This is a genomic window from Pseudotenacibaculum sp. MALMAid0570 (genome assembly GCF_040151415.1).
Taxonomy (GTDB): Bacteria; Bacteroidota; Bacteroidia; order Flavobacteriales; family Flavobacteriaceae; genus Polaribacter.
The window spans coordinates 1-57,671 of record NZ_JBDKWF010000042.1 but is presented as its reverse complement, the minus strand read 5'-3'; the positions used below and the strand labels follow the sequence as shown (position 1 = coordinate 57,671).

At 31.7% G+C, this 57,671-nt stretch carries 57 protein-coding genes (1 of these 57 running past the window's edge); 27 read left to right on the top strand and 30 right to left on the bottom strand.

What is annotated here, in order from left to right; genetic code table 11:
* Positions 1-703: the 5' portion of a MerR family transcriptional regulator gene (locus AAON49_RS01070; RefSeq protein ID WP_349551998.1), read on the bottom strand. 191 nt of this gene lie to the left of the window's left edge; 703 of the gene's 894 nt are visible here — the first part of the coding sequence; the start codon lies at positions 701-703; its stop codon lies off the left edge, out of view.
* A 118-nt stretch (positions 704-821) separates the two neighbouring features.
* On the opposite strand from AAON49_RS01070, the gene AAON49_RS01065 reads away from it, so the two are divergent.
* Positions 822-1,316 (top strand): RNA polymerase sigma factor, encoded by a 495-nt coding sequence (locus AAON49_RS01065; RefSeq protein ID WP_349551996.1) that lies wholly within the window; start codon positions 822-824, stop codon positions 1,314-1,316.
* A 12-nt stretch (positions 1,317-1,328) separates the two neighbouring features.
* Positions 1,329-1,973: a DUF8845 family protein gene (locus tag AAON49_RS01060; protein ID WP_349551995.1), complete on the top strand. Its 645-nt coding sequence runs from the start codon at positions 1,329-1,331 to the stop codon at positions 1,971-1,973.
* Positions 1,974-2,007: 34 nt separating this feature from the next.
* Here AAON49_RS01060 and AAON49_RS01055 read toward each other — a convergent pair whose 3' ends face one another.
* Entirely contained in the window at positions 2,008-3,027 is a 1,020-nt protein-coding gene (locus tag AAON49_RS01055) for a threonine aldolase family protein (protein WP_349551993.1), read from the bottom strand.
* Positions 3,028-3,070: 43 nt separating this feature from the next.
* Positions 3,071-5,464: a zinc-dependent metalloprotease gene (locus AAON49_RS01050; protein ID WP_349551992.1), complete on the bottom strand. Its 2,394-nt coding sequence runs from the start codon at positions 5,462-5,464 to the stop codon at positions 3,071-3,073.
* Between the two features lie 181 nt (positions 5,465-5,645).
* Here AAON49_RS01050 and prfB point away from each other — a divergent pair, with 181 nt between their 5' ends.
* From prfB to AAON49_RS01030, 4 genes are all read left to right on the top strand, one after another.
* Positions 5,646-6,740 carry a peptide chain release factor 2 gene (gene prfB / locus AAON49_RS01045; protein ID WP_349551991.1) on the top strand — a complete coding sequence of 365 codons (1,095 nt, stop codon included), beginning with the start codon at positions 5,646-5,648 and terminating at the stop codon, positions 6,738-6,740.
* Complete coding sequence (gene arsC, locus AAON49_RS01040) at positions 6,737-7,078, top strand: arsenate reductase (glutaredoxin) (RefSeq protein WP_349551990.1); 342 nt, start codon at positions 6,737-6,739, stop codon at positions 7,076-7,078. Before prfB ends, arsC begins: the two co-directional genes overlap by 4 nt.
* Before the next feature lie 105 nt (positions 7,079-7,183).
* The gene (locus AAON49_RS01035; RefSeq protein WP_349551989.1) at positions 7,184-9,661 is read left to right on the top strand and encodes a TonB-dependent receptor; all 2,478 of its coding nucleotides are present in this window, start codon (positions 7,184-7,186) and stop codon (positions 9,659-9,661) included.
* A gap of 130 nt (positions 9,662-9,791) precedes the next feature.
* Positions 9,792-10,553 (top strand): DUF481 domain-containing protein, encoded by a 762-nt coding sequence (locus AAON49_RS01030; protein ID WP_349551987.1) that lies wholly within the window; start codon positions 9,792-9,794, stop codon positions 10,551-10,553.
* A 71-nt stretch (positions 10,554-10,624) separates the two neighbouring features.
* Here AAON49_RS01030 and AAON49_RS01025 read toward each other — a convergent pair whose 3' ends face one another.
* Positions 10,625-10,795: a hypothetical protein gene (locus AAON49_RS01025; protein ID WP_349551985.1), complete on the bottom strand. Its 171-nt coding sequence runs from the start codon at positions 10,793-10,795 to the stop codon at positions 10,625-10,627.
* A gap of 157 nt (positions 10,796-10,952) precedes the next feature.
* Between AAON49_RS01025 and fumC the strand changes: the two genes are divergently transcribed.
* Complete coding sequence (gene fumC, locus AAON49_RS01020) at positions 10,953-12,350, top strand: class II fumarate hydratase (protein WP_349551984.1); 1,398 nt, start codon at positions 10,953-10,955, stop codon at positions 12,348-12,350.
* 65 nt (positions 12,351-12,415) lie between these two features.
* On the opposite strand, the gene AAON49_RS01015 is transcribed toward fumC, so the two are convergent.
* Positions 12,416-13,546 (bottom strand): hypothetical protein, encoded by a 1,131-nt coding sequence (locus tag AAON49_RS01015; protein WP_349551983.1) that lies wholly within the window; start codon positions 13,544-13,546, stop codon positions 12,416-12,418.
* Positions 13,547-13,819: 273 nt separating this feature from the next.
* Between AAON49_RS01015 and hutI the strand changes: the two genes are divergently transcribed.
* Positions 13,820-15,055, top strand: a complete 1,236-nt coding sequence (gene hutI / locus AAON49_RS01010) for an imidazolonepropionase (protein WP_349551982.1) — start codon at positions 13,820-13,822, stop codon at positions 15,053-15,055.
* Positions 15,056-15,064: 9 nt separating this feature from the next.
* Here hutI and AAON49_RS01005 read toward each other — a convergent pair whose 3' ends face one another.
* Both AAON49_RS01005 and AAON49_RS01000 read right to left on the bottom strand, forming a co-directional pair.
* Positions 15,065-17,563 (bottom strand): polysaccharide biosynthesis tyrosine autokinase, encoded by a 2,499-nt coding sequence (locus AAON49_RS01005; protein WP_349551981.1) that lies wholly within the window; start codon positions 17,561-17,563, stop codon positions 15,065-15,067.
* A gap of 4 nt (positions 17,564-17,567) precedes the next feature.
* The gene (locus AAON49_RS01000; RefSeq protein ID WP_349551979.1) at positions 17,568-18,365 is read right to left on the bottom strand and encodes a polysaccharide biosynthesis/export family protein; all 798 of its coding nucleotides are present in this window, start codon (positions 18,363-18,365) and stop codon (positions 17,568-17,570) included.
* A 92-nt stretch (positions 18,366-18,457) separates the two neighbouring features.
* On the opposite strand from AAON49_RS01000, the gene AAON49_RS00995 reads away from it, so the two are divergent.
* The 4 genes from AAON49_RS00995 (at position 18,458) to secA (ending at position 23,584) form a co-directional block, all read left to right on the top strand.
* Positions 18,458-19,234, top strand: a complete 777-nt coding sequence (locus AAON49_RS00995; RefSeq protein WP_349551977.1) for an O-methyltransferase — start codon at positions 18,458-18,460, stop codon at positions 19,232-19,234.
* Positions 19,235-19,252: 18 nt separating this feature from the next.
* On the top strand, positions 19,253-19,825 hold the full coding sequence (locus AAON49_RS00990; protein WP_349551975.1) for a cob(I)yrinic acid a,c-diamide adenosyltransferase: 573 nt from the start codon (positions 19,253-19,255) through the stop codon (positions 19,823-19,825).
* 89 nt (positions 19,826-19,914) lie between these two features.
* Positions 19,915-20,136 (top strand): DUF2795 domain-containing protein, encoded by a 222-nt coding sequence (locus AAON49_RS00985; RefSeq protein WP_347174497.1) that lies wholly within the window; start codon positions 19,915-19,917, stop codon positions 20,134-20,136.
* A gap of 106 nt (positions 20,137-20,242) precedes the next feature.
* Positions 20,243-23,584 (top strand): preprotein translocase subunit SecA, encoded by a 3,342-nt coding sequence (gene secA / locus AAON49_RS00980; RefSeq protein WP_349551973.1) that lies wholly within the window; start codon positions 20,243-20,245, stop codon positions 23,582-23,584.
* A gap of 51 nt (positions 23,585-23,635) precedes the next feature.
* Here the strand turns inward: secA and AAON49_RS00975 are convergent, their stop codons facing one another.
* From AAON49_RS00975 to AAON49_RS00965, 3 genes are read right to left on the bottom strand one after another with little or no spacing between them, the layout of a single operon-like run.
* On the bottom strand, positions 23,636-24,592 hold the full coding sequence (locus tag AAON49_RS00975) for a DUF4097 family beta strand repeat-containing protein (RefSeq protein ID WP_349551971.1): 957 nt from the start codon (positions 24,590-24,592) through the stop codon (positions 23,636-23,638).
* A 3-nt stretch (positions 24,593-24,595) separates the two neighbouring features.
* On the bottom strand, positions 24,596-25,207 hold the full coding sequence (locus AAON49_RS00970) for a HEAT repeat domain-containing protein (RefSeq protein ID WP_349551970.1): 612 nt from the start codon (positions 25,205-25,207) through the stop codon (positions 24,596-24,598).
* Positions 25,176-25,739 carry an RNA polymerase sigma factor gene (locus AAON49_RS00965; protein ID WP_349551968.1) on the bottom strand — a complete coding sequence of 188 codons (564 nt, stop codon included), beginning with the start codon at positions 25,737-25,739 and terminating at the stop codon, positions 25,176-25,178. The genes AAON49_RS00970 and AAON49_RS00965 overlap by 32 nt, the downstream gene beginning before the upstream one ends.
* A 106-nt stretch (positions 25,740-25,845) precedes the next feature.
* Between AAON49_RS00965 and AAON49_RS00960 the strand changes: the two genes are divergently transcribed.
* On the top strand, positions 25,846-26,259 hold the full coding sequence (locus AAON49_RS00960; RefSeq protein WP_349551966.1) for a hypothetical protein: 414 nt from the start codon (positions 25,846-25,848) through the stop codon (positions 26,257-26,259).
* Positions 26,260-26,307: 48 nt separating this feature from the next.
* On the opposite strand, the gene folE is transcribed toward AAON49_RS00960, so the two are convergent.
* From folE to nadC, 4 genes are all read right to left on the bottom strand, one after another.
* A complete protein-coding gene (gene folE, locus AAON49_RS00955) occupies positions 26,308-26,988 on the bottom strand; it encodes a GTP cyclohydrolase I FolE (RefSeq protein ID WP_349551965.1) in 681 nt (226 codons plus the stop codon).
* Between the two features lie 58 nt (positions 26,989-27,046).
* Positions 27,047-28,411 carry a histidine--tRNA ligase gene (gene hisS / locus AAON49_RS00950; RefSeq protein WP_349551964.1) on the bottom strand — a complete coding sequence of 455 codons (1,365 nt, stop codon included), beginning with the start codon at positions 28,409-28,411 and terminating at the stop codon, positions 27,047-27,049.
* Positions 28,412-28,476: 65 nt separating this feature from the next.
* Entirely contained in the window at positions 28,477-29,412 is a 936-nt protein-coding gene (locus AAON49_RS00945; protein ID WP_349551962.1) for a YihY/virulence factor BrkB family protein, read from the bottom strand.
* Positions 29,409-30,266 carry a carboxylating nicotinate-nucleotide diphosphorylase gene (gene nadC / locus AAON49_RS00940; protein ID WP_349551960.1) on the bottom strand — a complete coding sequence of 286 codons (858 nt, stop codon included), beginning with the start codon at positions 30,264-30,266 and terminating at the stop codon, positions 29,409-29,411. Before nadC ends, AAON49_RS00945 begins: the two co-directional genes overlap by 4 nt.
* A gap of 80 nt (positions 30,267-30,346) precedes the next feature.
* Here nadC and rlmH point away from each other — a divergent pair, with 80 nt between their 5' ends.
* Entirely contained in the window at positions 30,347-30,820 is a 474-nt protein-coding gene (gene rlmH, locus AAON49_RS00935; protein WP_349551959.1) for a 23S rRNA (pseudouridine(1915)-N(3))-methyltransferase RlmH, read from the top strand.
* A gap of 3 nt (positions 30,821-30,823) precedes the next feature.
* Here the strand turns inward: rlmH and AAON49_RS00930 are convergent, their stop codons facing one another.
* Entirely contained in the window at positions 30,824-31,981 is a 1,158-nt protein-coding gene (locus AAON49_RS00930; protein ID WP_349551957.1) for a hypothetical protein, read from the bottom strand.
* A 119-nt stretch (positions 31,982-32,100) separates the two neighbouring features.
* Positions 32,101-32,898 carry a helix-turn-helix domain-containing protein gene (locus AAON49_RS00925; protein WP_349551956.1) on the bottom strand — a complete coding sequence of 266 codons (798 nt, stop codon included), beginning with the start codon at positions 32,896-32,898 and terminating at the stop codon, positions 32,101-32,103.
* Between the two features lie 202 nt (positions 32,899-33,100).
* Here AAON49_RS00925 and AAON49_RS00920 point away from each other — a divergent pair, with 202 nt between their 5' ends.
* From AAON49_RS00920 to AAON49_RS00905, 4 genes are all read left to right on the top strand, one after another.
* Positions 33,101-33,679 carry a non-canonical purine NTP diphosphatase gene (locus AAON49_RS00920; RefSeq protein WP_349551955.1) on the top strand — a complete coding sequence of 193 codons (579 nt, stop codon included), beginning with the start codon at positions 33,101-33,103 and terminating at the stop codon, positions 33,677-33,679.
* Positions 33,679-34,707: a FecCD family ABC transporter permease gene (locus tag AAON49_RS00915; RefSeq protein WP_349552127.1), complete on the top strand. Its 1,029-nt coding sequence runs from the start codon at positions 33,679-33,681 to the stop codon at positions 34,705-34,707. The genes AAON49_RS00920 and AAON49_RS00915 overlap by 1 nt, the downstream gene beginning before the upstream one ends.
* A complete protein-coding gene (locus AAON49_RS00910; protein ID WP_349551954.1) occupies positions 34,704-35,504 on the top strand; it encodes an ABC transporter ATP-binding protein in 801 nt (266 codons plus the stop codon). The genes AAON49_RS00915 and AAON49_RS00910 overlap by 4 nt, the downstream gene beginning before the upstream one ends.
* Before the next feature lie 78 nt (positions 35,505-35,582).
* Complete coding sequence (locus tag AAON49_RS00905; RefSeq protein ID WP_349551952.1) at positions 35,583-36,644, top strand: M28 family metallopeptidase; 1,062 nt, start codon at positions 35,583-35,585, stop codon at positions 36,642-36,644.
* A gap of 53 nt (positions 36,645-36,697) precedes the next feature.
* Here the strand turns inward: AAON49_RS00905 and AAON49_RS00900 are convergent, their stop codons facing one another.
* The gene (locus AAON49_RS00900) at positions 36,698-37,618 is read right to left on the bottom strand and encodes a hypothetical protein (RefSeq protein ID WP_349551950.1); all 921 of its coding nucleotides are present in this window, start codon (positions 37,616-37,618) and stop codon (positions 36,698-36,700) included.
* 114 nt (positions 37,619-37,732) lie between these two features.
* Here AAON49_RS00900 and AAON49_RS00895 point away from each other — a divergent pair, with 114 nt between their 5' ends.
* Complete coding sequence (locus AAON49_RS00895; protein ID WP_349551948.1) at positions 37,733-38,029, top strand: hypothetical protein; 297 nt, start codon at positions 37,733-37,735, stop codon at positions 38,027-38,029.
* On the opposite strand, the gene holA is transcribed toward AAON49_RS00895, so the two are convergent.
* Entirely contained in the window at positions 38,030-39,034 is a 1,005-nt protein-coding gene (gene holA, locus AAON49_RS00890; RefSeq protein ID WP_349551947.1) for a DNA polymerase III subunit delta, read from the bottom strand. It lies immediately after the preceding gene.
* Between the two features lie 40 nt (positions 39,035-39,074).
* Here holA and AAON49_RS00885 point away from each other — a divergent pair, with 40 nt between their 5' ends.
* Positions 39,075-39,521, top strand: a complete 447-nt coding sequence (locus AAON49_RS00885; RefSeq protein WP_349551946.1) for a type I restriction enzyme HsdR N-terminal domain-containing protein — start codon at positions 39,075-39,077, stop codon at positions 39,519-39,521.
* Positions 39,522-39,568: 47 nt separating this feature from the next.
* Positions 39,569-40,567, top strand: coding sequence for a glycosyltransferase family 2 protein (locus AAON49_RS00880; RefSeq protein WP_349551944.1), 999 nt, complete (start codon positions 39,569-39,571; stop codon positions 40,565-40,567).
* 4 nt (positions 40,568-40,571) lie between these two features.
* Here the strand turns inward: AAON49_RS00880 and AAON49_RS00875 are convergent, their stop codons facing one another.
* The 9 genes from AAON49_RS00875 to AAON49_RS00835 all read right to left on the bottom strand — a co-directional run bounded on the left by AAON49_RS00875 (position 40,572) and on the right by AAON49_RS00835 (position 48,248).
* Positions 40,572-41,192, bottom strand: a complete 621-nt coding sequence (locus AAON49_RS00875) for an L-threonylcarbamoyladenylate synthase (RefSeq protein WP_349551942.1) — start codon at positions 41,190-41,192, stop codon at positions 40,572-40,574.
* Between the two features lie 69 nt (positions 41,193-41,261).
* On the bottom strand, positions 41,262-41,960 hold the full coding sequence (locus tag AAON49_RS00870) for a response regulator transcription factor (protein ID WP_349551941.1): 699 nt from the start codon (positions 41,958-41,960) through the stop codon (positions 41,262-41,264).
* Positions 41,961-41,971: 11 nt separating this feature from the next.
* Entirely contained in the window at positions 41,972-43,555 is a 1,584-nt protein-coding gene (locus AAON49_RS00865) for a sensor histidine kinase (RefSeq protein ID WP_349551939.1), read from the bottom strand.
* Positions 43,556-43,657: 102 nt separating this feature from the next.
* Entirely contained in the window at positions 43,658-44,254 is a 597-nt protein-coding gene (coaE, locus tag AAON49_RS00860; protein ID WP_349551938.1) for a dephospho-CoA kinase, read from the bottom strand.
* 1 nt (position 44,255) lies between these two features.
* On the bottom strand, positions 44,256-45,197 hold the full coding sequence (locus AAON49_RS00855) for a CdaR family protein (RefSeq protein WP_349551936.1): 942 nt from the start codon (positions 45,195-45,197) through the stop codon (positions 44,256-44,258).
* Between the two features lie 110 nt (positions 45,198-45,307).
* Positions 45,308-45,631 carry a preprotein translocase subunit YajC gene (yajC, locus tag AAON49_RS00850; RefSeq protein WP_349551935.1) on the bottom strand — a complete coding sequence of 108 codons (324 nt, stop codon included), beginning with the start codon at positions 45,629-45,631 and terminating at the stop codon, positions 45,308-45,310.
* Positions 45,631-46,095: a DUF1573 domain-containing protein gene (locus AAON49_RS00845; protein ID WP_349551933.1), complete on the bottom strand. Its 465-nt coding sequence runs from the start codon at positions 46,093-46,095 to the stop codon at positions 45,631-45,633. Before AAON49_RS00845 ends, yajC begins: the two co-directional genes overlap by 1 nt.
* Positions 46,096-46,125: 30 nt before the next feature.
* Positions 46,126-47,064 (bottom strand): transcription antitermination factor NusB, encoded by a 939-nt coding sequence (gene nusB, locus AAON49_RS00840; RefSeq protein ID WP_349551931.1) that lies wholly within the window; start codon positions 47,062-47,064, stop codon positions 46,126-46,128.
* An 83-nt stretch (positions 47,065-47,147) separates the two neighbouring features.
* Complete coding sequence (locus AAON49_RS00835) at positions 47,148-48,248, bottom strand: Glu/Leu/Phe/Val family dehydrogenase (protein ID WP_349551930.1); 1,101 nt, start codon at positions 48,246-48,248, stop codon at positions 47,148-47,150.
* 137 nt (positions 48,249-48,385) lie between these two features.
* Between AAON49_RS00835 and AAON49_RS00830 the strand changes: the two genes are divergently transcribed.
* The gene (locus tag AAON49_RS00830; RefSeq protein ID WP_349551929.1) at positions 48,386-50,152 is read left to right on the top strand and encodes an ABC transporter ATP-binding protein; all 1,767 of its coding nucleotides are present in this window, start codon (positions 48,386-48,388) and stop codon (positions 50,150-50,152) included.
* Between the two features lie 79 nt (positions 50,153-50,231).
* A complete protein-coding gene (locus AAON49_RS00825) occupies positions 50,232-50,588 on the top strand; it encodes a PUR family DNA/RNA-binding protein (RefSeq protein WP_349551927.1) in 357 nt (118 codons plus the stop codon).
* A gap of 59 nt (positions 50,589-50,647) precedes the next feature.
* Here AAON49_RS00825 and AAON49_RS00820 read toward each other — a convergent pair whose 3' ends face one another.
* Genes AAON49_RS00820 through AAON49_RS00810 form a run of 3 tightly spaced genes read right to left on the bottom strand, consistent with a single transcriptional unit; the run spans position 50,648 to position 52,975 of the window.
* A complete protein-coding gene (locus AAON49_RS00820; RefSeq protein WP_349551926.1) occupies positions 50,648-51,706 on the bottom strand; it encodes a chorismate-binding protein in 1,059 nt (352 codons plus the stop codon).
* Entirely contained in the window at positions 51,703-52,554 is an 852-nt protein-coding gene (locus AAON49_RS00815) for an alpha/beta hydrolase family protein (RefSeq protein ID WP_349551925.1), read from the bottom strand. Before AAON49_RS00815 ends, AAON49_RS00820 begins: the two co-directional genes overlap by 4 nt.
* A gap of 1 nt (position 52,555) precedes the next feature.
* Positions 52,556-52,975, bottom strand: coding sequence for a PaaI family thioesterase (locus AAON49_RS00810; protein ID WP_349551924.1), 420 nt, complete (start codon positions 52,973-52,975; stop codon positions 52,556-52,558).
* Positions 52,976-53,046: 71 nt separating this feature from the next.
* Between AAON49_RS00810 and AAON49_RS00805 the strand changes: the two genes are divergently transcribed.
* The 4 genes from AAON49_RS00805 to AAON49_RS00790 all read left to right on the top strand — a co-directional run.
* Positions 53,047-53,541, top strand: coding sequence for an IS1096 element passenger TnpR family protein (locus AAON49_RS00805; RefSeq protein WP_349551922.1), 495 nt, complete (start codon positions 53,047-53,049; stop codon positions 53,539-53,541).
* A gap of 66 nt (positions 53,542-53,607) precedes the next feature.
* A complete protein-coding gene (locus AAON49_RS00800) occupies positions 53,608-54,507 on the top strand; it encodes an ABC transporter ATP-binding protein (protein ID WP_349551920.1) in 900 nt (299 codons plus the stop codon).
* A gap of 17 nt (positions 54,508-54,524) precedes the next feature.
* Positions 54,525-55,370 (top strand): ABC transporter permease, encoded by an 846-nt coding sequence (locus AAON49_RS00795; RefSeq protein ID WP_349551919.1) that lies wholly within the window; start codon positions 54,525-54,527, stop codon positions 55,368-55,370.
* Between the two features lie 46 nt (positions 55,371-55,416).
* The coding region (locus tag AAON49_RS00790) for an FIDD domain-containing protein (protein ID WP_502942877.1) at positions 55,417-57,671 on the top strand (2,255 nt) is incomplete at its 3' end.

The following is a 57,671-nucleotide window of genomic DNA, read 5'->3' as shown; positions in this document are numbered from 1 at the left end:
TAAAACATACTTCTTGATTTCCTTCAAAGAAATAGTTCAAGTTATTTAAAGGCAGGCTTTGCCCTAAATAAATTGTTTGATTTCCTCTTAGCACCAGTTCATAATTCAAATACAGCAAACCAAGTTCATGTACTTCATTTTCTGGTAAAAAAAGCACATATATTTTGTTTGTATTAGAAATACTGTACTCTAACTTTTCTGTATTAATTTGAATTTTTTGTGCTATTAAATTAGAAATAAAGTGTTCATGTGCAGGCAACAAAGTCTCTGTTTGCCATAACAAACCGATGTGTTCTAAAAATGGCATGAACACATCCTTGAAAATTTCTCTAAATGTTTTTTTGTGCAGTAATTTATTGTAAGTATTATTAAACAGTACTTTATCAAACTGAAACATTGAAAGTTTAAAAGAATTGATAGCTTCATCATTAACTGCAACTTTAAAAGCTAATTCTCTTGCGTTAAGAACAATGTCTTCTTCAGACATTTGAGCTATTTTTGATATCTTAATATTGCTTCTATTTAACAAAACAATATTTAATAACTTTTGAAGATTTTCATTAGAGTAATAACGGATGTTGGTATCAGTTCTTCTAGGCTGAAGAAGGTTGTAACGTTTTTCCCAAATACGTATCGTATGAGCCTTAACTCCTGAAATATTTTCAAGGTCTTTAATCGTAAAATCTTTCTTAATACTGTTCAATCTTCATTCTGTTATCTTAAACAAAGATAAGTCTTTTATTTAAAATAGAAGTTTTCAGATAATTATTGTAACATTTTTATCAAATTGCATACTTATTATCAAATTAATTAACTCAAGAGTGCAAACCAAACTAGAACATAATTTCTTAACAGATTTTGAAGCAAATCAAAATATTGTTCATAAGGTTTGTAGAATCTATACGACAAATCAGGATGCTCATAACGATTTGTTTCAGGAAATAGCCATACAATTATGGAAGAACTATTCGAAATTTAGAGGTGATGCTAAGTTTAGCACTTGGATGTATAGAGTAGCTCTTAATACTGCTATTTCACTGTATCGAAAATCAACTAGAAAGATAAAAACTCAAGACATAAGTGAGTTAGCTTTTAAAATTAAATCTAGTGAATATGATGATACTGAAGAGTTACAGTTAAAAGCATTATATGGTGCAATAAGAACATTAAACGATATTGACAAAGCTCTTATTTTCTTGTATTTAGAAGATAAACCTTATAGAGAAATTGCAGAAACATTAGGTATTACTGAAGTGAATGCGAGAGTGAAAATGAATAGAGCAAAAGACAAATTGAAAAAAATATTAAACCCATAAAAGAATAATTATATGGATTTAGCAAAATATAAGAAGGCTTGGGAAAATCAACCTGAAGATCAACATAAAATCTCAGCTATTGAGATTTATAAGATGACGCAAACCAAATCTACTTCGATAGCCAAATGGATATTTATCATAGGGCTTCTTGAATTTACTTTGTGGATTATTTTAAGTAGTATTTTCTCTCACCTCGATGCTGTAGAAGTTTATGAAAAGTTAGGGCTGATGAAATACATCAATTTTGCATACTATTTTAATTATGTTGTTGTTGTATTGTTTCTTATCATCTTTTATAGAAACTATTCCTCTGTCTCTACTATTGAAGACACTAAAACCTTAATGCGTAGAATTATAAAAGTTAGGAAAACCGTTAAATTTTATGTGTATTATAATATTATAGTAACTACACTTATGATGATTATTGTAAATATCATTATTATCAATACACCTGGAGCAATTGAAGAAATATTCTCTAGTGAAAACATAAGTATGGAACCTGATAAACTTTTATCAGTATATATATTATCACAAACTATTGCTTTTGTAGTTGTAATTCTATTTTTACTATTATTTTACTACTTACTTTACGGAATTCTTCTAAAAAAATTGAAGAGAAACTACAAAGAACTTACTAAACTTGAAGAAGTAAATTAAAATAAAAAGCCTCCATTTTTGGAGGCTTTTTATTTTAAAATGATTTCAATTCATTAATCAGTTTATCTAGCATTTGGTCGGTAAAATCTAAATGAGTGACAATTCTAATCTTTCCATCACCCATAGGGGTTAATAAAATTTCTTTATCAGCCATTTTAGCAATAAACTTATCTGCATCCATATCATCCTGTACATAAAAAATTAAAATATTAGTTTCTACAGGTTCAACTCTCTTTACATAGGAAAGAGAATGTAAAACACTTTCTATCTGTTTTGCTTTTTTATGATCTTCAGCCAATCTTTCTACATTGTGTTCTAGGGCATATAACCCAGCTGCAGCTAAAAAACCAACTTGACGCATTGCTCCTCCAAACAACTTACGAATACGCAATGCTTTAGCAATATGTTCTTGACTTCCTAACAAAACTGATCCGATTGGAGCTCCTAATCCTTTAGAAAGACAAATAGAAATAGTATCAAATAAATTTCCATATTGCTTAGGAGTTTCGTTTTTGGCAACTAAAGCATTAAAGAGTCTCGCTCCATCTAAATGATAGCTTAAATTATTAGTTTCACAAACTTGCTTAATTTTTTCAAGCTCATTGAAGTCCCAACAAGCACCTCCTCCTTTGTTTGTTGTATTCTCTATACAAACTAATCTAGAAAAAGGAACATGAATATCTGCTCTTCCGGCAGCAGCTACTTCTAACTGTTCAGCAGTAAACATTCCACGATTACCATCAATTAGTTTACAAGTCACACCTGAGTTAAATGCAGCTCCTCCTCCTTCATATTGATAAACATGTGCCCATTTGTCGCAAAAAATTTTATCTCCAGGTTGCGTATGTAATTTGATAGCTGTTTGATTTGCCATTGTTCCAGAGGGGAAAAACAACGCATCTTCCATTCCAAATAGTTTTGCTACTTCTTTTTGCAAGAGATCAACTGTAGGATCATTTTTAAAAACATCATCTCCAACTTTAGCCTTCATCATACTATCTAACATTCCAGCTGTTGGTCTAGTTACTGTATCGCTTATTAAATCTACAATCATATATATCTTAAAAATTTTATTTCAGCTTTAATTTTTTCAATTATCAATCCATACCAATAGGAGATCCATCTGGGATCTTAGGAGAACTTAATTTTTTATATTTCTCAGGATAATTGATAAAATTATGTATCAACGATAGTATTTCCTGTTGATACATTTTCTGAACACCTTTCTCTTTCGAATTTCTATAATATTCTTGTATTTCTCTTATTTTGGCATTAGCAATTGCATTAACTTGTTTATAAGTTGAATTACTTGTTGCTAAAGCAAATAAATGATTTACAACTTGAGTACTGATTACATTCTGTAACTCCTGATTATAAGAATCTTTATGTTTTCTTTTGATTGTTGATTTAATTAGTTCATCTATCAATTCGTTGAGACCTAATTGACTTTTATCTAAACTTTGATGTTGAACTAACCTAGTTGCTCTTTCAGGATGTAATAAAAATTTCATGGTCATATTCGAGGCGGTTTCCACAGCTCCAAAAGGGTCAAAAGCTACACCTGCTTTACTTTTAAACGACTCTCTTGTTCTGCCATATCCCATAGTTCTTGGAGGAAATAACGATAATAATCTTTTAGGAATAGCAATTTCATTAACATCTAACGTTTTTAAAATAGTAGACAATACTTTTCTTTCTGTTTTTCCATCTACTCTTTTTACGATTGTACTCCCATCGCCTTTTATAGCATATGTATAATCCAAACCTCCAATCACTTTTGCAGCTGCTTCAGTTTGATAGCGATGAAAGAAATATAATGGCACAAAAACATCTTCTAAAACAGAATAAGGTTGATTTGTTTTGATATTATCTTTAGAAAAATTCTTGATGGCAAGCTTCCTTATGGCTAAAACATTCTCTAATTCTGTACTTGCATCTGCTCCATTATCCCAAAGATGTGCATAAGCATGAGCACTACCAGCAGGTCTAGCATCTTGATCAGAAATAAATCGAGCTCCATTTTTAAAAGCATCATCTAACAACTCTCTCAATTTATTTTCTTCATTTTGAGGGAATTCTGAATAAGAATATGCAACAGCTACCTTATCCCAATCTCCTATTTTAGTATCATATGCATTCGAGAAATCTATTTTCCCATTTTTAATCGTTAGTGTAGGATGCGGATAATCCATTACAGAAGCTCTTCCTTTAGAACTGGCTGCAAAATTGTGAGCTAAACCAATTGTATGGCCTACTTCATGAGCAGATAATTGACGAATTCTAGCCAAAGCCATTTGCAGTGCAAAATCATCATCCTTATCATTATTTTTATAAGGCGCTTGTAGAGCTTGCGCAATTAAAAAATCTTGTCGTATTCTCAACGAGCCTAAGCTTACATGACCTTTGATAATCTCCCCTGTTCTAGGATCAGAAACTGAACCTCCGTAGCTCCAACCTCTAGTAGATCTATGTACCCATTGAATTACATTATATCTCACATCCAAAGGATCTGCTCCTTCAGGTAACATTTTAACTTGAAAAGCATTTTTGTATCCCGCAGCTTCAAAAGCTTGATTCCACCATCTAGCACCATCTAACAAAGCAGAACGAACTGGCTCTGGTGTTCCTCTATCTAAATAGTAAACAATTGGCTCCTTAGCTTCACTAACAGCTGCATTAGGATTCTTTTTTTCTAACCTATGACGGTAGATATACCTTTTTCTGATGGATTCATTAACAGGTGTAGCGTAATCTAGGTAGGACATAGAAAATGATCCTGATCGAGGGTCAAAAATTCTTGGTTTGTAGTTATCATCCGGTAATTCAACAAAAGAATGATGCTGGTGAACAGTTACTAATGATGAAGTTGGCGTAACACTTCTTATGTTGTATCCTTTAGGAGTTCCTTTAAAAGTTAACATTACATCAAACTCTACATTCTTAGGAAAAGCTTTTGTTCTTTTTAGGTGAAAAGCGCTTTTACTTATATCTAAACTGTAGCTACCTTGACCAGAACCAGATAATCTAGCTTTCACACCGTGAGCATCTCTCATAAAAAATGACGTCGCATCAACTAAATATTTTTTCCCTTCTGTTTTCTCTATTTTGAATCCATGTAAGACTGACTTTGCAAAAGCTTCTTTAACAGATTGTCTTTCTTCTACATTATCGGTAATTGCCCTATAATCTAAGTTAGGTTGTATTAGCAATAATTTGTTTCCTGCTTTTTGAAACTTAACAACTCTCTCTCCTCCTAACTGACCTCTATCTAGACCAATATCATTAGACCCTACTCCTTCCGAAAGTGAGTTTACATATAAAAATTCTTGCTCTAGTTTTTCAATTTCTAAGAATATTTTATCCTTACTTTCATCGTAATAGAAAGTAAAATACCCTTCGAATTTTTGAATATTTTTATTGTCTTTGAAAAATTGCGCATATCCTTGTGTGAAAAAGCATGCAAAGAGAATTACTGTAAATATTTTTTTCATTTTAGTTTGTTTGAAGAAAGGTAAATTTAAAGATATTTAGCGAAACTAATTTTCTTTCTTCTTTTTCTTGTAAAAAATTCACAAATACTACTCTCCTGTTTAAAACAATAATTCAGAATATTTGAAAGTCAGATTAGATCATAAAGACTTTCTCATTTTTTCGATTATTTTTGCTGAACTTATGGTTACACAAGAACAGCTTAAAGATATTTCAACAAGAGTATCTAAACTCAAAGACTATTTAGAGATTGAAAAAAAATTGATTGAGATTTCTAATGAAGAAGAAAAAACTGCTGATCCTACTTTTTGGAATAATCCTAAAGAAGCTGAAGTTTTGATGAAATCGCTTCGTTTCAAAAAAAAGTGGGTTCAAGACTATAACAAAGCTGTTACTTTAGACGAAGACCTTCAAGTTTTATATGATTTTTATAAAGAAGGAGAAGTTGAAGAATCAGAAATAACAAATCAATACGAAAAAACACAATCTTTTATTGAAGATATCGAATTTAAGAACATGCTCTCTGATGAAGGAGATAGCTTAAGTGCCGTTATTCAAATTACTGCTGGTGCTGGCGGAACAGAAAGTTGTGATTGGGCAGAGATGCTAACACGTATGTATACAATGTGGGCTGAAAAACAAGGTTTTAAAATAACTACACTAAATTATCAAGAAGGTGATGTTGCAGGAATAAAAACAGTAACTCTAGAATTTGATGGCGACTATGCTTTTGGTTGGTTAAAAGGTGAAAATGGAGTTCATAGACTGGTTCGTATTTCTCCTTTTGACAGCAATGCAAAAAGACATACTTCTTTTGCTTCAGTATATGTATATCCAGTTGCAGATGATTCAATAGAAATAGAAATCAACCCAGCCGATATTGAAATTACTACAGCTCGTTCAAGTGGTGCTGGAGGTCAGAATGTAAATAAAGTAGAAACGAAAGTACAACTAACGCACAAACCAACGGGGATACAAATTTCGTGCTCTAATTCAAGATCACAACATGATAATAGAGCTACAGCTATGCAGATGTTGAAATCTCAATTATACGAGATAGAATTACAAAAGCAACAAGCTGCTAGGGATGATATTGAAGCCGGAAAACTAAAAAATGAATGGGGCAGTCAGATTAGAAACTATGTTATGCATCCTTATAAATTGGTAAAAGATGTACGAACTGCTCATGAAACAGGGAATGTTGATGCTGTTATGGACGGAAATATCAACCCTTTTTTAAAGGCTTATTTAATGTTAAACGGACAAAAAGAATTATGATAAAAATATACCACAATCCTCGTTGTAGAAAGTCTAGAGAAGGATTACAAATCCTTCAAGAATCTGGAAAAGAGTTTGAAATAAGGGAATATCTTAAAGAAACTCCTTCAAAAGAAGAATTAAAATCAGTTATTAATTTGTTGGGAATTTCTCCGTTAGAGTTAGTTCGTAAAAATGAAGCTATTTGGAAAGAAAGCTATAAAGGCAAAGATTTATCAGAGGCAGATATTATCAATGCTATGATAGAAAATCCGAAGTTAATTGAAAGACCAATTGTAATTAATAATGAAAAGGCTGTTGTAGGTAGGCCTCCTGAAAAAATTCAACAAATACTGTAATTCTGTTTTCATTAAACTATCCTTTTTTGTTTAACATAACATTAACAATCGAACATTAAACTTCATCAGACATTTGCAGTCGAAATGAAAACTATCAATTCGAACATGAATAAAATTACGTTATTACTAGTGGTTTTTACGTTGAGTATTACGAATGCATTTGCGCAAAAACCTTCTTCCCCACAAGTAACAATTACAGGTAAAATTGTTGATGCTAAAACCAATGAACCTTTAGAATATGCAACCGTTGTTCTAAAAGATTTAAAAACCAACAAAATTGGTGGTGGAATTACAGATGAAAAAGGAAATTTCAATATAAAAACAGCTTCTGGAACTTATGAAGTGAAGTTTGAATATCTCTCTTTCAAAACGCTAACCATGTCTCAAAAACTCATCGACAAATCGATGAATTTTGGTGTTATTAAGCTACAAGAAGATGCCAACACACTTGATGAAGTGGTTATTATTGCCGAAAAAACAACAGTAGATATTCGTTTGGATAAAAAAATATATAATATTGGTAAAGACTTATCTGTAAGAGGAGGTAGTGCCAGTGATGTGTTAGGAAACGTACCTTCAGTACAAGTTGATGTTGAAGGAAATGTGAGTCTACGAGGAAATGAAAACGTTACGATACTAATTGATGGACGCCCAAGTGCCTTAGTAGGAATTAATGGTGCTGATGCGTTGAGGCAAATTCCGGCAGAAGCAATTGAAAAAGTCGAGGTTATTACTTCCCCTTCTGCAAGATATGATGCAGAAGGAACAGCAGGTATATTAAATATCATTTTACGTAAGAACAAACTAAAAGGATTCAACGGGTCCCTTCAATTTAATGTTGGAAGCCCTGAGCGTTATAGAACAGCATTCAATGGAAATTGGAGAAATAAAAAATGGAATTTTTTCACCAATACAGGATGGAGATATGGTGCCGCACCAGGAAATTCTTTTAGCGATTCCAGATTCTTTTCAGCAAGTGCTCAAAATGCTCGTGTCATAGAGGAAAGAAAATTCGGAAGGTTAGGAAGAAGTTTGTTTACAAGTTTCGGAACCGAATATTATATCAATGATAAATCTAGTATCATCGCAAATATTATAGTAAATGATGGTAATGATGACGACTTGAACACCAACGTTATCGACCGTTTTGATGGTTTAGGTAATATAAATGAATCTACTCTAAGGACAGAAGATGAAAGTGAAGATGAACAACGTATTCAGTACACTCTAGATTATGTGAATCGTTTTGATGGTAAAGGGAAGAAACTAACAATAAATGCTCAATATTCATCTGAATTAGAAGATATTAATAATAGTATTACTGAAGTAAACACCATTCTAAATGAGTTGAATGATTTAGAGCAAGTCCTTGAAAATCAAGATGAAAAAAGAGGTTTACTGCAAGTTGATTACGTACATCCTGTAGGGGGAAAAATTCAGTATGAAGGAGGTTATCGAGGTAATTATCGTGACATTTTTAACAGCTTCTTTTTAGCTGAAAGACAAGATTTTGTAAATAATGGACCACTAATTCCAGATACCGGACTTAACAACTCTTTCAATTATAAAGAATTTATTAATGCTACATACTTTCAATATGGCCAAGAATTTGGAAAAGTATCATTATTAACAGGATTACGCTACGAGCACACCTCTATTGAAATTGAACAAGAAACATCTACAACAGTTGACAAGAAATCATATGGCAAATTATTTCCAACTGTCAATTTAGGTTTTGAATTAAAAGAAGGAGAAAGTGTTACTTTAGGATATAACAGAAGAATTAGAAGGCCTAGAGGGCGTTTCTTAAATCCCTTCCCTAGCCGATCTAGTGAGAGTAATATCTTTAGTGGGAATGTAGACTTAAACCCTGTTATTTCAGATGCTTTAGATTTAGGATATCTTAAAAGGTGGAAAAAAGTAACATTAAGCACTTCTATCTATTATAACAGAAGCAACGATAATTGGGAATTTATCCAACAAGATACAGGCGATATTACTGATAATGGAGACCCAATTATCAGAAGATTCCCTATCAATCTTTCAACTCAAGAGAGAGTTGGTTATGAATTTACACTGAATTATAGACCTTTCAAATTCTGGAACATTAATAGTGATTTCAACTTATTTAGAGTAACAACTGATGGAGACTATTTAGACCCTAATACGATGGTTTCTCAAAATTTCGATTTCAAGAATACGGCTTTTAGCTTACGATTAAATCAGAAATTGTCTTTACCTGGTAAAACAGATGTACAGATAAATATGAATTACCGTGGACCTAACAGAAATGCTCAATCACGAAGAGAAGGTATTTTTAGTATGAACATTGCTGCTAGTAAAGATTTATTTAAAGAAAAAGCTTCTCTAAACCTTAATGTTAGTGATGTCTTTAACAGTCGTAAAAGAATACAAAATACATTTGTTGATGGTGTTTTTGAGCAGTATGGAGAATTTCAATGGAGACAAAGACAGGTTTCTTTAAATTTCACCTATAGATTCAATCAGAAAAAGAACCAACGTAATAGACAAAGAGGCGGAGACGACTTCGATGGCGGAGGTGAATTTGAAGGAAAACCTTAATAAATATTAAAAAAAGACTCACTAGTAAGTGAGTCTTTTTTTTGTTTATTCTACGAAAAGGTATTCGCAATTTTTTCTAAAGTAAAACACCCAAATAAGTATTTTTGACGTGTTTTAAAAGAATGATTTTATGATGAAAAAGATTGCATTAGTTTTCTTTATTCTACCACTAGTTCTAACGGCTCAAATCAATGAAAGGGATACATTACGATTAAAAGCTGATCTTTCTTTAACTGGTTTTTGGCAAGGAGGAAATGTAGAAACTTTAATTTTTAGAGCTAAATCCGGTTTGAGTTTTCAACCATGGAAAAAATGGGTCTTCAAAACACAAAATTCTTATGTCTTTCAAGAATTTGGAAAAGAGAAAGCAGATGAAGATTTCTTGAGTCTCAATTTTCTATACATCAACCCTGAACGAAAGTTTTATCCACTAATATTAGGTTTTGCTAGCACAAATTTTAGAAGAGAAATTGATATTCGTTATTTATTTGGAGGAGGTTTTAGCTATCAAATTTTTACTAAAAATAAAGATTGGTTGAAAATGTCTTTAACTGGAGAATATGAGCAAACCAACTTCAAGCGTGCTAATTTTAATTTAGTTGAATACAACACTAGTAAATCTATCAATACATTTAGAAGTACGTTATGGATGAATGGCAGATATTATATCTTCAAAAATAAAATGATTCTTACTCATGAAATGTTTTTTCAACCTTCATTAGAAGACAGCGACAATTTTCGTTGGCGTGCTGATGTAGCTTTAGAATTGCCAGTTTGGAAATTCTTAAATTTTAAAATCAACTATTTACGCACTTATGAAAGCATTGTCATTACTGGACAGAAACAAGAAGATGAGTTTTTAACTTTTGGTTTAACATTAAAAAACTATTAGAAAGAATATGTGTAATCATAAAAAAAGGCTCGCAAAATTGCGAGCCTTTTTTTATGATATATTCTATTTAACTACTTACTAGCAGCTTTTTTTGCTTCTTTCTTTAATTTGATGTTCTCCCAAATAGTACCTCCAATCCAGTAAGGAACTACAAATGCTAGTAAAAATATCAACAACCAGAAACCAGCTGTAAAGATAAACATGAATAATACTAAACCTGAAAATTGAGAAAAATCTAACATCTTTATGTTGTTTAAAATAATCTCTGCAAAAATAATAGTTATTTTCAATAAGAACTAGAAATTTAGAAAATATTTCAACAGGAAAATACTGGTAATTGTTGATAACTGATTGTGGAGGATTTCGTAATTTTGCAACATCAAATTTTAAGTACAAATCATGAAGTATCGTATAGAAAAAGACACGATGGGCGAAGTGCAAGTTCCAGCAGATAAATACTGGGGAGCACAAACTGAAAGATCTAGAAACAATTTCAAAATCGGGCCAGCGGCTTCTATGCCTTTGGAAGTAGTTTACGGTTTTGCTTATTTAAAAAAAGCTGCTGCTTATACAAATGAAGAATTAGGTGTTTTAGCTACCGAGAAACGTGATTTAATTGCTCAAGTTTGTGATGAAATTTTAGAAGGAAAGCACGATGATCAATTTCCATTAGTGATCTGGCAAACAGGTTCAGGAACGCAGTCTAACATGAATGTAAATGAGGTAATTGCTAATAGAGCTCACGAAATAGCTGGAAAAGTAATTGGTGAAGGAGAGAAGACTATTCAACCAAATGACGATGTAAACAAATCTCAATCTTCAAACGACACTTTCCCTACTGGAATGCATATCGCTGCTTATAAAAAAGTAGTAGAAATAACTATTCCAGGTGTAGAACAATTACGAAATACATTAGATGAAAAAGCAAAAGCTTTTAGTGATGTTGTAAAAATTGGACGTACGCACCTAATGGATGCAACTCCTTTAACATTAGGACAAGAATTTTCTGGTTATGTAGCTCAATTGGATTTTGGCTTGAAAGCGCTGAAGAATTCTTTGTCACATTTAAGTCAATTGGCTTTAGGCGGAACAGCTGTAGGTACAGGATTAAATACTCCTAAAGGATATGATGTTTTAGTTGCTAAATATATTGCTGAGTTTACAGAGTTGCCATTTGTAACTGCAGAAAACAAGTTTGAAGCTTTGGCTGCTCACGATGCCATGGTAGAAACACATGGCGCTTTAAAGCAATTAGCTGTATCATTAAATAAGATTGCTAACGATATTCGTTTGATGGCGTCTGGACCGCGTTCAGGAATTGGAGAAATCATTATTCCTGCTAACGAACCTGGGAGTTCTATCATGCCTGGAAAAGTAAATCCAACACAAGCAGAAGCTATTACAATGGTTTGCGCCCAAGTAATGGGTAATGATGTAGCAGTAACTGTAGGAGGAACTCAAGGACATTATGAATTAAATGTCTTCAAGCCTATGATGGCGGCTAACGTTTTACAATCAGCTCAGCTAATTGGTGATGCCTGTGTATCATTTGATGTGAACTGTGCTTCAGGAATTGAACCTAACCAAAAAAGAATTGATGAGTTAGTGCAAAACTCTTTAATGCTTGTTACTGCTCTAAACACTAAAATTGGATATTACAAAGCAGCAGAAATTGCCAATACAGCCCATGCTAACGGAACGACATTGAAAGAAGAAGCTGTTCGTTTAGGGTATGTAACCTCTGAACAGTATGACGAATGGGTAAAGCCAGAGGATATGACTGGAAGTTTAAAATAGACAACATAAACTCTAAAAAATAAAAAAGCTGTAAGTACTCCTTACAGCTTTTTGTTTTCATAAACTTACTCAATAAAACGGGTAGCTATTTCCCACTCTTTTATTTCTTTAGCTGTCATCCAATGCATTCCGTCTAAAGGAGCCGATTCTAAGGTATGAAAATAGAACTTAGGTCCTTTTTCTTTCCCTAAACACATTGTAAAATATTCCAATTGATATTGATGCGCTGGGTGATCTTTTGGCAACTTGTCTGCAGTAATTCCATCTCCTCCACCCCAAGAGTGAATACCTAATTGCGCTCCTTTGATGATAATTCGCTTCTTTCCCGCACAGAAAATATCTACACCTCCAGAAGAAATCTTACTGCTTGACACTACTTTGGTAGTTAGCCCTGCTTCTCTTATGATTCTTCCTGTATGCATATTTACCGCATCATTAATAGAGCCAGGAACATTTTCTAGTATCACTGTTTTTACTTCTGGATGATTTGCTATCATTTCTTTGAATTGTTTATACGATTTTGTTCCTAAGGTTCCATTCAGAAATGCTTCGCTTCCTTTTATTTCTAATGTAGTATTTCCCATTCCAATTAAAGAACCTCCGGCTTTCAAATCAAAAGTTACTTTTTTATTCTTAGAATCATTTGTCCATGAACCTTTGATGATAAACTCTTCTTTTTCTTCATTAAATTTTCCTTGCGAAGAACCATTTCCGACTATCATAGACATAATTTTCGATTCGTCTTCTGCTACATCCATCAAGTTTCCATTAAAAAGCATCACTTGAAATTGCAAGGATTTGTCATTATTCCCATCCCATTGTCCAATTTGCAATAACGTTTTTACCTTTTCTCCTTCAGTAAATAATGTAACAACTGTTATTTCTTTGGAATCTTCGTCTACTTCTGGAAAAAACAAATCAATTTCAAGTTTTTTATCATCGATTTTCATTCCGTAATTCTTAGATTCTTTAATTTGCTTATCTACTTCAGTATCTATATTTTCCTTGCTAATTCCGTCATCAAACTCTAAAAAATTGGCCCAACACTTATTTTTATACCAGTAACCCCCCTTTTTCTGACATTTTTTCTCGCTTGTTACTTTATAGATTTTTGATAGTTTTTTTATGCTTGATTGTCCAAAACAAGCCGACATTGTTGCAAGGATAAAAAAACTGATGACAATACTTTTTTTCATTTTTAATTATGGTTTTTATTAATTTTTATTTTTTTGCCTAATCCAAAATGAAAAGCGCATACCCATTCACTTCGGAATGAGGTATGCGCTTTTAGCAATATATATCTATCACCTATTTCTCCAATTTCTTCCTCATTGATGAGAAATAAGTTATTTGATAAGTTAGACTATTAAGTATGAGTTTTGTTACAACCTCTTAAAAATATTTTTCGTGAATTACTTTCAAATGATGCTTTTGATGTAAGTTTGTTAAACCAATAATATTTAATTCTAATGACAACGTTATTCATTAATATTAAGGAGCTTATTCAAGTTAGAGATTCTTCTATTCTTAAGGTTTCTGGGCAAGAAATGAAAGAATTGCCAACAATTAAAAATGCTTTTCTTTTGATTGAAGGTGAAAGAATAAAAGATTATGGCTCTATGGATAGTCTTCCAAAGATAAACGCTGATAAGACTATTGATCTTACTGGAAGAATTATGTTACCAACTTGGTGCGATAGTCATACACATTTGGTTTTTGCTGCAACAAGAGAAGGTGAGTTTGTTGACAGAATTAACGGGTTAACCTATGAAGAGATTGCTGAAAAGGGAGGCGGTATATTGAACTCTGCAAAAAAGTTGCAAGAAAAAACCGAAGAAGAACTTTATTCTGAAGCTGAACAGAGATTGCAAGATGTTTTGAAGATGGGAACAGGAGCTATTGAAATTAAATCTGGTTACGGCTTAAGCTTAGAAGGTGAAATAAAAATGTTACGTGTAATTAAAAAACTAAAAGAGAATTACACTATTCCTATTAAATCAACTTTTTTGGGAGCTCATGCTATTCCGACAGAATATAAAAACAACAGAGAAGCCTATATTGATTTAATTATCAATGAGATGATGCCTATAATTCACAAAGAAGGATTGGCAGATTATATAGATGTATTTTGCGAAAAAGGATACTATACTCCTGAAGAAACAAATCAAATTTTAAAAGCAGGGAAAAGTATAGGGCTAATTCCAAAAGTACATGTAAATCAATTTAATTCTATTGGAGGAATTTCTGTAAGTGTTAAAAATGATGCTTTATCTGTTGATCATTTGGAAGTCATGACAGAGGAAGACTTAGAAATCTTAAGCAATTCTGACACTATGCCAGTAGCTCTTCCCTCCTGTTCGTTCTTCTTAGGTATTCCTTACACGAATGGTAGGGAAATTATTAATTCAGATCTTCCTTTGGCTTTAGCAACAGATTACAATCCTGGTTCTACTCCATCAGGGAATATGAATTTTGTAGTTTCTTTAGCCTGTATTCGGATGAAATTAACCCCAGAAGAAGCTATTAATGCAGCTACAATCAATGGAGCATATGCTCTTAACTTATCTAATGATATAGGAAGCATTACAAAAGGGAAATTAGCAAATATTATGATAACTAAACCTATAACTTCCTATAGTTTTATTCCGTATAACTTTGGCAACCACTGTATTGATAGTGTTTATATAAAAGGTCAAACTATATAAAAATGAATCTTATCTTCTAGGTTTGATGAAGTTGATTATTTTAGCTAACAAGCTTTGTGGTTCATCATTTTCATGGTATCCATTTCCATATTTACCATAACCATACCCGTAACCATATCCGTAGCCATATCCGTAACCATACCCATATCCATATTTAGCTCTGACAGTAAAGTCATTAAATACATAACTTATATTGGTTACCTCTTTGTTGATATACTTATCATCAATCATTTTCATCATTCCTTTTTCAGAATAATTTTGACGAATCACATAACAAATTGCATCTGAGTATTTAAACAATTCTAATGCATCAGAAACCAATCCTACAGGTGGTGTATCGATAACTATATAATCGTAATCTTTTTCTAATTGTTGAATAAGCTTATCACATCTATCACTTAACAGTAATTCAGATGGATTAGGAGGAATAGGTCCAGAAAGTATAATATCTAAATTAGGAATTTTAGATTTAGTTATAATTTCATCTACAGTTTTTTGATTAATTAAATAGTTAACAACTCCTACATCATTCTTTAATTCAAAATCTGTATATATCTTTGGTTTTCTTAGGTCTAATCCCAATAGAATTGTCTTTTTACCACTAAGAGCAAAAACAGTAGCCATATTAATAGATATCATTGTTTTTCCTTCTCCACTAACAGAGGAAGTTAATATCAATGTTTTCGCTTTTTTATCTGTATCACTTTTAAATAAAAACTGAATATTAGATCTTAAAGCTCTAAAGGACTCTGCAACTGAAGATTTAGGTCTCTCAAAAACTGCCAGATTGTTAATTCCTGTATTTCTTCCAATGACTCCTAAAATTGGAATTCTATACCTCTTCTCAATCTCATCAAGTGTATGAACTTTGTTATCTAAAAGCTCTTTAATAATGATATAAAACAATGGGAAAATAACTCCCAACATTAAAGCAACTAAGTAGTTGAATGTTGGTTTAGGATATATAGGTCCCTGCCCAAGATCTAAAGCACTATCAATAACTTTCACATCATTAACAGTTGCTTCAATAGCTGTTCCAGCCTCGTAACTTTTTTGTTTCAAATAGGTGTAAATGAATTCAGAAAAGCTTAAATTTCTTTGATAATTGATTAACTGTTGCTCTTTTTTTGGAAGCTTTCTCAACCTTGCATCGTAAGCAGCTAATTCTTTGGTTAAATCTAGTTTGGTTTTATTAAGTGCAACTTTATTATTATCAATATTTTCATATAGATTCTCACGGATCTGATTAATCGTACTTGAAATCTTTTTATACTCAGGGTGTGCAGTTGTAACTTTTGATCCTAAAAGTTCTCTTTTGGTTGACTCTAAAATCAATTCTTGCACCAATGTAGCAACCTTAGAGTCAGGCACATCAATATATGCAGGAACTGGTACGTTAGAATTATACACCGTATTAGAACGAACATATTGTTCCAATGAATTTAAATCATCAATCGTTCTATTAATCTTGCGTATATTGTTATTAATATCTTTTGTTTGCGATAATATCTCTGCTCCTTCAGCAGATAAGTCATAGATATTATTGCTCTTTTTAAACTCACCTATTGTATTCTCTATTTTACTTAAACTGTCGGATTCTAGTTCAAATAATTTATCAATGTAGTCTTTTGTTTTTTTAGCGTAAAGTGTTTTCTGTTGTTGTTTATCTCTGGCAAGAACAGCAACAGAAGCATTCAGATAGTCAACAATTCTATTCTTGTTTGCTCCCTCCATTTGCAGTCGCAATAATGACGCTCCTTGAGTAACATTGGTTACTCTTACCCCTCTATATCTTCCAACTGCACCATTAAAATTGATGAAATTAATATAGTAAGTTTCTCCAGGAGTTAAAGGTTTTTGACTGGATATTGAAAATTTAAAGTAAGGTTCATTGACATTAGCATTGTAATATCCTTTTGCATTTGGAGCTAAGAAAAACGTTTTTGAATATTGTTTTTCTTGTACCTCAGATGTAATGAGATCTTTATCTGAATACCTCATTTGCCAAATCTTAGTTCCTTCTCCAGTATCAAAAGAAAGGTTTACTTCATTATTTTCTAATGTAGTTATTGTAATAAGGTTATTCTGTAACTGGTAGGCAGATGTATCTATTTCTACATCAAAAGGAGTTTTTCCATAAACATCTTCTAAGCGATATCTACCATCTTTAAAATAACCAACATAAAATTGTAATGAATCTACAACCTTTTCATTGTGAGTTCTAGAAGTAAGAATAATCTGAACTGTTTGTAAAAGGTCACTAGCTCCACCCCAATTAAATGTTAAGTTTGTTCCTGTAGAAAAAAGAGGGTTATTTTCTTCTTTTACAGAAATCATAGTATCTAAACTAAATCTTTCCTGTCTATAACCATTTAAAAACCTAGCAACAATAAGAGCTATAACAATAGTTACTAAAAAAAGTTGCCAATAACCTAAAACCTTGAAGATGTAAAACTTTACATCAAAAGAATTTTGTTGTTCTGTATTATTCTGCTGATTCTTATTCATAAAATTATAAACCTCTTACAATTAAAATTGTGGATGTTACCAATGTAAATATAGAAACAATAGTTGTTAATGTTTGCAATCCTGTAGTTCCTGTACCCCAAGATTTTTGCCTCAAAGGCATCACATTAATATAATCGTTAGGTTTAATAAAAAATATATCTGAGTTTAATGCATCTATTCTCGTTAGGTCAATTTCAAATTTTTGAACACCGGTAGCGGTAGATCGAATAACTTGTACATTTTTACGATTTCCTACAACCGTGATATCTCCAGCATTTGTTATGGCATCCAAAATACTCAACTGATTTTGGTAAACAATTTTTTGCCCTGGGCTACCCACTTCACCCATTATTGTATATTTAAATCCGTTTAGACGAACAGTCACAAATGTTTCAACATCTTCTGTTAAATAATCTTTTAATTTTTCTTCTATCTTCTCTCTTACCTCTCTGGTTGTATATCCTAGGACATTAATCTCACCCAAATAAGGTATTCTAATGTTTCCATATCTATCTACAGAATATCCAGTAAAAAGATTTGTTCCTTGAGTTTGACCAGGAATATTAGCTCCTCCTCCTACTGAATTTGAAGTTGTGTTTTGAAATAACTTTACATATTTATCTTCATCTGCTTTAATATCAATTGAGATATTATCATGTACTTGCAGTTTGTATGGAGCATCGTTTGTTTCTCTAATTTCTTTTAAGGAAACCGGCTCTCCTTGTAAATAGATTAAATTCTTATTTGGAACACAAGAAGACAAAAAACAAATAAAAAGTAAAAACAGTAGAACTTTTCGCATAAATAGAAACATCATTAAAAGAAACAAATATAATTTTTATAAGCGTAAACGAACAAATTTTCTATTAATTTCGTTCTCAAAACTCAAAGAAGGTGTTTTCTAGAATTTTTTCCTACATAAATTTTCTATCTAAATCAAAAAATCAACATGGAGTTCATTCTCCTTTTGTGTTTAACTTGATAACCCAGTGTTTTTATGATAAACACACCAAACCTGATTACAGCATTTTAAATAATTACAGAAAAGACCTACTTTCTAACAAAAAAGAAATTTCTGTTTCAGATTTTGGAGCAGGTTCTAAAATTTTCTCGTCTAATCTTCGGAAGATAGCTAAGATTGCTAAACATGCTGGAATTTCAAAAAAAAGAGGTGAGCTTCTTTTTAGGATAGTACAATATTTTCAACCTAAAAACACCTTAGAAGTTGGAACTTCTCTTGGACTTAGCACTTCTGCTATATCTATAGCAAAAAAAGACAATACATTAATCACATTAGAAGGATGTAATCAAACAGCAGGTGTAGCAAAAAAAATGTTTCATAAATACGGCTTACAAAATGTTAAGGTTATTACAGGTAACTTTAACCTTACCTACCCTAAAGCTATTAAAAATGAGATATTTGATTTTATTTACTTTGATGGAAATCATACAAAAGAAGCCACATTAAGCTATTTTTATAATTGTTTAAATTCCATCCATAACGATTCTATAGTAATCTTTGATGATATTCATTGGAGTCGTGAAATGGAGGAAGCTTGGAAAGAAATTAAAAACCATAAAAAAGTAACTGTTACTATAGACACCTTTCAATGGGGAATTGTCTTTTTTCGCAAAGAACAAGTAAAAGAACATTTCATCATCAGAGTATAAAGCCTTAAATTTGTTACTATGAAAATTTACACGAAAACTGGAGATCAAGGCACAACAGCTTTATTTGGCGGGACAAGAGTACCAAAACATCATTTAAGAATTGAATCATATGGAACTGTTGATGAGCTAAACTCTTATATAGGGTTGATTAAAGATCAGGCTATAGATGAGCAAACAAAAAAAGCTCTGCTAAAAGTGCAGCATGATCTTTTTACTTTAGGAGCAATGCTTGCTACTCCACCAGAAAAAGAAACTTTAAAAAGTGGTAAAGAGCGTTTGAACATTCCTAAAGTAAGTAGTGAATCTATTCAGTTTTTAGAAGATGAAATAGATTTTATGAATACAAAATTGCCTCAGATGACACATTTTATACTTCCAGGAGGACATACCACTGTGTCATTCTGTCACATTGCAAGATGTGTTTGTAGAAGGGCTGAGCGGTTATCCGTGTCATTAAATGAAGGAGAAACCATTAATGAAGACATTTTAAAATACTTAAACCGACTTTCTGACTATCTTTTTGTGCTGGCACGAAAGTTGTCCCAAGACTTATCAGTTCAGGAAGTTAAATGGATTCCCGAAAAAATTTAACAAGTTCTTTTTTTATTGATTTATATTTCCAAAAAAACTTGACTTTTTGAGTAAAAAATTTATTTTTGCAGAAAATTAAATTCTAAGAAATGTATTGGACTCTAGAATTAGCATCTTATTTAGCAGATGCACCATGGCCAGCAACTAAAGACGAGTTGATAGATTACGCTATCAGAACTGGTGCTCCTCTAGAGGTTGCAGAAAATCTACAAGAAATTGAAGATGAAGGTGACGCATATGATTCTATTATAGAAATCTGGCCAGACTATCCGACCGAAGAAGATTATCTTTGGAACGAAGATGAATACTAAAAAAACATAATCAATTACAAAAAAAAGTCTCTAAAGAGGCTTTTTTTTTGTTTACTTTTAAACCCCTGATTTCAGAGAAAGAAGGGATAAAAACATACCGATAAGAATGAGTATCTTAAATTCAGTAATAAAAATATTTGTTGGAGACAAACAACAAAAAGATCTTAAAATATTACAACCCATTGTAGAAGAAGTAAAAGCTTATGAAGCTTCTATTTCTGCTATATCTAATGACGAACTTAGAAACAAAACAGCTGAGTTTAAACAAAAAATTGAAGAAGCAACAAAAGTTTTCCAAGATCAAATTGATGCTTTAGAAAAAGAAGCCACTGAAGCTGAAATTGACAGACAAGAAGATATTTACTCAGAAATAGATGGCCTTAGAGATCAATCATATGAAGCTTCTGAAGCTGTTTTAAAAGAAATTATGCCTGAAGCTTTTGCTGTGGTAAAAGAAACTGCAAAACGTTTTGTTGAAAATGAAGAAATTGAAGTAACCGCCACTCCATTCGATAGAGAACTTTCTGGCACAAGAGAACACATTGTCTTAGAAGGAGAAAAAGCATACTGGCAAAACTCTTGGGATGCTGCAGGAAAACCTGTTACATGGGATATGATTCATTATGATGTTCAGTTAATTGGAGGTTCTGTTTTACATCAAGGAAAAATTGCTGAGATGATGACTGGAGAAGGAAAAACATTGGTTTCTACTTTACCTGTCTATTTAAATGCATTAACAGGAAATGGTGTGCATGTTGTTACGGTTAATGATTACTTAGCGAAACGTGATAAAGCCTGGATGGCTCCTATTTTTGAGTTCCATGGATTAACAACAGATTGTATTGATTACCATCAACCAAATTCTGAAGAAAGAAGAAAAGCATACAACGCTGATATTACTTACGGAACTAATAATGAGTTTGGTTTTGATTATTTACGTGATAATATGGCTAGCTCTAAAGAAGATTTAGTTCAAAGAGCTCCAAATTACGCCATTATAGATGAGGTGGATTCTGTATTAATTGATGACGCTAGAACTCCTTTAATTATTTCGGGTCCAGTTCCACAAGGAGACAGACATGAATTCAATGAACTAAAACCTTTAGTTTCTGATTTAGTAGGACTTCAAAATAAATATTTGGTAGGTGTTTTAGCGGAAGCGAAAAAATTAATAGCTGAAGGAAACACAAAAGAAGGAGGGTTCTTATTATTAAGAGTCTACAGAGGAATTCCTAAGAACAAAGCTTTAATCAAATTCTTATCGCAAGAAGGTGTAAAACAAGTTCTTCAAAAGACAGAAAATACTTATATGGCAGATAACAATAAGTTAATGCCAGAGATAGATGCTGAATTGTGGTACGTAATAGAAGAGAAAAATAACTCGATAGATCTTACAGATAAAGGTGTAGCTCACTTATCTACCAAAACAAGTGACGAAGGCTTTTTCGTATTACCAGATCTTGGAGTGAAAATCGGTGAAATTGATTCTAGCGAAGAAACTCCCGAGAAAAAAGCACAGCATAAAGAAAACCTATATAAAGATTTTAGTGTAAAGAGCGAACGTATTCATACAATGAATCAGCTTTTAAAAGCCTACAGCCTTTTTGAAAAAGATGTAGAGTACGTTGTAATCGAAAACAAAGTAATGATTGTTGACGAGCAAACTGGTCGTATTATGGACGGTCGTAGATACTCTGACGGCTTACATCAAGCAATTGAAGCAAAGGAAAATGTAAAGATTGAAGATGCTACACAAACGTTTGCTACAGTTACTTTACAGAACTACTTTAGAATGTATCGCAAGTTATCTGGTATGACAGGTACAGCTATTACTGAGGCTGGAGAATTTTGGGAAATCTATAAATTAGACGTAGTAGAAATCCCAACCAATAAGCCAATTGCCCGTGATGACAGACAAGACTTAGTTTATAAAACAACTCGTGAGAAATACAATGCTGTAATTGATGATGTAGTTGAATTGGTTGATCAAGGACGTCCTGTATTAGTGGGAACAACTTCTGTTGAAATTTCAGAACTACTGGGACGTATGCTGAAGATGCGTAAAATCAATCACAACATTTTAAATGCAAAGTTGCACAAACGCGAAGCCGATGTTGTTGCAGAAGCAGGAAAACCTGGAATTGTAACCATTGCTACCAACATGGCAGGTCGTGGTACAGATATTAAATTATCAGACGAAGTAAAAGCAGCTGGTGGTTTAGCTATTATTGGTACTGAAAGACACGATTCTCGTCGTGTTGACAGACAGTTACGTGGTAGAGCTGGTCGTCAAGGAGATGTTGGATCTTCTCAATTCTATGTTGCTTTAGATGATAATCTAATGCGTTTATTTGGTTCTGAGAGAATTGCAAAAATGATGGATAGAATGGGATTAAAAGAAGGTGAAGTAATTCAACATTCTATGATTACCAAATCTATTGAAAGAGCACAAAAGAAAGTAGAAGAAAACAATTTCGGAATTCGTAAACGATTGTTAGAATATGATGATATTATGAATTCGCAACGTGAATTTGTTTATAAAAGAAGACGTCATGCCTTAGATGGTAAACGTTTGCAAATAGATATTGCAAATATGATCTACGATACGTGCCAATCTATCATCAACATCAATAAAGAAGCAAAAGATTTTCAGAATTTTGAGTTTGAATTGATTCGATTTACTTCAATGACCTCTCCTTTTTCTGAAGATGAATTTGAAGCTTCTACTGAGCAAGAATTGACAGATAAGTTATACGAAATCATAACAAATCACTACAAAGAGAAAGCAGAAAAGAATGCAGCTTTAACATATCCTGTGATTAAGAATGTATTTGAAAATGAAGGTGATCGTTATGAAAGAATTGTGGTTCCTTTTACTGATGGCATTAAAACTTTACAAGTTGTCACAAACTTGAAAGAAGCTTATGAAACACAAGGTAAATCTTTAGCAACTGATTTTGAAAAGAATATTACTCTAGCAATTATTGATGAAAATTGGAAAGATCATTTACGTAAAATGGATGATTTAAAGCATTCTGTGCAAAACGCATCTTATGAGCAAAAAGACCCATTGTTGATTTATAAATTTGAAGCCTTTGAATTGTTTAAGGTAACTATTGATAAAATTAATAGAGAAGTATTGTCTTTCTTATTTAAGGGAGAATTACCTAACCAAAGTACTTCACAGGTTTCTGAAGCTCGTCAGCAAAAAAGAGAGAAGTTGAATTTACAAAAAGACGAAGTTCAAAACTCAACAGAGCAAGCTATTGCTAATTCTCGTCAACAACAACGTGAACCTGTTGAAACCATTGTAAGAGAGCAACCTAAGATTGGTAGAAATGAGCGCGTTACAATTAAAAACGTGATGAGCGGCGAAGAAAAAGTGGTCAAATTTAAACAAGCCATTCCTCTGATAGAAAAGGGAGAATGGGTTTTGGTAAATAACTAATAAAAAAGGCTGCTATTAAGCAGCCTTTTTTTTATTCAAATAATATACCTCTTACGATTTTTTTCTAAGATAAACATTTCCAAGTCCAGCATTTAGCTTCATCTTACTTCTTCCTGTATTGAGTTTTAGTCTCATGTGATGAAATTGATTGTCTTCTTTTTCTTCTTCAATCTTAAAATCAATATCGCTGTAAATATTTCTAGCGCTTGCATCTATTGCTACACCTGACTTTGTTGGAAGTGTGATATCTATAAATCCGTTATTGCTATAGATTGAGTATAATTTTTGCGGAGTTTTCTTATCAAATTCTATAGTAACATTTCCTCCTACCGTATTGATAGATACTGGTCCTGTAACATCTTTCAACTTAATATTACTTAAGGTTGATTGCATTTCTACTTCTCCATTAAAGTTAGACAATGAAGATGGATTAGAATTGTAAAACAATGCTGTCGGAGCTGATTGACTGCTAGAGGAATTCAAGACACATCCATTCGTTTCCCAAGTTAATTTTAGCGAATTAGGGATTTTTATTTCATAACTTTCATTTCCATACATCACAAATTGGCCACTAGGTTGCACTTTATCTTTGAATATTAACTCTCCGTTATTCTGCTCAATAGTAAAATAAATTCCTAATTCTAAGTTCTCGTTGTTCTTTCCTAATTTTTTTAATCCTTTTTTTCTGTTTTGGTCTCCAAAATAATATACAATAGAATTATTATTCTTTGAATTTCTTGCTCCTTTTACTGTTGTTGTTAATGTACTTCCTTGAGTTGTGGCTACTTGTCCCTTTAAATTACTTACATAAAAGTTTCCTTTTGTCTTTTTTTCATGTAAGCTCTTAATAACTACTTCGCTACCATCGTAACCTGTAATTTGGAAGTTCTTAGAGGAACATATTCGTAAAGTTCCTTTGCTAAATTTTATTTTTTTCTCCTGTGCATTTATCGACACTTGAATCAATGCCACAATGCATATTGATAATACAGTTTTAAAATTTTTCATTTTTTATTGTTTTAAATTTGCCATAGCCATAGAAGCATTGCTCTTTACTATTTCAAATGTTTTTTCGTTTTTAATGATTTCTTCAAGAGGTTCTTTCGCGCGTTGTTCTCTTAAAATACTTAATGAGTTAATTAACTTTATTTGTACTAGGGGTTGTTTTTCTTTACTTAGGGCCTCTATTAAAGACTCTCTAATTTCTTGATTCTGAGGGAATTTTAATAAAGCATCTATTGTTGCAATCTTAACATTTGCATTTTTATCGGTTAATAATGTTTTAATCAATACTTTGATAATATTTTTATCTTCCTTTTGATAAACATCACTAAACTCATAAACAGCTTCTAGCCTTACTCCTGTTGATTCATCTTCTAAATCGGCTAAAATTTCTGTTCTCTTTTGATCACTATAAATTTTATCTTGCAACCAGAATACGGTAGATACAATTAAAACTAAAGAAGCTGCTATAGAAAAATACTTCAAGTAGACAACCTTTCCTCTTTTAGGCTGATGTAATGTCTTTTTAAGTTTTTGTTCAAACTTTTCGTCTACCAAAGAAGATACTTTCTGATCTTCAAACTCAGCTTTATGATCCTGTATGTAGTCTTTTAAATTCATTTTTTCTTATGTTTTGTATGCTTTCAACCAACATGTTTTTTCCTCTTCTATATTGATTTCTAACAGTGCTTTCTTTCAAATTCAATAATTCACTAATTTCTCTGTGATTGTAATCTTCAATCATGTATAGAACCAAGATGACACGATATTTCTCTTTTAAATTATTGATACATTTCTTAATCAATTCAACAGAAATCTCAGAGTATTCATCAAGTTCTAATTCTTCAGTTTCTTCATCTGCTATTTGCGTTTCTTCAACCCAGTATTCTCTCTTTCTCTTTCTAATTGCATCTAAAGAAGCATTAATCACTATTTTCTTTAACCAAGACCCTAAACTTAATTCTTCTTTAATCTGACCAATCTTTTCAAAAGCTTTTATAAATGACTCTTGTATAATGTCTTCAGCATCTTCTCTGCTCTTCACAATTCTATAACTCACATTGTACATCATATCCTTGTACAAGTTGTACACGGTTAATTGAGCTGAATAGCTGTTTTCTTTACATCTTTGTATGAGTTGCTTCTCGTTCAAAAAGATCTTTTTGGTTGGTCTTTACATTTCTAATAACGTAAGTTATCAAAATGTGTCGCAAAAAGTTTCATATTTTTTATATTTTAGTCATATCTAAAAAGAAAAAATGAAAAAAATCTGTTTTCTTCTGTTGATTGCATGTATGACTGGCTTTGCTGGTTTCGGGCAAAATCAGAATAAAAAGTATATTGAGTTTCAAAACAAGTTTGCTCAGTTACAAAGCTCTGTTGAAAAGAAAATGAAGTTGATGTCTGCTGAATATAAAAAAGAAGTTCAGGCAATTAGTTCCAATCTTGAGTTAGAAATGACCAAATTAAAGAGCAAATATGAAGGAAGTTTATTAAAGGGCAGTGTTAATCACAACAAATACAAAAAGAAAGCTCAAAAAATAAAAAATAAGTATGACTTAAAATCTAAAGATTTACTTCATAAGTATACACTCAAAAGATCTAAAGTTGAAAATGAGTTTTATCATGAAAAAGACAAACTCATTAAGAAATATGAAATCTATACAGATTAAAAAACGCCGCTGAAATCAGCGGCGTTTTTATTTGATATAGTCTAAGAATTATAAACTTTGAAAATCTGTATCCATTTTCAAATAGTCTAAAAACTCTTGCTTTGTTTCTTTATTTTTAAACTTTCCTCCAAACTCAGCAGTTACAGTACTACTTTCAATATCTTTAATTCCTCTGGAGTTTACACATAAATGTTTTGCATCTATTACACATGCAACATCTTGAGTTCCTAAAGCTTCTTGCATTGCTTGTACTACTTGCATGGTTAAACGTTCTTGCACTTGAGGCCTTTTAGCAAAATACTCTACAATACGGTTCATTTTAGAAAGTCCAATTACTTTACCGTTAGAAATATAAGCTACGTGTGCTCTTCCAACTATAGGAAGTAAATGGTGTTCGCAAGTAGAATACACAACAATATTCTTTTCCACCAACATTTCTCCATAGTTATAGTTATTATCAAAAGTAGAAGCACTTGGCTTATTTTCTGGGTTCAATCCCATAAATAATTCATTTACAAATGCTTTAGCTACCCTTTTGGGAGTTCCTTTTAAGCTATCATCTTCTAAATCCATACCAAGAGTGATCAAAATATCTTTAACGCTCTCTTGAATTCTTTCTATCTTTTCTTTATCTGTAATATCAAATGCATCATCACGTAAAGGTGTTTTTGCAGATGTTCCAACATGATTCTCTCCTATCTCATCAATTCTATCTTCACTTATTTTCATCTTCGCTTTGTTCTGAGTATTAAATTAGGGTGCAAATTTACGACTTTACCATCGAAATTTACTTCATTTTTAGTATCAATTCTTCTAAACTACAATTAACTTCTGTTCTGTTAATCATATCTTTTAAAGCGAATTGGTCGTTCTCTATTTTAGAAATTACAAATGGAATAGCTCTTTTCTCTGCATATTTCCATTGCTTCTTTTGTTGATTGTTACTAGAAGCCATATCAGGATAAATTTCCGATTTAACTCCTGCTCTACGTAATGTTTGCAATGCTTGTAACTGAATTAAATTATCATCACCTTCAAAGTTTAAGAATAAAATTTTAGGTTTTGGCAACTCTACAGTTTCAAATAATCCAAGTTCTTCTAATACAAGATAAATTCTATCCAACCCGAATGAAATTCCAACTCCGCTTACATCTTTTAAACCAAAAATTCCTGTCAAATCATCATATCTTCCTCCACCGCCAATAGAACCCATTTTTACGCCTTCTGGTGCAGCCACTTCAAAAATAGCTCCTGTGTAATAGTTTAAACCACGAGCCAATGTTACATCTAATTGTAACGATGCAGATTGTAATCCTAAGTCTTCAATAGCATTCATTACAAATTGTAATTCTTGCACTCCATTTTTTCCTTCTTCAGAAGTATTCAATAGGTTCCTTAAAACTTCTAATTGTTCTTTATTGGATCCTGTGAGTTGAAATAGTGGTTTTACTTTTTCAATGGCTTCTTCAGAAATGTTTTTTGACAACATTTCTTTAACTACGCCTTCTACTCCAATCTTGTCTAATTTATCTAAAGCAACTGTGAAATCTATCAATTTGTCTTTGGCTCCAATGACTTCAGCAATTCCTGATAAAATTTTACGATTGTTGATTTTAATGGTTGTTCCTTTCAATCCTAAATTGGTAAACACTTCATCATACAGCTGAACAAACTCTACTTCTTGTAGTAAAGATTTACTTCCAACAACATCTGCATCGCATTGATAAAACTCTCTAAAACGACCTTTTTGTGGACGATCTGCTCTCCATACTGGTTGAATTTGATAACGTTTAAACGGAAAAGTAATCTCATTTTGGTGTTGCACTACATAACGTGCAAAAGGAACTGTTAGATCATAGCGCAATGCTTTTTCAGAAATTTTAGAAGTTACTTTATTACTATTTTTTAATTCGAGTAATGAGTTGTCTACTTTAGATAAGTAATCTCCAGAGTTTAAAATTTTAAAAATCAAACGATCTCCTTCTTCCCCATATTTTCCCATCAGAGTAGATGAATTCTCAAAACTAGGAGTTTCAATAGGTTGAAATCCATAGACTTCAAAAGCGGCTTTGATCGTATTCATAATATACGTACGATTGGCTACTTCTGTAGAAGAAAAATCTCTGGTTCCTTTTGGGATACTGGGTTTCATATTCAGTTATCTATTTTCAGTTATCAATTATCAGTTTGCAAATATCTGAAAAATTGAATGAACTCTTATTCTTCGGATTGTGTTTTATTTTTCAATCGTAAAGAGTAAATGCTAGCATTTAACTCAAAGCCCAATAATAGAATGATGGCATTTAACCATATAAATAACATTAAAATTAAGAGTGTTCCTATAGATCCATATAACTCATTGTATTGTGCAAATTCGTTTACGTAAAAACTGAATACATAAAATGTAAGTATCGAAAGCAATGTTGTAAATACTGATCCTGGTGAAAGGAATCGTGAGTGTTTGCCTGATTTTGTTCCATATTTATATAAGATAGAGACTATGGTAAAAATCATCAAAACAAATAAAACTCCTCGACCTAGAGAAAGCCATAGAGTTTCATCTTCTATCCATTTTTTGTTAATCATTGCATCCAATAACAATTGATAAAATCCAGTAAGCGCTACTGTAATCACTAAGAATAAAGCCATGATTAATGATACTAACATAGAAAGAAAGTAGGCTCTTAAAAAGTTTCTTGCTTCTTTTACATGATAAGAAAATTCAAACCCTCCAAAAATGGCATTGACGCCATTGGTCATTAAAAAAATAGATGCTAAAAAACCAAAAGATAATAATCCAACTTGTTTGTTTTCAATAATATCCAGTAAAACAGTATCAACAGCTTTGAAAGTTTTTGGTGGTAAAATTTCAGAGATCAATGTCATTAAGCTTTCCTGAAATCCATCAATAGGAATATACGGTATAAGCGTTAAGACAAAGAGCATAAAAGGAAAGATAGCCATAAAGAAACTGTAAGCAATTCCGCTTGCTCTCGTGGTTAAAGCACCTTCAATGATTCCGATGATATACATTTCAATGACATCATATAACGACATTCCTTCTAGACCTGGAATTTTAACCTTCTTTCCTAGTCTAACCAGCAAATTAATTACCGGAATCTTTTCTAATTTCTCTTCTATTTCTTTACTCAAATTGCTTTTAAGCTTAAATCCATATTATATACCGAATGTGTTAAAGCTCCTGAGGAAATAAAATCTACTCCACATTCTGCATATTGCCGGATGGTTTCTTCGTTAATTCCACCTGAAGATTCGGTTAAGCATTTACCTCCTATTAATTTTACAGCTGCTTTGGTCTGATCAAAATCAAAATTGTCTATTAATATTCTATAAACACTATCATGTTGTAAGATTTCTTCTATTTCTTCTAAGCTTCTAGCTTCTACAATAATCTTAATATCTATATTCTTTTCTCTTAGATATTCTTCTGCTTTGGTAATTGCTTGAGATACTCCACCTGCAAAATCGATATGATTGTCTTTAATCATCATCATATCATATAAGGCAAAACGATGATTAACACCTCCTCCAATGGTAACGGCCCATTTTTCAAGAGCGCGTATCCCAGGAGTGGTTTTTCTAGTATCTAAAACCCTTGTTTTTGTTCCTTTTAAGAGATCAACAAAAAACCAAGTTTTGGTAGCAATAGCACTCATTCTTTGCATTGCATTTAACACAATTCGTTCTGCTTGCAAAATAGATTGAGATCGACCTGAAACAAAAAAGACAATATCTCCATATTTTACGCTAGAACCATCATTAATTAAAGTCTCTACTTCAAGTTCTGGATCTACATGATGAAATACTTTTTTAGCAAACTCAACACCAGCAATTATTCCAGTATCTTTTACTAAGAGTTTTGCTTTCCCTTGAGCTTCTTTCGGAATACAAGAAAGAGATGTATGATCGCCTTCGCCAATATCTTCTCTAATTGCATTGGTAATTATAAGCTCTAGTTCTTTTTCGAATTGTTCTGGGGATATCATTTATTGAAAAATTTGTCACGCTAAAATACTAATCAATTATGAATTAAGAATTGCCAATTCATAATTTGTAATTTTGTCAAATGAAAATCAAACTCCTTGTTATTGGAAAAACGGATGATAAAAACCTTAATCAATTGATTGAGAATTATCAAAAACGTTTACAACATTATATCAACTTTCGGTTAGAAGTAATTCCAGATCTTAAGAATAGTAAGAATCTGAGTCAACTTCAACAAAAAGAAAAGGAAGGTGAATTGATTTTAAGTAAAATTCAAGCATTTGATCAAATGATTTTATTGGATGAAAAGGGAAAAGAATTTCGTTCTATAGAGTTTGCTAATTATCTTCAAAAGAAAATGAACTCTGGTATCAAACAATTGGTTTTTGTAATTGGAGGCCCTTATGGTTTTTCTGAAAAGGTCTATCAAAAAGCAATGGGAAAAATCTCATTTTCTAAAATGACTTTTTCCCATCAGATGATTCGCTTATTTGTTGTTGAACAGGTTTACAGAGGCTTTACTATTTTAAGAAATGAGCCTTATCATCATGAATAAGGATTAATTTGATGTAATTTTTGTAGCTGTAAAAGACCAAAATGATTTGTCATAAAAACGAATCCCACTAAGCTCACCTTTTTCATTTTTTAAAAACTTTACTTTGATATCTTCATAAGGAAAGAAAAATGTAGTTTCTGAAGCTGGATAAAAATTCAAAGGCTGTTCTCCAGGAAATAATATTTGAATTCCTATTTTTCCTTTAAATATTTTGACTTTACCTAAGGCTGAATTTTCATAGTCTCCGGTGTAATCATCTAGTTTTTCATCTTTTAACCTTACTTTCTCTAATTTTTCCCACTTGTATTTTGGTCTTTCTTCCACCAATGAATTCAAATCACTAAATGAGTACGATTTTCTTCCTTTAATTAACATGTCTTTAATATTTGTCTTCACAATTTTATTGCCGCTGTGTTTCGAAAAGAACCAAGCATCACCAGTGGTTAAGTTTTGAATATTAGAATACATTGTTGCTCCGCTTTTAGGAGCAGTCTCTTTGCAGATACTAATCATTGTTTCCAAACTAGCTCCTTCTTTGTTAATTTTTGATGTAGCTATAGGAAATCTCCAACATGAAGATTTGTCTTCTTTTCCACAGATATCAAAATTTGTTGACACCAATGATTCTCCTTTTTTAGCTATTTGAATTCCTGAAGCACTTATAATGGCAAACCTTCCTGTTCTATCAGCAACATGCATTTGTGCTGTTTTAAACCCGTTTTGAAACCAATAAGTATTAAAGAATTCTATTACTTGTTCTACAGAATTCATATTGGATAGAATATGAATAAGTATGGCTTGGTCTCCTTTAGGAAACGCTAATTTACCCTTTGATTCTAAGTCTTTATTAAGGTTAACTGAGTTGAAATCAAAAGTTAATCCAGCTTCATTCATCCCTCCTTGTATACTCCCGCTTTGTCCATATCTTGATGAAAAATAACTAAAAGTATAGTATCCATATTTAGTATTTTCAGTTTTTGGATATACATTGATGAAATTAGCAACCCCAAAAGGCCCATCTTCATTGTTTGCATTCCACACATGTCCTTTACAATCTATTCCGCTTACTATTGTACAAGCAAAAGTTGATTTTGAATTCAAAATAAGAGTGGTTATTAGAATGGTTAATCGGAGTATAATTTTAAAATTGATAATTCCCATATTGTTTAATTTATAAGTTAATAATATTGATGCTATTGTTAGATTTTGGCACGAGTTTGTACTGGACTTAATTCTAAGTCATTTATAAAACATGTTATAAAAAAAGTGTTCTTGTTTTGCTACTTATTAAACTCTTGTAGTGTATTGTAGATAAAAACTACTTCAAAAATCAGTATTGGCACGACAAGGAATCCTGCTAAAGGCGCAAATACAACAGAGATAAGTAAAACTCCTAAAACAATTTTTATGATTCCTATTACTTGCGGATAAGATCCTAATTGCTCTTTTAATTTCATTATACCAATCCCTAAAACCAACTCAGATATTCCAAATAGCATAGATATAGCGACAACTGTTATCGACATTTCTGCATAATTACTAAAAGAAGAAAATGATGTAAAAACCATTAGAATGGTAATGATTATTTCCAAAACAAAATAGATATATGATGCTAAAACCAAAGTAGAGTTTTGAACCAGTTTTCCAATTTTGTGATATCCTCTTAAGAAAAAGAATAAAGCAATTAAAAAAGGTACATTCCAAGAAAGAGTAGGAATCAATTCTGTGTCAAAATCGTGGTTTCCTGAAATTAGCATATATTCTACTATCATTCCAATAACAGAAAATATCATCAAAAATATTCCTGATATCCAACTAATTTGTAATGTCGTTTTGTCTGATTGAGATAAAACTATTTGAGGTTCTTCGTGAATAGAAGGTCCGAAAAATAAATTAGAATCTACTCCTAATACTTCCAAAATAGTTTTTACAGTAAAACTTCTAGGTGTTACATCTCCAGCTTCAATTCGCTGTATAGTTCTTACGTTGATATTACATTTTTCAACAAGTTCTTCTTGAGTTAAACCTTTCGATTTTCTCAACTCTAGGATTCTTTTTCCTAATTCTGGCTGTTTCATGATGTACAAGTTTTTGTTTTTCATGCAATGTTACTTTCAGAATTCAACTTGTCAAATTTTTTAGAATGATTTAAACCCGACATTTATGCGACAAATCAGTAGTGTCAAGGGATTCGGGCTCCTACCCTCAAACTGCAATGTACTCATTTTTCTATAAATGAAACGACTTTATTTGATTACATTTGTGCTTTAACTATCATTTATGAGATTGGTTTTTGCCACAAATAACCTTAATAAATTAAAAGAAGTTCAGGAAATGTTATCTGATCAAATAGAACTTCTTTCATTAAAAGATATAGGTTGTTCTGAAGAAATTGAAGAAACAGCAACCACCTTAGAAGGAAATGCCAAATTAAAAGCTGATTATATTACAGAACATTATGGGTATGATTGTTTTGCAGACGATACTGGATTAGAAGTAGACAGTTTACTAGGAGCTCCGGGTGTATATTCTGCTAGATATGGTGGTGAACCTAGAAGTGCAGATAAAAATATAGAAAAACTTCTTACAGAGATTGAAGATAAAGAAGATAGAAGTGCTCAATTTAGAACTATAATCACTCTAAATTTAGATGATAAAAGTTATGATTTTGAAGGAATTTGTAAAGGGTTAATACTAAAAAAAAGATCAGGTAGTAAAGGGTTTGGTTACGATCCTGTTTTCCAACCTGAAGGATATTCTTTATCATTCGCTGAAATGAGTTCTGATGAGAAAAATAGTATTAGTCATAGAGGAATAGCAATTCAGAAACTAGTTCAATTTTTAAACAACATAGATTGATTACTCAAAAGACATATTCAAAACAATTTATAGCCCTCCCTATTGTGTTGGTTGCATTGTTGTTTCTCAATATAAGTCTTGGGTCTGTTTCCATTCCTTTTTCCGAAATTTTTGATATTCTTATAGGAGGAAATAGTTCGAAAGAGAGTTGGGATCTAATTGTTGTAAATTTTAGGTTACCCAAAGCTATCACAGCAATATTAGTTGGCTCTGGATTATCCATTAGCGGCTTATTAATGCAAACATTGTTTAGAAACCCTTTGGCAGGTCCTTTTGTTTTAGGTATTTCTTCTGGAGCTAGTTTGGGTGTTGCTTTACTCATCTTAGGTTCTAGTATATTTGGTGGTGTTATTGCATCACTAGCAATTTCTAACTGGGCTATCGCTTTAACATCAAGTTTAGGCGCTGCTTTGGTTTTATTTGCTGTTTTACTAGCGGCAAATAAAGTTCGTAATACGATGTCTATTCTAATCATCGGATTAATGTTTGGCACTGTAAGTGCTGCAATTATTAGTGTGCTTACCTATTTTAGTAGTGCCCAACAAATTCAACAGTATATATTTTGGAGTTTTGGAAGTTTAGGAAATCTATCTTGGGAAGAAGTTGGAGTTTTTGTGGTTATTTTCTTTATCGGAATTATCTCTTTGTTGAAAGTTTTTAAACCTTTAAATGCTTTTTTATTGGGTGAGAATTATGCGAAAAGTGTTGGAATCAATATTAAAAAAAGCAGGAATATCATTCTTTTTATTACAAGTTTACTCACAGGTGTTATTACTGCATTTGCAGGACCAATAGCTTTTATAGGCTTGGCTGTACCTCACATTACTAAGTTAGTTTTTAAAACGTCTAACCATAAAATTTTAATTCCTGCTGTAGCACTTTTAGGAGCTATTATACTTCTCATTTGTGATATGATTGCACAATTACCAACTAGCGAATTTACATTACCCATTAATGCTGTTACTTCTTTATTTGGAGCTCCAGTAGTGATTTGGTTGTTAGTTCGTAAAAAGAAAATTTATGTATGAGTAATCACAAGAAACATATCATTCTTGAAACACATGATCTTTCTATTGGTTATAGTGACAAAAAAACAGTACATCAAATTCAAGGTAACATCAATTTAAAGCTTTACAAAGGAGAATTGATTGCTGTACTTGGAAAAAATGGAATTGGAAAATCTACTCTTTTAAGAACGCTTACCAAAGTTCAAAATGCTTTGAGTGGCAGTATTCTACTTGATGGAGAAAATCTCGAGCGTTTCGATCTTAAAGCGTTGTCTAAAAAAATCGGGTTGGTTTTAACAGAGCGTTTACCAGAAAGTCAGCTAACAGTTTTTGAACTAATTGCTCTTGGTAGACAACCATATACCAACTGGATAGGAAAGCTTCAGAATGAAGATGTTGAAAAAATTCATTGGGCAATGGGTCAAACAGACACAAAAGAATTGGCTAACAAACATTTTTATGAATTAAGTGATGGTCAATTGCAAAGAGTAATGATTGCTAGAGCTTTAGCTCAGGATACTGAAATTATTATGTTAGATGAACCAACAGCTCATTTAGACATGCATCATACAATCAAAATTTTTCAACTTTTAGAGAAGCTTGTTAAGGAAACACACAAAACAATTATCACAACTTCCCATCAAGTTAACTTAGCCATTCAATCTGCCAATAGAATCATTTTATTAACTGATAAAGAAGTAGATAGCGGAAGTAGAGAAGAACTGATTGAAAGAAACTCTTTTGATCAGCTTTTTCCAGCAGAAATCATTAACTTTAACGCAGCCTTAGAACAATTTGTTATCAATAAAAAAAGCTAAGTATTTACTTTTAAACTTGTTTGTAACAAATGGTTGTTTTTAGACACTAATTACCAAATAAAATTAATTTTTAATTCAATGAGAAAAATACTCTTTGTTGCTAGTTTACTTGTCTTAGCATCTTGTGGATCGAGTAAAAATGTAAAATCTACTGATGCTAATGTAGATTTAGCTTTAAAATATGCATCTTCTATTACAGCTAAAGATTTGGGAAATCATTTATTTATTTACTCTTCTGATGAATATGAAGGAAGAAATACAGGGGAACCTGGGCAGAAAAAAGCTGTAGAATATTTAAAGAATTTTTATGTGAAAGAAGGAATTGCTTCTCCTTTAGGTGGTGATAATTATTTCCAAGAAGTTCCTGCTTCATATTTGAACAGATTTTCAAGAGGAAGAAATTTAAAAGATTCTGAAAATGTGTTGGCCTATATCAAAGGAACTGAAAAACCAGATGAAATTGTTGTTATTTCTGCTCACTTAGATCATGTAGGAAAAAACAACAAAGGTGAAATTTACAATGGAGCAGACGATGATGGTTCCGGAACTGTTGCCATTTTAGAAATAGCTGAGGCTTTTAAGAAAGCCGCTGAAGCTGGTCATGGTCCAAAACGTTCTATTCTTTTCTTGCATGTAACTGGTGAGGAAAAAGGCTTATTAGGTTCTCGTTACTATACAGAAAACCCAACATTCCCAATTGCTAATACTGTAACAGATTTGAATATAGATATGATAGGTCGTACTGATGAAAGACATAAAGGAGATCCGAATTATGTGTATTTAATTGGTTCTGATAAGTTAAGTACTGAATTGCACAACATATCTGAAGCAATGAATAAAAAGTACACCAATATTCAGTTAGATTATAAGTATAATGATGATAACGATCCAAATCGTTTTTACTACAGATCTGACCACTATAACTTTGCTCAGTATGATGTTCCTATCATTTTTTATTTTAATGGAACACATGAAGACTATCACGGGATTGGTGATACTCCAGATAAGATTAACTATGAAATGTTAGAAAAAAGAACACGTTTGGTATTTCATACTGCTTGGGAAGTAGCAAACATGGATAAGAGAATTGTTGCTGACAAAGCTGAAAAGAAAGAAGAGAAGAAAGAAAAGTCTGAATAAGCTAAAGAACTATTTAAAAATTAAAAGACCGAGTAAAGAAACTCGGTCTTTTTTTATAGTATAAATTTATCAATAGCTGCTTCTTTTGCTGTTTTTTTCGTTTGTCCAGATCCTATGACTTTATCAGTTTCAGAAAACATCTTTTGAGCAGAAGATGCATCATAAATAAAGTAGATAATCCGCATCGTACAATCTGTTAAATCATTTCTGTAAGCATTAGGTTTATACGCATAAGTTACAGAAGCTATGCAAATATAATCTGCGTACTTTTTTAAATTTCCTTTAAAATATTCAACATTTGAAGATTTCAGATGTGTAGCAATCTCATGTGTTATTTCTGAGGAATAAATAATCTGATCTGTAACAAAATATCCTTTCTTTCTAAATTCTTTCTTAAATCGATTCATTAAAGGCGCATCAATTTTGTTGTTCTGATTAAATACAAAAAGTCCTACTTCATCTTCTTCTTTGGTATTGTAAAGTTTGGTATTCCATATGCTTTCTCTTTTAACCTTCTTTTTTACAACTGGTTTTTTCTTCTTTTTGATAATTTTAATTTCATTTACCTTATAATCTCTTTTTTTAACAACTACCGCTAATTTTTTCTCTGGCTTCAAACTGGCTTTGTATTTATTAATAACTTCTTCGGTAACTAATTTGAGTGGTTTACCTGTAATAGGATGATTTCCTTTGTTTTTGTAAAAGACAATAGAATCATTTATCATAGCATACCAAAGCAATGGTTTGCCTTCTTCTTTAGAAAAAAATTCAGTTTCTTCATTAGGAACAAACTCTTCTAAAACATTTTCTCTTTGCAGAGACGATTCTACTTCTAAAGTATCTTTAGTGATAGGTTTTGCTTGATTTTTTTCGGAAAAAAATAATGAGTAAGAAAGAATCAATAAGGGGAATAGTAATAGTAAGTAGAGTTGTTTTTTAACTCTACTAAACCTTTTGTTTTTAGGGGACTTCATGGTTTAGGGGGATTTAATTATTTGATATTTAGTGTTCTATCTATAGAAAACAGTTTTTAGATTAATAGTATTATAAAGATAGTAAAATGATTTTATTATCTTTAAAATAAAACTATGCATGGATCTTGGGGAGCTTTAACTTTACTTATTAAAAGACAGAATCGAGAAAAATATCGCAAGGCAGAACTAAAGTATCAACTTCAAAAGAGAAAAGAAAGTTTTGTTAAGGATGCATATGATAAGGAAGGAGATGAATTTGATTTTCCTGAAATATCAAAACATCAAATGGAACTACTCAAAAAAGAAATAAGAAGAGACATTAGAAATCAAAGATTGAGAAGTATTCTTTCTTATCTCATTGTTACGCTAGCAATTGTTATCTTCTTTGCTTTAGCCTTTTTTACAGTTTAATTAATGCATCATCTTAAATAAAAGTTCTTTTAAGATATCTCCTTGAGTTTGATTGGTTGCCCCAACTCCTTTACTTTTTACATCAGCCTCACGCAACATCGCAATAATTTGCGCTACTTTACGCATTGGATAATTTCTACCGGCTGTAGTATAATCGGTTACAAAAAAAGGTCGAATTCCTAAGGCTTTTGCTACATGATCTCTGGATTTATTTTTTAATCCATGATAAATTAATAGTTGAGTAAAAAAACTATTGAGCAATGAAATAGTCATGACCAAAGGGTTGCTTTTGGGATTTTGAGCAAAATAGGTAATAATTCTATTGGCTTTTAAGATATCTCTTTCTCCAACAGCTTTTCTTAGCTCAAAATTATTAAAGTCTTTAGAAATCCCTATGTTCTCTTCAATATGTTCTGGCGTGATGATGGTTCCTTGCGGAAGTATTGTAATGAGTTTATCTAATTCATTACTAATCTTACTTAAATCAGTTCCCAAAAACTCAACCAACATTTGAGCGGCCTTGGGTTCAACTTGGTATTTTTTTCCTCCCAAAACTCTTCGTATCCAATCACCAACTTGATTTTCATACAAAGGTTTACTTTCGAAGATTAACCCATTTTTAGAAACTGCTTTGTATAGCTTCTTTCGTTTGTCAAGTTTTTTGTACTTATAATTTAAAACCAAAACCGTTGAAGGTTGCGGATTTTCTACATAGGTAGTCAATTTTTCAATTGTTCTGCTCAAATCTTGCGCTTCTTTTACAATCAAAACTTGTTTTTCAGCCATCATAGGAAAACGTTTAGCAGAAGCTACAATCTCTTCAATAGAAACATCGCGTCCATACATCACTGCTTGATTGAATCCTTTTTCAGCTTCATCAAGCACATTTTCTTCAATAAAATCAGAAATTTTATCAATATAATAAGGCTCTTCACCCATTAAAAAATAAACAGGTTTAATCGTTCCGCTTTTAATATCAGAAACAATCTGATTGATTTCGTTCATGAAGTGTCTAACTAATTCTAGAAATAATTACATTTGAGTGATGCAACAACTGAATTTATCATCGTACTCATTTCGACTCAAATCTAGCGAAAATAAGACACTTATTTTTGATATTATTAGAAAAAAATATGTGGTTTTAACTCCAGAAGAATGGGTGCGACAACATATTCTTCATTACTTAATTCATGAAAAAAAATATCCTATCTCTTTGATTGCTGTTGAAAAGCAGTTAAAGATAAATTCTCTAACCAAAAGAACAGACATTGTAGTATATAATCGCAAAGGATTACCTGAAATTATCGTTGAATGCAAAGCTCCTTCTATTTCAATTTCTCAAGAAACATTTGATCAAATTGCTAGGTATAATCTTACGCTTGAAGCTAATTATTTAATGGTTTCTAACGGTTTGAATCATTATTATTGTCAATCTGATTTAGAAAATCAAACCTATGTTTTTCTTAGAGACATTCCTGAATATGAATTTTAGCAAATCTTTGCATCTCCTATTCATTCATAAATAGTAAGTTTGCAGCCTTGAATGTAGCTATCGTCATATTAAACTGGAACGGAAGAAAGTTGTTAGAGCAATTTTTACCTTCAATCGTCAATTTTAGTTCTGAATTGGCTGATATTTATGTTGCAGATAATGCAAGTACAGACGATTCAATCTCTTTCGTAAAAGAACACTTTCCATCAGTTCATATTGTTGAAAATTCAATCAATGGAGGTTATGCGAAAGGTTATAATGATGCTTTACAATCTATAAAAGCAGATATTTACTGTTTGATTAATTCTGACGTAGAAGTTTCTAAAGGTTGGTTAGAGCCTGTATTAGAAGTGTTTGAGAATGAGGTAAGCACTGCTGTTATTCAACCTAAATTGCTAGATTATAAAGACAAAATAAAGTTTGAATATGCTGGTGCTGGAGGTGGTTTTATCGACTTGTATGGATATCCTTATTGCAGGGGTCGTGTTTTTAATCATTTAGAAAAAGATGAAGGTCAGTTTGATGATGTCTCGCAAATTTTCTGGGCTTCTGGAGCTTGTTTTTTTGTACGATCTGAGGTATATCATAAGCTAGAAGGATTTGATGAAGATTACTTTGCACATCAAGAGGAAGTAGATTTATGTTGGAGAATTCAAAATGAAGGGTATACTATAAAATATGTTGGTACATCTACTGTATATCATGTTGGCGGGGCCACTTTACAAGAAAGTAATCCGCATAAAACCTACTTGAATTTTAGAAATAGCTTGTTAAACATCATAAAAAATGTACCTAAGCAATGGTTTTTGTTTGTAGTTTTTTCTCGTTTGATTTTAGATGGTGTAGCAGGAATTAAATTTATTGTTGAATTAAGACCCATACATACTTGGGCTATTATAAAAGCGCATCTAAGTTTGTATAAAAACTTTTACAAGTTCTTAAAGAAGCGTAAAAAATTACAGAAAAAATCTGATTACAATTTACACACTAGTATTGTTTGGCAATATTTTCTTTTGGGAAGAAGAAAGTTTCAGAATCTAAAATAGATTCTTATAGAATATCTAAACTTCCTTTTCCTTTTCTTAAAACTTCTGGTTCGCCATCAGTTAAATCTATAACAGTAGAAGCATGATTGTCTCCATAGCCTCCATCTATTACCATATCTACTCTATTTTGCCACTTCTCAAAAATCAATTCAGGGTCTGTGGTATATTCTAAAACATCGTCTTCATCGTGTATAGAAGTAGATACAATTGGATTTCCTAACTCAGCTACTAGTTCTCTTGCTATATTATTATCCGGAACACGAATTCCTACTGTTTTTTTCTTTTTAAATACTTTAGGAAGTGAATTGCTTCCAGGAAGAACAAAGGTATAAGGTCCTGGTAAAGCTCTTTTTAAAATCTTATAGGTTGGTGTGTCAATTTGTTTGACATAATCAGAGAGATGACTTAAATCATTACAGACGAATGAAAAATTTGCTTTCTCTAATTTTACACCTTTAATCTTGGCTACTTTTTCTAAAGCTTTCGTGTTTGTAATATCACATCCAAGTCCATAAACTGTATCTGTTGGATAAATAACCAATCCCCCATTTCTAAGGACTTTTACAGCCTTTTCTATCTCTTTAGGATTCGGGTTTGTATTGTATATTTTGATGAACTGAGCCATACTATAAAAGTACAAAAGCTCAGGCTGAAAATCAACCTGAGCTTATTATTTTTGGGAAGTTATAATCGATTAGGCTTTATCTACCAATCGAAATCCTTCTCCGTGAATATTTAAAATTTCTACTTCTTCATCTTCTTTTAAGTACTTTCTTAATTTTGCGATGTACACATCCATACTTCTAGAAGTAAAGTAATTATCGTCTCTCCATATTTTTGTTAGAGCCAATTCTCTTGGCATCAAGTCGTTTTTATGAAGCGCTAACATTCTTAAAAGTTTGCTCTCTTTAGGCGATAATTTTTGAGGTTCATTTTTCCCTATCGAAAGGTGACGTAATTTAGAATTGAAAAAGAAGCTTCCAATATTAAATTCAAATTGTTCGTTTTCGGTGGTTGTTTCTGATTCTTTTCTTTGTAAGATTGCTTTAATCTTAAATAATAAAACCTCAGAATCAAAAGGTTTGTTCAAATAATCGTCAGCTCCTACTTGATATCCTCTTAACACATCTTCTTTCATTGTTTTTGCTGTTAAAAAGATAATAGGCACTTCTTTATTTGTTGATCTAATGTCTTGTGCTAAAGAAAAACCATCTTTTCTTGGCATCATAACATCCAATATACAAAGGTCAAAATCATTGTTTTTAAACATAATTAACCCTTCTATTCCATCTTTAGCATGTGTAACGTTATAATCGTTTAATGCTAAGTAATCTTTAAGAACTGTTCCAAAATTTGGATCGTCTTCAACTAATAAAATCTTTTTACTTCCCATGTTTTTAAAATTTATATTAAAGGTAATTTTACTGTAAATGTGCTTCCTTTTCCTTTCTCGCTTTCTACAAAAACCGTTCCGTGATGATTATCTATGATTTCTTTTACATAAGCCAAACCTAAACCGTGACCTTTTACATCATGGATATTTCCTTTTTGTTCTCTGTAGAATTTATCGAAAATATACTTCTGAGCTTGCTTGCCCATTCCTATACCTTCGTCTTTTATTTTAATAATAATATTCTTATTTGTACTCTCTGTATAGATATCTATTTTAGGAGGATCAACTGAGTATTTTAAAGCATTCTCTAGCATATTTACCATTACATTGGTCATATGAAATTGATTTGCTAATGCTTCAGACTGTATAGCGTTAAAATGCGTTGTAATAGTTCCTTTTTTATCTAAAGCCAATAAATTAACGTGTGAAATAGCATCTTCTACTAAATCATGAATATCTACTGCATCTTTGTTAATTTCTATTTGATTTTTTTCGAGTCTAGAGATTCTTAGTACATTTTCTACTTGACCATGCATTCTTTTATTCTCATCTCTAATCATTTTTATATAACGAAGCACTTTTTCTTCGTCCTTTATAATTTTTGGATTTTTGATAGAATCTAATGCTAGATTGATTGTTGCAATTGGAGTCTTGAACTCATGTGTCATGTTATTAATGAAATCTGTTTTGATCTCAGATATCTTCTTTTGTTTAACCAATTGATACAATGAACTTGAGAAAGCTACAATAATGATGAAAATGAAAAATAACGACAGTAAAAGAATATATGATATGTCTGATAAGATATGTTTACTCTTTTCAGGAAAATTTACATACAACGTATGATCGCTGTATCCATTTTCATCTTTAAATAAAGGGTAATCATAACTTTTATCAGGATCTATTGTGAAATAACCCGATTTTAGTTTGGTTGCTAAACCATTATTATACACACCGTATTTAAAATCTATATCGATATTATTCTTTTCTAACTCTTCTCTTAATGTGGTATTGATTTCTCTGTTGCTAATTCTCTGATGAATTGGAAATTCATTTCGATAATCATTAAACACATCATTAATTTCTTTTCTATTAATCCACTCGTCAAACTTGCTAGTCTTTGAAAAACTTTTCTCATTAAAGTCGATTATTGATTTATCATCAGCAATTAACTGAGCGGTAAATCGGTCATTCCTTCTTGTAAATCTTGTCAATACTATGGTATCATTACTGAAAAACTGACTTTCATTAAGGATATCTAATGGTACTTTAAAATCTTCCTCAATAATTGTTGATCCAAAAGAAAACTTTCTATTATTAACCGTATCAATTTGTTGAATCAGATAGTTTTTAATTTCTGCTTTGTTTAAAAACTCCTTACTATCAAAAATCGGTTTGATTTTGTTATAATATAGATCTTGTTCTTTTAGCTTCAACCTTTCAGAAGCTCTTGCCATCGCCTTCTTTACATCATTATCAAATTGAGCATCTTTACTCTCAATTGCATTATTGATCCAATACAATTGTACAGAGATAATTCCTATCAAGGAAATACTCATTAACACAACAATAAGGACAAATATTCGTTTACCCATTACTCAAAAATAGAAGTTATAATTAGCTGGTTTTCGATTTTAACGTAGATTAACAAAACCAGTAAATTTTTAAGTAAATTTTAAGAAATAAACTGAATTATCCTAAAATAAAGTTTGTTTTTTTGTTAAAATATTGTGGATTTGTTGAACTTTTAACAAAGTTTCGTTTTTATTGAGATTCACTATCCTGTAGTTACAAAGCAATTTTTTTCTTGTATCGCTCCATTGATTTTTTATTCTTTCAAGAACTTCGTCTCTTGATATTTTATCTCTTAACATTACTCTTTGAATTCTAGTTTCTAAAGGAGCTGTTACTGCGATAACAAAATCACAAAACTGATCGCTATTAATTTCAAAAAGTATTGCATTCTCGTAGACAATTATGGCTTCATCATTTTGGTTATCAATAAACTTTTGAAAATGTTTTTTTACAACCGGATGAACAATAGCGTTTAATTTTTGTAACCTAACCGAATCCTTAAAAACTAAAGAAGATATATAGGGTCTGTTTAACTGATTGTTCTTGTAAGATTCAGCACCAAATTCTAAAATTACTTGTTCTTTAATTTCATCAGAATCATTCATTAACTTTTTGGCTTCAATATCTGCATGGTAATAAACTGTATTATCATATGCTAAAAAGCTTTCAGCAACAAAAGATTTACCACTTCCTATACCACCTGTTATTCCTACAACCATCTTATTTCTCTATGACAAAGTCTATTTTATTGGGCGCTATTTTAACATTCTTAACCAAATTAGATTGTTGTTTTATTTTAGGAACTAAATACAACAAACTATTATTGGCAGATAACTTATAATCACATTCTATTAAAAAAGAAGAAGAAGTAATTTTATTGAAATTAGACAAAGCAATCTTATAAGTAAGATCTACCTCTTTTGGAAACGTATTGATTACAATATCTTCCGGTAAATTAATTACTGTAAAAGGTACTTTCATGGTTCCTTCAGTAAACTTTTCTACATTAGCTTCCACCCTCACTTTATCAGTGTTTAACTTTATGTTATTCTCCTTAGAGAAGCTTTCTAATAACAATTCGCTATTGATTGGTTCGCTAAGATTATTTCGGGTTAACAATATTGTTTTTACAAACTTAACAGTATCAATAAGTTTTTCTGGTCCTGATATAACTACAGAATCTGGAGAAACTTTCATATCTCCTTCCATATCGTAACCTGCTTGATAGGATAAATTTGTATTGAGATGAACAGGAACTTTTTTCTGACTTAAAAATCCTAAACTAAAAAATAAAGAGTCTTTAATAAAATGATCTATTGTTACCCCGTTATTCATTTGACGCTGAACAGCTAATCTTTGTTGAGCTAACAATAAAAAATAATCTGTTTTGGATTTAGAAGTTAGATTAGAAGCATCGATTTTTATTGTTTTTGGAAATAATTTCCCAGAAATAATTTTGAACCCTGACGTTTTTACATGAATATCTATCTCTTTTGCAGGCTCTTTTTGCAACAACTTATCATTCGGTAAGTTTTCGTATGATACAGGATAACTGATGGTGCTCTCATATTCTTTAGAGAGTTTGGTTAAAAACCAAAATACAATAGAAGCAAGAATGAATAAGATGAAGTTCTTAGATATAGAATTGTTTCTTGCTTTCAAATTTTTGATTTTTAAATGATATGCAATCTAATTAATCCTTAAAGAACCTCAAAATTAAGGCATAAAAAAAGTGAGCGTAAAGCTCACTTTTAGTTTATTATCAGAATAAATTATTTCTTCTGTGGAGTATTGTATTTTTTACTTAGTTCTACAGAAATTGCTTCTCTTTCGAACTTTATTTTTCCAGCTCCTGTCTCAATAGTAACTGTTCCATCAGTATCGTTCATGTCGACTATTTTTCCATGAATTCCGCTAGAAGTAATTACTTTCGAGCCTCTTTTCAACTCTTCTCTAAATTTCTTTTCTTTCTTTCTTTTTCTACTTTGAGGTAGAATCATAAAGAAATAAAACACGATAATGATTGCCAAAAAAGGCAACATACTAGAAAATGGTGAAGCTGTTTCAGCTTGTAAAAAAATTGATTGTGTTAGCATTAACTTTTAGCTTTTGGAGTTACATTACCTTTTATTACTAATACTTCTCTTCCTTTAGCCGTATTTGTATATAAAGTAATCGTTTTGTTTTGTCTATTAGGTTTTCCTGCAGTATTAAACTTAGCTAATATTTTAGAGGACTCTCCTGGTTTGATTGCTTCTCTTGGCCATTTAGGTACAGTACATCCGCAAGAAGGTTGAGCGTTGGTAATGACCAAATCTGTTTTTCCAGAATTTGTAACTGTAAATTCTACATCTACAATATCTCCTTCTTTTACAGTACCAAAATTAAATTCTGTTTTGTCAAATGAAATTAATGCAGCGCCTTTACTTATTTCTACATCTCTCTTTTTTGCATTTTCTAAATTGGTAATATTTACTTTAGAAGATGCATTGGTTTGATTGCACGAGATCAAAACAATCGTTGACAAAGCTAGTATTGAGGCTATAACTATTTTTCTCATGATGTTTAATTTTTTTGTAAAAATAAGAAATTAAAGCAATCCTCTCCCTACTTTAACCAATCTTTTACTTTCTGTATATTCTTTAGAAAGTTTATCTAAAACTCCATTTACAAAATAACCACTTTTTTGGGTTGAATAGTCTTTAGCTACTTCTATATATTCATTAATTGTTACTCTTGTAGGTATTGATGGGAAATGTAGAAATTCACAAATTCCCATTTTAATTAGAATCATATCAATATCTGCTATCCTATCAGATTCCCAGTTAGGAGTATGATTTTTAATGTCATCCTCAAAAGTATGATGATGCAGCATTACTTTTTTGTACAATTCAGACACAAATTCTTCATCATCACTATTCTTGTATAAAGAACCTAACATAAAAGGTCCATTCGTGTTTTGCTTATTTAAAGATCTTACCACCCATGTATTTACAAAAGGAATATCATCTACCCAAGTAATATTAGTATCTTCAAAATATTCGGCTAATTTTTCGTTTGGAGCAATTATTTCTTTGTAAAAATCGATTACAAAACTCTTGTCTACCTTGTAAGAATCTTCTACGGTGTTTAAATATCTTCTGTAAAGGTCGCTCTTTTGAAGTTGATCCCACATGATCTTAACATATTCATCATCCATAGACCAGTTGTTCAATTTTTTAGCTTCTAAATGCAAGGCTACTGAGCTACTTTCTGCTATTTTTTTGATAAGTCTATTGTTGATAAACTTTGTATTGGGAGATAAATCTTCTTTGGTTGCTAAATATTTTTTCTTGGAAATTTCTATTTTTTGTTCAGCGTGTTTCTGAACTTCAACCATTAAGTAAAGTAATAAAACATAAAGATCAAACATCTTTTGAATGCTGTGTTTCAGGAACTTTTCTTCTTTTACGATATCATCATTATGAGATTGAATCATCGCGTACACAGATTGCATTACTTTAACTCGTATATGTCTTCTATTGATCATGGAAAGAACTTATTATCATAAAAAAGAGCGAATGAAAATTTTTCAAACGCTCTGCAAAAATATAATTATTTCTTTTACTCTGCTTAAGAGTTTATCTCTTTTTTACGAGTATCTATTCTATTCTGTGCAATATTGAATGCTGCTCTGTGTGTTGTGATATTTTCTTTCTCTGAAAGTTCAAAAATCTCTAGAGTAGTATTATAAATATTTTCAGTTTTTCGAATGCTTTCTTCTTTATTATAACCTTCTAACTCAGCGTATACATTAATAATCCCTCCAGCATTAATTAAGAAATCTGGCGCGTATGCTATTCCTCTTTCTTTTAACAATCTTCCATGTTTTACTTCATCAGCCAATTGATTATTAGCTGCACCAGCAATAATTTTAGCATTTAACTGATTGATGGTATTATCGTTTACTGTTGCTCCTAAAGCGCATGGCGCATAAATATCGATATCTAAACCGTAGATATCATTTCCTAAAACAACATTAGCGTTGTATTTTTTAGAAAGTTCTTCTAATCTCGCTTCATTGATATCATTGATAATTACTTGAGCTCCTTCATCGGTAATATGCTTCACTAAAGTTTCTCCAACGTGACCAACACCTTGTACCAAAACTTTTTTACCATCTAAATTTTCAGTTCCGTAAACATATTTAGAAGCAGCTTTCATACCCATGTAAACTCCGTAAGCTGTTACAGGTGATGGATTTCCAGAGCCTCCTTTAGATTCAGAAATTCCTGTAACATGAGGAGTTACTTCTCTAATAATATCCATATCTCTGGTTTCCATTCCTACATCTTCTGCAGTAATGTACTTACCACTTAAAGAATGAACAAACTCTCCAAATTTACGCATCAAATCGTCATTCTTTTGGGTCTTAGCATCTCCAATAATTACCGCTTTTCCTCCACCTAAATTAAGTCCAGTAATTGCAGACTTATAAGTCATTCCTCTAGACAAACGTAAAACGTCATTCAAAGCATCCCATTCACTTTTATATGTCCACATTCTAGTTCCTCCTAAAGCTGGCCCTAAAACTGTATTATGGATTCCAATTATTGCTTTTAAACCCGTATCTTCGTCGTTGCAAAAAACGATCTGTTCATGGCCGTCAAAAGACAATTGACCAAACACTGGATCGTTCTTAATTGCGTCAGTATCTATGATTTGTGCTGTCATTTATATTTTTTTAATGTTTGAAAAATTAAATATTTCTCAAAAAAGAACATGCAAAAATACGATATCTTCAAATCATAGCAAATAAAATATCGTTTAATTATACATACTTTAACAAAAAGACGTTTGCAAGAACCTACATGAAAGCCCTTAAATACTTAAATAAATACTTTGTTAAATACAAATGGCGAATACTAATAGGAATCTTCATCACCATTTTATCTAAGATTTTTGCATTGCAAATTCCTAGAATTATTAGTGAATCTTTAAACGGTGTTGAAAACTATATGCAAGCAAAAAAATTAGGATTGAATCCTGATATTTCTCTTGTTAAATCAGAATTATTGTGGAACATACTTATCATTATAGGGGCAGCAATTTTATCTGGTTTTTTCACTTTTTTAATGAGACAGACTATTATTGTTACCTCACGCCTAGTTGAATTTGATTTAAAGAATGAAATCTACCAACAATACCAAAGGCTTTCTTTAAATTTTTATAAAAAAAATAGAACAGGAGATTTAATGAATAGAATTAGTGAAGATGTTTCTAAAATAAGAATGTACTTTGGGCCAGCTTTAATGTATGCAATTAACATGATTTTTTTATTCATTGTAGGTTTTACACAGATGCTTAAAGTAGATACTAAGTTAACACTGTATACATTAATACCATTCCCCGTTTTATCAATATCTGTTTTCTTTATCAGTAGAATAATTAGCAAGAAGAGTACTATTGTTCAACAATACTTATCAAAACTTACAACCTACAATCAAGAATTCTTTTCCGGAATTAATGTTGTAAAATCTTACGGAATTGAACCTGTAGTTATTTCTAATTTCAACAAATTAGCAGATGACAGCAAGCAAAAGAATATAGATCTAAGTAAAGTACAAGCTTTATTTTTTCCGTTAATGATTTTACTCATAGGGATCAGTAATCTGTTGGTAATTTATGTTGGAGGTAAGCAATACATCAATGGAGAAATACAAATTGGAGTAATTGCAGAGTTTATCATTTATGTGAACATGCTTACATGGCCTGTAGCAATAGTTGGCTGGGTAACGTCTACCGTAAAAACTGCAGAAGCTTCTCAAAAAAGAATTAATGAATTCCTACAAGAAATTCCTGAAGTACAAAATGAAACCTCTGAAAGCTTTAAAGTAAATGGAAAAATAGAGTTTGACAATGTTTCCCTTGTCTATGATGATACAAATATTGAAGCGCTTAAAGGCATTAGCTTTACTGTTGAATCTGGAGAAACACTAGCTATTTTCGGAAAAACAGGGTCAGGAAAATCTAGCATTGTTAATCTAGTTTCAAGATTGTATGATACTACAAGCGGATTGGTAAAAATAGATAATCATTCTATTCACACAATTAATCTAGATGATTTAAGAAATAGTATTGGTTTTGTTCCTCAAGATCCTTTCCTATTTTCTGATACGATTGCCAATAATATAAAGTTTGGTAAAGAGAACGCCACAGAAATTGAGATTATTGAAGCTGCTAAAAAAGCTGTTGTTCATCAAAATATTGTTGATTTCAAAGATGGTTATAAAACCATTTTAGGAGAACGTGGAGTTACATTATCTGGAGGACAAAAACAACGTGTATCCATTGCTAGAGCTATTATTAAAGATCCAGAAATATTAATTTTTGACGATTGTCTTTCTGCTGTTGACACAGAAACTGAAGAGCAAATTTTAGCAAATTTAGATCAAGTATCTAAAGACAAGACAACATTCATTATTAGTCATAGAGTTTCTTCTGCAAAAAATGCTGATAAGATCATTATTTTAGAAGACGGGAAGATTATTCAACAAGGCACTCATAATCAACTAATAAGAGAAAAAGGGTATTATAAAGAGCTTTATGAACAGCAACTTCTTGAGAAAGAAATCTAGTCTGAGATTTTGCCAAGACAAATATTTTGTTAGATTTGTTGCTTATTTTAAACAAACAACATAATATTTTAATAAAGTTATGGCTGAAAGAGTTGAGCAAGAAGAAATATTTTCACAGGTATTAAGAGCAGGAAGGAGAACTTACTTTTTTGATGTTAGATCTACTAAAGCGGATGATTATTACTTAACAATCACTGAAAGTAAGAAGTTTACACATGATGATGGGTCTTACCATTATCAAAAGCATAAAATTTATCTTTATAAAGAAGATTTTACTGATTTTCAAGAAATGCTAAAGAAAGCCACTGATTTTATTGTAGAGGAGAAAGGTGCTGAAGTAATTAGCGAGCGTCATCAAAAAGATTATAAAAAAGATGAGGCTGTAGAAGAAAAAACAACAGAAAGTTTTACAGATGTTAGTTTCGAAGATATCTAACATTTAGATTCAAATTCAATTTACACTAAAAAGGTCGTCATTCAATTGACGACTTTTTTTTATAAAATACTTTTGATTGTTTGAGTTTTTGCCAACGTTTCTTTCCATTCTTTTAAAGAATCACTTTTTAAAGTTACTCCTCCTCCTACATATATATGAGCATGTTGGTTAACAAACTCAACACAACGAAGGTTGACAAAAAGTTCTGTTTTAGTTGTTGTATTTATCTCACCTAAAAATCCTGTATAATAGTTTCTAGAATAATTTTCATTCTCCAAAATAAATTGTTTGGCCGCTTTTTTTGGCAAACCACAAACTGCAGGTGTAGGATGTAAAGTTTTTACTAAAGATTTTAGATTTGAATTTTGAATCCTCCCTGTTATATCTGCCTTTAAATGCAATAAACTACCCGCTCTAGCTGTATATGTTTCCGAAACTTTAAAATCTTCTAAAACGATTCCATTTTCTTTATTTTGAATTTGAGAGACTATATAATCTACAACATATTGATGCTCTTTCTTTTCTTTCTCCCCCCAAATAGGATCTAAATTTCCTTGAAACTTTTGCGTGCCAGCCAAAGCCATCGTAGCAAACTTTTTCTCTTCTAAAGTTATCAATCTCTCTGGTGTAGCTCCCATCCATAAACCAACTTTAGGATGAAACCACACATAGACCATCGCATTTTTATATTGAAATAATAATCTCTTAAAAGTAGAAACTAAATCTAATTTTGATAATTCTACTATTTCCTTTCTAGACAACACCACTTTTTTGAAATGGTTATTTTCAATAGCCTTGATTCCTTTATTCACTAAATCAATATGTGAATTCTTATCAGAATAAACTACAGACAAAGAGTTTTCAATCTTCTTTATAACATGCTCATCAATCTCTTCTTCCAATACTTCACAATCTCTTTTCAGAAAAATTATAGAACCATTAATATCAAACTCAAAAGGAGCAAAAACAAAACCTTCTGATTCTAGCGACGAATCATAATGTAAGGTTGAATCTTTACAGGTATAAGCTACAAGTTTCTCTTCATTAGGTTTCCTAGAGCAAACAAATGGCAAGTTTTTAGAAAACTGATCTGATATTTTATCAAAAATAATACTCAATCTAATTGATTTAAAAGTTCTCTAGACAATCTACTATAACTAGTCCAAACTAATCCATGTCCAGCTTCTGGAATTGTAACAAGTGTAAATTGACTACTAGGAAAAATTGTTTGTAAATATTCTGAATTGCTAAAAGGAACAATTCCATCGTCATCACCATGAATACTAATAATTGTATTGGGGTTTTGATTCCATTGTTTTTCAAATTTTTCTAAATCTTGCTTGTGTGACATTTTCTCTTTAGAAGCTTGTTTCCATATGGGAGGTACCATCCATCTTGTTAGTTTCCATTTATAAAAATTCAACATCCAAGGCATGGGCTCAACTTTACTGTACACAGCTGGAGCAAATAAAATAACTTTCTTGTATTTTCTTTTAGAAGCCAAGACAATGGGTCCACCATAAGAGTAACCTACAACAATTGTTTTATGAGGATTTAAATCTTTGGTTATACTTTCCAGCATTTCAGTTTCAAATGCAATTGATTCCTGAACATTGTTCTTTTCTTTATAATTATAACCAATTCTGTCATACACAATCATGTTAGCTTTTGCTAACATTAAACTATCGGTCATATAGCGCTTAAAATCTAAAACAGAGCCAATGGTTCCGTGTACAAAAACTATAGTTGGTAAAGTTGTATCTCTTAGAATACTTACCTTTCTATAATCAAAGGTTTTAAACTTTTCTTTAGAGATAACTGGAGTAACTCCTAATTCTTGAAACTCACTCCTAACTTTTTCATCTGATTTTGGTGACGTAGCCCAATAAAATAGGGCATAAAGCCCTATAAAAATTATGAATAGAGCTATTCCTAGAATCTTTAGAACCTTTTTAACAATTTTCACGTTACTTTCTCTTTTCTAAAACGATACTAGTCATCTTACAAACAGAGATTAGTTTTTCATTTTCATCAGTAATCTTCACTTCCCATAAATGAGTAGATCTTCCTTTGTGAATATTTTTAGCTGTTGCAAAAACAACACCTTCAGTTTTACTTTTAATGTGATTGATAGATAATTCTATTCCGTTAACAAATTGGTTTTCATCATCAATGAAAAAAAGAGAGGCCGTACTTGCTACAGTTTCTGCCAAAGCAGCAGTAGCTCCACCATGCAATTGTCCATAAGGCTGATGTACTTTAGATGTTACTGGCATACTAGCCGTTAAGTAATCATCTCCAACATCAACATACTCTATATCAAGAGTTTCTAGAAGTGTATCTTTACGTTTCAGATTTAACTTTTTCAGAATTTCTACTTTCTCCATATGAATTCGTTAGTTGTGTAAAAATACATATAAATTATTGTAATTTTGTTGCGTAATTTATAGGAGAATAGATGTATAAAATTCGTGTCATTTTAGATACACAAGAAGATGTAATAAGGACTGTTTTGGTAGATCGATCTATCAACTTAGAAACACTTCATTATATAATTGCTAGATCATTTGGTTTTGACGGGCAAGAAATGGCTTCATTTTACAGGACAGATCACGATTGGAATCAAGGTGAAGAAATTCCTTTATTTAGTATGTCTGAAGCTGGCGAAGGTATTTCTATGCAGAATAGTTTTTTAAGAAAAAGTTTGCCGAATGTAAATGATAAATTAATCTATGTTTATGACTTTTTTAATATGTGGACATTTTATGTTGAAGCAATTGAAATTTTAGAAAAAACAAATCAAGATTTACCTAAAACTATTCTCTCAGTTGGAGAAATTCCACAAGAAGCACCCGAAAAAGAATTTGTTGCCGAAAATTTTGGAAATGAGAATGATGACGAATTTGGCGATGAGTTTGAAAGTCTAGATGATATAGACTTTGATAACTACTAACGTTAAAATTCTGTAACATATTTGTATCTTGGTCGTCATACAAACAATTAACCAACAGATACATTCTTGGAAACAATCTTATCACTTAGAGCTCTCGATAAAAAATATGGTCGAGTACATGCTGTCAATAATCTTTCTTTTGATATTCAAAAAGGAAATGTTTATGGAATCTTAGGTCCTAATGGTAGTGGAAAATCTACAACTTTAGGAATCATTTTAAATGTAGTAAACAGAACTTCTGGTGAGTTTAGCTGGTTTGACGGCAAACTCTCTACACATGAAGCTTTAAAAAGAGTTGGAGCTATTATAGAGCGCCCAAACTTTTATCCTTATATGACAGCAACTCAAAATTTATCTTTGATTTGTAAAATTAAAGGCATTTCTACTGATAGGATAGATGAAACCCTAAAAACTGTAAATCTTTACGAAAGAAGAAATAGTAAGTTTAGAACTTTTTCTTTAGGAATGAAACAACGTTTAGCAATTGCTTCTGCTTTGTTAAACAACCCTGAGATATTGATTCTTGATGAACCTACTAATGGGTTAGACCCACAAGGTATTCATGAGATTAGACAAATTATCAAAGGGATTGCCAAAAACGGAACTACCATTTTACTAGCTTCACATCTATTAGATGAAGTAGAAAAAGTATGTAGTCATGTTGTGGTGATTAGAAAAGGAGTAAAACTTTACAGTGGTAGAGTTGATGAAATGACTGCTTCTAACGGATTGTTTGAGTTAAAAGTTGATGCTGATGAAGAGAAACTCATGAAATTATTAGAAGAGCATAAAGGAATTGGAACAGTGAAAAAAGAAGATGAACTCATTATTGCCAATTTAAATGAACAAATGAGTGCAACTGAGATTAATTCCTTTTTATTTCAAAACGGAATTACCTTATCTCATTTGGTGAAGCGTAAGCCTAGCTTAGAACAACAATTCCTAGATTTAACCAACAACAACTAACCACTAAAATACAAGTCATGTTACGACTCTTAACCATAGAATTTCATAAATTAAGACATAATAGAGCCAGTAGAGTTCTAACCATTATTTACTTTGGTTTATTAACTTGTATTGCATTAATTGCTGCAATTAAGTTTGATATTGGACCTGTTAAGTTTCACTTAGCTGATGCAGGGATTTTTAACTTCCCTTACATCTGGCATTTTAACACATACATTGCTGCTATACTTAAATTCTTTTTACTACTGGTAATTGTTTCTATGATGGCAAATGAATACAGTTATAAAACCCTGAAACAGAATCTTATAGATGGGCTAAGCAAAAAAGAGTTTATTTTATCTAAATTCTACACTGTAATTGTTTTTGCCTTATTTTCTACAGTTTTTGTTTTTATAGTTTCTTTAATCCTTGGGCTTATTTACTCAGATTATAACGAGATTAACATCATAGTTACTGACATGCAATATCTAGTTGCATTTTTTATAAAACTTGTTGGATTCTTCTCTTTTGGGTTGTTCTTCGGAATTTTAGTAAAACGTTCTGCCTTTGCTGTTGGAGCCATGTTAGTCTGGCTTATTATTGAAGGAATAATGAAAGGACTTCTATTTTATACTTTTAGAAAAGCTGACAACATGAGTGAGCGCGTAAGTGAAATTATGCAATTCATGCCTTTTGAATCGATGTCAAATCTAATTAAAGAGCCTTTTTCTAGGCTAAATGCTGTAAGAACTGTTGCTAATCAAGTAGGAGAACAATTCACTAAAAGTTATGATGTACAGTTTTTGGATGTTATGATTGTTTCTGTATGGACATTCATCTTTATTTACTCATCTTATGCTCTGTTAAAAAAGAGGGATTTGTAATACTTTTCAGTTATATTTGGCGTTAGGATAAAATCAACGTCAACTAATGAAGAAATTATTACTTCTTGTTCTTTTATTATCTTCTTTTTCTGTCTTTTCTCAAAAGGAGGCTAATATTTGGTATTTTGGTAGAGGCGCCGGTATAGATTTTAATACAAGCCCACCTACAGCAATCACAGACGGTGTAATTAATACACTAGAAGGTTGTTCTACTTTTTCTGATTCTAATGGAAACTTACTTTTCTACACAGACGGAATTACAGTTTGGAATGCCAACCATCAAGTAATGAATTATACCAATGGTAATCCTGCTAACAATCTAGAAGGGAACCCTTCAAGTTCACAATCAGGAATTATTGTTCCAAGGCCAAATTCGCCAAATATTTATTACTTATTTACTGTTGACACAACCACTCCTGGTGGTGGAGCTCCTCAAGGGTTTAACCTGTACACAATAGACATGTCGTTAAACGGAGGTTTGGGTGAAGTAGAAGTGAATTTCACAAATCTTTCACCCGGTTCTTCTGAGAAAGTAACTTCAGTAAAAGGAGATGCTTGTAATACATTTTGGGTCATTACGGGTAACGGATTTCAATTTCAAGCTTATTTGATTGATGAAAATGGTGTCCAAACTACTCCAGTAACATCAAATGTTTCTACAGATACATCTAGAAGAGGATATTTAAAGGTTTCTCCAGACGGTTCAAAGCTTATCTCTGCTAATCAAGATAACAATAATGCTATATTGTATAGTTTCAATAATAGCACAGGTGTAGTTTCTGATGATGGTGTTTTACTTGTATCAGGAAGTTTTGCAGAACAGCCTTATGGTGTTGAATTTTCTAGAAACTCTTCCAAAGCATATATTTCAACAGTTTCTGGTTTTAGACAAAGCTTAGCTAATCCTGCTACTACATATAAATTGCTTCAGTTTGATTTAACTGCAGCTGATATTCCTGCTTCTAGAGCTCTTATACATGAGCAAGCTCCAGGAGCTACATATCCACAAGGAGGATTTAGAGGAGCTCTTCAATTAGGTCCAGACGGAAAAATATACGCTACCATTCCTGATGCATATAATGATGCTAATGGAGATGCAACTCACTTAGATGTTATTGAAAATCCAAATGATGATGCTGCCGATATCGTTTTTACAGAAGATGCAATATTTTTAGACGGTAGGTTATCAACTCAGGGGCTTCCTCCTTTTATTAGTTCAATATTATTACCTGTTGAAATTAGAGATGATGATACAGGTCAACTAATTAATGACCAAGATTTAGAATACTGCATTGGAGAAACAAAAACTTTAGGTCCATCAGCAATAACAGGAACAAGTATTACTTATGAATGGACGTTTGATGATGGTACTGGTGAAGTTGTAGTTGCTACTACTCAAAATTTAACTCTAACTAATATTCAACCTACAGATGCTGGAGACTATAAACTTAAAATAGAGCTTACAGATGCATGTGGAGTAATACTTGAGTTGGAAGGACAATTTACCGTTGGTGTTTTTGAAGCTGCCGCAGCTACTCAACCTACCAATATTATATTCTGTGATGTAGATAATGATGGATTTAATTCATTTGATTTAGCAACCCTGAAAGATGCTGAAATTTTAAATGGTTTGGCTCCTGCTACTTTTGAAGTAGCTTACTTTACTTCTATGGCTGATGCGACTGCCAATACAAATGCTTTAACAATTCCATATACAAACCCCACTGCATTTAGCAATCAAACAATCTATGCCCGTGTAATGAATAGAAATGCTCCTTCAGCTTGTTTTGATGTTACATCATTTTCACTTGCTGTTACAGGGTTACCAGTTCCAGTTCAACCAGTAGATTATGAGATTTGTGATGACACAACAGATGGTGATGATACCAATGGATTTGTTGGAAGCTTCTTGTTGAACACTAAAGACACTGAAATTCTTGGAACACTAGATCCTGCTCAATACAGTGTTTCTTATCATACATCCCTTACTGGAGCACAAACAAGTAGCTCTACAGATGTTATCGATAAAAACAACCCATACACCAACATCTCTGCAAACACACAACCCATTTTTGTTCGTGTGGAGAATGTTGATAATGTAGCTTGTAATGATACTTCTATCTCTTTCAATCTTATTGTTAGTGCATTGCCAACAATCAATGCTACTGTAGAATTAAAACAATGTGATAATGATACTGATGGGTTCTCTGTATTCAATCTTAATGAAGCTGCTACAGATATCTCTACCAATTACATCAATGAGACATTTATCTTTTATGAAACTCTAGCTGATGCTCAAGC

Coding starts and splice junctions, on each gene's coding strand:
- folE (WP_349551965.1), bottom strand. CDS start 26,988: ATGAAAATAAGTGAAGATAGAATTGATGAGATAGGAGAGAATCATGTT.
- AAON49_RS00795 (WP_349551919.1), top strand. CDS start 54,525: ATGTTACGACTCTTAACCATAGAATTTCATAAATTAAGACATAATAGA.
- AAON49_RS00925 (WP_349551956.1), bottom strand. CDS start 32,898: ATGAAACAGCCAGAATTAGGAAAAAGAATCCTAGAGTTGAGAAAATCG.
- AAON49_RS00865 (WP_349551939.1), bottom strand. CDS start 43,555: ATGGGTAAACGAATATTTGTCCTTATTGTTGTGTTAATGAGTATTTCC.
- AAON49_RS00825 (WP_349551927.1), top strand. CDS start 50,232: ATGGCTGAAAGAGTTGAGCAAGAAGAAATATTTTCACAGGTATTAAGA.
- AAON49_RS01025 (WP_349551985.1), bottom strand. CDS start 10,795: ATGTTAGATTTTTCTCAATTTTCAGGTTTAGTATTATTCATGTTTATC.
- AAON49_RS00845 (WP_349551933.1), bottom strand. CDS start 46,095: ATGAGAAAAATAGTTATAGCCTCAATACTAGCTTTGTCAACGATTGTT.
- arsC (WP_349551990.1), top strand. CDS start 6,737: ATGATAAAAATATACCACAATCCTCGTTGTAGAAAGTCTAGAGAAGGA.
- rlmH (WP_349551959.1), top strand. CDS start 30,347: ATGAAAATCAAACTCCTTGTTATTGGAAAAACGGATGATAAAAACCTT.
- nusB (WP_349551931.1), bottom strand. CDS start 47,064: ATGATCAATAGAAGACATATACGAGTTAAAGTAATGCAATCTGTGTAC.
- fumC (WP_349551984.1), top strand. CDS start 10,953: ATGAAGTATCGTATAGAAAAAGACACGATGGGCGAAGTGCAAGTTCCA.
- AAON49_RS01055 (WP_349551993.1), bottom strand. CDS start 3,027: ATGATTGTAGATTTAATAAGCGATACAGTAACTAGACCAACAGCTGGA.
- AAON49_RS00875 (WP_349551942.1), bottom strand. CDS start 41,192: ATGGCTCAGTTCATCAAAATATACAATACAAACCCGAATCCTAAAGAG.
- AAON49_RS00870 (WP_349551941.1), bottom strand. CDS start 41,960: ATGGGAAGTAAAAAGATTTTATTAGTTGAAGACGATCCAAATTTTGGA.
- AAON49_RS00970 (WP_349551970.1), bottom strand. CDS start 25,207: ATGAATTTAAAAGACTACATACAGGATCATAAAGCTGAGTTTGAAGAT.
- AAON49_RS00990 (WP_349551975.1), top strand. CDS start 19,253: ATGAAAATTTACACGAAAACTGGAGATCAAGGCACAACAGCTTTATTT.
- AAON49_RS01015 (WP_349551983.1), bottom strand. CDS start 13,546: ATGAAAAAAAGTATTGTCATCAGTTTTTTTATCCTTGCAACAATGTCG.
- AAON49_RS00895 (WP_349551948.1), top strand. CDS start 37,733: ATGCATGGATCTTGGGGAGCTTTAACTTTACTTATTAAAAGACAGAAT.
- AAON49_RS00985 (WP_347174497.1), top strand. CDS start 19,915: ATGTATTGGACTCTAGAATTAGCATCTTATTTAGCAGATGCACCATGG.
- AAON49_RS00830 (WP_349551929.1), top strand. CDS start 48,386: ATGAAAGCCCTTAAATACTTAAATAAATACTTTGTTAAATACAAATGG.
- AAON49_RS00975 (WP_349551971.1), bottom strand. CDS start 24,592: ATGAAAAATTTTAAAACTGTATTATCAATATGCATTGTGGCATTGATT.
- AAON49_RS01000 (WP_349551979.1), bottom strand. CDS start 18,365: ATGCGAAAAGTTCTACTGTTTTTACTTTTTATTTGTTTTTTGTCTTCT.
- AAON49_RS00960 (WP_349551966.1), top strand. CDS start 25,846: ATGAAAAAAATCTGTTTTCTTCTGTTGATTGCATGTATGACTGGCTTT.
- prfB (WP_349551991.1), top strand. CDS start 5,646: ATGGTTACACAAGAACAGCTTAAAGATATTTCAACAAGAGTATCTAAA.
- holA (WP_349551947.1), bottom strand. CDS start 39,034: ATGAACGAAATCAATCAGATTGTTTCTGATATTAAAAGCGGAACGATT.
- hutI (WP_349551982.1), top strand. CDS start 13,820: ATGACAACGTTATTCATTAATATTAAGGAGCTTATTCAAGTTAGAGAT.
- AAON49_RS00900 (WP_349551950.1), bottom strand. CDS start 37,618: ATGAAGTCCCCTAAAAACAAAAGGTTTAGTAGAGTTAAAAAACAACTC.
- AAON49_RS00930 (WP_349551957.1), bottom strand. CDS start 31,981: ATGGGAATTATCAATTTTAAAATTATACTCCGATTAACCATTCTAATA.
- AAON49_RS01050 (WP_349551992.1), bottom strand. CDS start 5,464: ATGAAAAAAATATTTACAGTAATTCTCTTTGCATGCTTTTTCACACAA.
- AAON49_RS01035 (WP_349551989.1), top strand. CDS start 7,184: ATGAATAAAATTACGTTATTACTAGTGGTTTTTACGTTGAGTATTACG.
- AAON49_RS00885 (WP_349551946.1), top strand. CDS start 39,075: ATGCAACAACTGAATTTATCATCGTACTCATTTCGACTCAAATCTAGC.
- AAON49_RS00905 (WP_349551952.1), top strand. CDS start 35,583: ATGAGAAAAATACTCTTTGTTGCTAGTTTACTTGTCTTAGCATCTTGT.
- coaE (WP_349551938.1), bottom strand. CDS start 44,254: ATGGTTGTAGGAATAACAGGTGGTATAGGAAGTGGTAAATCTTTTGTT.
- AAON49_RS01005 (WP_349551981.1), bottom strand. CDS start 17,563: ATGAATAAGAATCAGCAGAATAATACAGAACAACAAAATTCTTTTGAT.
- nadC (WP_349551960.1), bottom strand. CDS start 30,266: ATGATATCCCCAGAACAATTCGAAAAAGAACTAGAGCTTATAATTACC.
- AAON49_RS00805 (WP_349551922.1), top strand. CDS start 53,047: ATGTATAAAATTCGTGTCATTTTAGATACACAAGAAGATGTAATAAGG.
- secA (WP_349551973.1), top strand. CDS start 20,243: ATGAGTATCTTAAATTCAGTAATAAAAATATTTGTTGGAGACAAACAA.
- hisS (WP_349551964.1), bottom strand. CDS start 28,411: ATGAAACCCAGTATCCCAAAAGGAACCAGAGATTTTTCTTCTACAGAA.
- yajC (WP_349551935.1), bottom strand. CDS start 45,631: ATGCTAACACAATCAATTTTTTTACAAGCTGAAACAGCTTCACCATTT.
- AAON49_RS00910 (WP_349551954.1), top strand. CDS start 34,704: ATGAGTAATCACAAGAAACATATCATTCTTGAAACACATGATCTTTCT.
- AAON49_RS00835 (WP_349551930.1), bottom strand. CDS start 48,248: ATGACAGCACAAATCATAGATACTGACGCAATTAAGAACGATCCAGTG.
- AAON49_RS00810 (WP_349551924.1), bottom strand. CDS start 52,975: ATGGAGAAAGTAGAAATTCTGAAAAAGTTAAATCTGAAACGTAAAGAT.
- AAON49_RS01060 (WP_349551995.1), top strand. CDS start 1,329: ATGGATTTAGCAAAATATAAGAAGGCTTGGGAAAATCAACCTGAAGAT.
- AAON49_RS00920 (WP_349551955.1), top strand. CDS start 33,101: ATGAGATTGGTTTTTGCCACAAATAACCTTAATAAATTAAAAGAAGTT.
- AAON49_RS01030 (WP_349551987.1), top strand. CDS start 9,792: ATGATGAAAAAGATTGCATTAGTTTTCTTTATTCTACCACTAGTTCTA.